The sequence below is a fragment of the Actinacidiphila bryophytorum genome (genome assembly GCF_016916835.1).
Lineage (GTDB): Bacteria > Actinomycetota > Actinomycetes > Streptomycetales > Streptomycetaceae > Actinacidiphila > Actinacidiphila bryophytorum.
In genome coordinates this window covers 1-54758 of the sequence record NZ_JAFFIX010000018.1, presented here as the reverse complement: position 1 = coordinate 54758, position 54758 = coordinate 1, and the positions used below count along the sequence as shown (strand labels likewise).

Below are 54758 nucleotides of genomic sequence, written 5' to 3'. Positions count from 1 at the left end.
CGAAGTTCTGGCTGCGGGTCTCGGCGTCGTAGATGGACACCGGGAAGACGATCTTCTCGATGTCGGCGGGCAGCCCTGCCAGGTTGACGTTGATCGCCTCGTCGTCGCCCTCGCCCTCGCCGGTGCGGTTGTCGCCGGTGTGCACGATGGTCTGGTCGGGCGTCTGCTTGTTGTTGAAGAAGACGAAGTGTCCGTCCGAGTAGACCTTGCCGCCCGCGTTGACCGCGATGGCGCTCGCGTCGAGGTCGAAGTCCGTGCCGGTGGTGGTACGGACGTCCCAGCCGAGGCCGACCGTCACTGCCGTCAGTCCGGGCGCCTCTTTGGTCAGCGAGACGTTGCCGCCCTTGGACAGGCTTACCGCCATGGGAAGTCCCCTTATGTCTTGGTCGTAGGTGTTGCCGTCGAAACTACCCTCATCGGACTGAACGCGGACGGGGGATGTGCTGGTTCCGCTGCGCAGGTAAATCCCGTGACGCCGGAGCGTCGGCGGGGGACCATGGAGGCATGTCCGGGCCACTTGTCATCCGCGGTTCCGTCTCCGTGCCGGAGGCGGAGCTCCAGTGGCGTTTCTCGCGCTCCTCGGGGCCCGGCGGCCAGCACGTCAACACCACCGACAGCCAGGTCGAGCTGCGGTTCGACCTCGCCGCGACCGAGGCGCTGCCCGAGGTGTGGAAGCGCAGGGCGCTGGAGCGCCTTGCGGGCCGGCTGACCGGCGGGGTGATCGCGGTGCGCGCCTCCGAGCACCGCTCGCAGTGGCGCAACCGGGAGACCGCCTCCGCGCGGCTCGCGGCGCTGCTGGCCGAGGCGACGGCGCCGCCGCCGAAGGCGCGGCGGGCGACGAAGATCCCGCGCGGCATCAACGAGCGGCGGCTGCGGGTGAAGAAGCAGCGCAGCCAGACCAAGCGCGGGCGCAGCGGCGGCGGCTGGGAGTGACCGGCGGCCGGCCGTGCCGGGGTCCTGCGGTGACGCGGGGTCCGGCGGTGGCCCGGGGCGTCCGGCTACCGCAGGAAGCGGTAGCGGCCGCGGAAGTACGTCAGCGGCCCGCCGTCGGCGCTCGGGGTGCGGGCGGCAAGCACGCGGGCGACGACGAGCGTGTGGTCGCCCGCCGGTACGCGCTGGGTCGTCTCGCACTCCAGTATGGACAGCGCGCCGCCCAGGATCGGGGCGCCGGAGTGCTCACCGCGGTAGTAGGCGATGTCCTCGAAGAGCAGCCGGTCGCTGATCCGCCCGCGCAGCGCGAAGCGCCCGGCGATGTGCCGCTGGCTCTCGCTGAGCACGGAGGCGGCCCAGCGTGGCTGCCGTTCGAGCAGCTCGTCCATCCGGGACCCGACCCGGACGCTCACCAGCACCATCGGGGGTTCGAGGGAGACGGACATGAAGGCGGTCGCGGTCATGCCGACGTCCTCGCCGCGCGGCCCGTCGTCCGGGTCGTGCGCGGTGATGAGGACGACGCCCGCCGTGAGGCGGGTCATCGCGGCGCGGAAGTCATCGGTGTCGACGGTCTGGGCCATGGTGGTCCCAGGATGCCGGTCTGGTGAAGTGTGAAGCACGTTCCTCACGTTACGGGTCGGTACGAGAATGCGGATCGGGCTGTGGTCGCAGTCATACCGCGGCCGGGTCCTAGGACCTCTCCTGCACCCTCCGTATCCGTACGCTCACCCGATGATGTGACTTGAGTCACAAGAAGCAGTAATTGTTGACCCTGTGTACCGACCGCACAGCTCGCTGTGATTCAGTGGCCGGTGTAAACCGGTGCCATCGGTGTCGTCGGATGTATCGCAGAGATCACGGGAGTTGTTGTCGAGGGCGCGGAGAGGGGCATGGATACCGAGTCGGAGCCGTATGTCCGCCTCGCGACCTTGCGTCAACTGCACCAGGTCGTGGCGGACCTCAACACGGCACGCAGTCTTGCCGACACCCTGCAGGCCGTGGCCGACGGGGTGGTCAAAGGGCTGGGCTACGACCTGGCCGCCGTCAACCTGGTACGCCCCGACGGCGACCTCGTCGTCGCGGCCTTCGCCGGCAGCACCGCGGGCGAGGCCCTGCTGTCCGGCAAGGTCGGCCCGCGCGCGTCCTGGGAGCGGCGGCTCAGCATGGGCCAGCGCTGGGGCTCGCTGCGCTTCATCCCGCACACCGAGGGCTGGGTCCTCACCGACGACGACGTGCCCCAGTGGCACACCGAAGGCCCGCTGCCCCGCTTCGCCGACGAATGGCACCCCGGCGACCGCCTCTACGCCCCCATGCACTCCTCGCAGAACGGCGCGGGCGAGCTGATCGGCGTCCTGTCCGTGGACCGCCCCTCCACCGGCCGCCACCCCGGCCCCTGGGGCTGCGAAGCCCTCCAGATGTACGCCTTCCAGGCCGGCATCGCGATCAGCAACGCCCGTATGCGCGCCAACATGCAGCGCGCCCTGGTCCGGCTCGAACGCGACCAGCAGGCGCTGCGCGCCAGCGAGGAGGGCTTCCGGCAGGCCTTCGAGTACGCCCCCAGCGGCATGGCCATCGCCGAGATGGGCGGCGACCAGCACGGCAAGCTGCTGCGCGCCAACGACGCGCTGTGCCGGCTGCTCGGCCGCAGCAGCTCCGTCATGCGCCGCTACTCCTTCTCCGACCTCGTCCACCCCGAGGACGTCGGCCTGCTGCTGCGCACCTCGGCGGAAGGCGGCCGGGCAGAACTGCGGCTCGCCCGCCGCGACGGCAGCTACGTGTGGGTCTCGCTGCGCAACTCCGTCGTCGCCGACACCGCCGACGGGCCGCGCTTCCTGCTCACCCACGTCGAGGACATCGAGGAGCGCAAGGGCCGCGAACTGCAGCTCGCCCACCGGGCCAGCCACGACTCGCTCACCGGCCTGCCCAACAGCGCGGAACTGCGCGCCCGGCTCTCCGCCCGGCTCTGCTCCCGCCCGCAGGACAAGGACGCCGCGGCCCTCGCCGCGGAGGCGGAAGGCCCCGACGAGTTCGCCTTCAGCTACGGCTACGGACCCGACGAACTGGCCGCGCCGCTCGGCGCCATCGGCTACGACTCGCACGTCCACACCGTCGCGCCCGACGAGAACGACCCGGCTCCCGCCAAGGGGCTCGCCGTCCTGTTCTGCGACCTCGACGGCTTCAAGTCCATCAACGACCGCTTCGGCCACCACACCGGTGACGCCGTCCTCATCGAGGTCGCCCGCCGGCTCACCGGCGCGGTACGCGACGGTGACACCGTCGCACGGCTCGGCGGTGACGAGTTCGTCGTCCTCGCCGACGGGCTCGCCCCGGCCGACGCGGCGGACCTCGCGGTGCGGCTGCGCAACGCGATCATCCCGCCCATCAGGGTCGACGGGCGCGCCGTCCGCGTCGGCGCCAGCTTCGGCATCGGCTGGGCCGGCTGCGGCATGACCGCGGAAGAGGTGCTCCACTCGGCGGACCAGCGCATGTACGTCGAGAAGCGCTCCCGCTCTTCTTCCGGCGCCCGCCCCAACCACCGCCGCGCCGGCTGAACCTGGCCTCACCCGGCCCTGGTCGCCTGGTGTGCCCCTTGCGGTGGGCGGTCGGCTTTCCCCCGGCGGGGGCGCCTCGGGGGTTGCCACTTGCGGTGGCGACGCGTCTTCCCACCGGTCCGGGCTGGTGGCGCAGTTCCCCGCGCCCCTGAAAAACGCTCACCCTCTTCCGCAGAGGGCGCCGCCTGAAAAACGCTCACCCTGCGGGAAGGGGGCAAGCAAAAGGGGCGCGGGGAACTGCGCGACAAGCCACGACGGCGGGAAAGACGATCGCTCGCCGCAAGGGGCAGGACCTCAGGGGCGCGGGGAACCGCGCGACAAGCCAGTGCGGCGGGGGAGACGCAACGCCACAGGAAGTGGCAACCCCCTAGATGCGGAGCAGGAGTTTGCCGGTCGTCGAGCGGGACTCGACCAGGCTGTGGGCGGCGCCCGCGTCCGCGAGGGCGAACTCGGCGGTGACGGGAAGCTCCACGCCACCGTCCGTCACCGCACGGAAAGCCGCGTCGGCCAGCTCCCGCAGGCGGGAGGGGTCCGCGGCGGCCAGGCCCATGAGGGAGAAGCCGGAGACGGTGAGCGCGGCCGGGTAGATGTCGGCGGCGCCGACAGTCCAGGGTTCCGCGGAGCCGGAGTTGCCGAAGGAGACGAGCCGCCCGAAGCGCGCGGTCACGGCGAGGGTGCGGCGGAAGGTGTCGCCGCCGATCGGGTCGAGGGCGATGTCGACGCCCCGCCCTCCCGTCGCGGCCAGCACGTCCGTGTCGAAGTCCGGCGTCAGGAACACCTGGTCGTAACCGGACTTGAGTGCGTGCGGCGCCTTGTCGAAGCTGGAGACGACGCCGTAGACCGCACTGGCCCCGCCCAGCCGGGCGAGCTGTCCCGCGACGGTGCCGACACCGCCCGCGGCACTGTGTACGAGGACCGTGTCGCCTTCGCGCAGCCGCGCGATGTCGTGCAGCAGGGCGTACGCCGTGGGCAGCACGCTGGGCAGTGACGCGGCGGCGCGCAGGTCGAGCCCGTGCGGTACGGGGAAGGTGGTGGCGGCGGGTGCGACGGCGATCTCGGAGTAACCGCCGCCGCGCATGAAGGAGGTGACCTCCTGTCCGGGGGTGAAGGCGGTGACGCCTTCGCCGACCGCGCGCACCCGTCCGGCGACTTCGAGGCCCGGGCGGAAGGGGAGGGCGTCGACGCGGTAGCCCTCGGATCTGGCGAGGACGTCGGCGAAGTTGATGCCCGCGTAGGCGACGTCGACGGTGATCTCGCCCGGTCCCGGCGTCGGTTCCGGCAGGTCCACCTGGTGCAGCACCTCAGGTCCGCCGAACTCCTCGAAGATCATGGCGCGCATGGCGCTTCCCCCTTGCTGTTCAATGAAAAGCGAACACCGTTGAGTGTATGATTCTGGTCGAACACTCGGCAACTCGGTCTGATTCCACCTCCGGGAGGACGCCATGACCGCACCGCGGGCACACCGGGCCGCCCCGGATCACACCCACCCCGACCACGTACCCCTCCTGACGGCACTTAGTGCTCTCGCCGACCCCGTACGTCTGCGGCTGGTCCGCGAACTGGACGGCTGCGCCGACTGGGAGCGCACCTGCGGCTCCTTCGACGTACCCGTCGGCAAGGCCGCGCTCAGCCACCACTTCGCCACGCTGCGGGCCGCGGGCCTGGTCGAACAGCGCGACGCCGGGCCGAAACGGCTCAACCGGCTGCGCAGGGCCGAGTTCGACGCCCGCTTCCCCGGACTGCTCGACCTCGCCCTGCGCCCCGACCCGCAGCAGCCGGCGTAGCGGCGTACGTCACAGGGCGCCGCCGCCCGCCCTGACCAGCCCCGACTCGTAGGCCAGCACCACCGCCTGCACCCGGTCGCGCAGATCCAGCTTCGTCAGGATGCGGCCCACATGCGTCTTCACCGTCGCCTCCGACAGCACCAGCTTGCGGGCGATCTCACCGTTGGACAGGCCCTGCGCCACCAGCAGCAGCACCTCGCGCTCCCGGTCGGTGAGCTTGTCCAGCTCCTGGTGCCGCGGCTCGGAGCCCGCCGTCGGCAGCATCGGCGTGAAGCGGTCCAGCAGCCGCCGGGTCGTACTCGGCGCCACCACCGCGTCACCGCTGTGCACCGCGCGGATCGCCGCCAGCAGCTCGTCCGGCGGCACGTCCTTGAGCATGAAGCCCGCAGCCCCCGCCTTGAGCGCGGCGAACGCGTACTCGTCCAGGTCGAAGGTCGTCAGGATCAGCACCCGCGGCCCGTCGCCGCCCCGCTGCCGCTCGCCCCCGCAGATCCGCCGCGTCGCCTCCACACCGTCCATCCGCGGCATCCGCACGTCCATCAGCACCACGTCGACCGCCGTCGCCCGCAGCACGTCCAGCGCCTCGGCACCGTCGCCCGCCTCGGCCACGACCTCCATGTCCGGCTGCGCGGCCAGCACCATACGGAAGCCCGTACGCAGCAGCACCTGGTCGTCCACCAGCATGACGCGGATCGCCATCAGATCCCTCTCCTCGCTCACTTGCCCGCCGCGGTCAGCGGCAGCACCGCGCTGATGCGGAAACCGCCCTCGGGACGCGGCCCGGCGTCGAGCGTGCCGCCGACCATGCCGATCCGCTCCCGCATGCCGATCAGGCCCTGCCCGAGCCCGTCCCTGCCGCCCTGCTCGTACAGGCCGTCCCTGCCCCCGCGCCCGTCGTCCTCGATCAGCAGGTCGAGCGCCGCGTCCCCGAACCCCAGCAGCACACTCGCGCTCGCCCCGTCCCCGCCGTGCTTGCGGACGTTGGTCAGCGCCTCCTGCACGATCCGGTAGGCCGTCAGCTCCACCCCGCTCGACAGCGGCCTGGCCTGCCCCGCCACCTCGAACCGCACCGGCAGCCCCGCCCCGCGCACCTGGTCGATGAGATCCGCCAGCTGGTCCACCCCGGGCTGCGGCACGTACTCCCCGCCCGCGTCGTCCCCCGCCCGCAGCAGCCCCAGCAGCCTGCGCATCTCCGCCAGCGCCTGGCGGCCCGTGCTGGAGATCGTGCTCAGCGCCTGCTTGGCCTGGTCCGGCGCCACGTCCAGCACATAGGCCGCGCCGTCCGCCTGCACCACCATCACCGACACGTTGTGCGCCACCACATCGTGCAGTTCCCGGGCGATCCGCGCCCGCTCGGCGGCCACCGCCGCCTTCGACTGCGCCTCCCGCTCCCGGTGCAGCCGCTCGGCCCGCTCCTCCAACTGCGCGTAATACGCCCGCCGGGTCCGCAGCCGGTCGCCGATCACCCACGACAGCGCGAAGATCACCGTCAGGAAGAACGTCTGGATCAGCGTCGTCCAGATCGTCGAGTACTCGTCGTGCGGCGGCCAGCGCACCATCGACAACGGCGTCGCCAGCAGGCCCGCGGTCAGCGCCAGCCGCGACGACCAGCGCGCGCCGTTCGACGCGCACGTGTAGATGACCACCAGCATCGCCGCGTCGCCCGGGTTCGGCGCCTGCACGTCCAGCACCAGCTGTGCCACGCCCGTGCCGATCGCGAGCAGCAGCATCTTCTCCGGCGACCGGCGCCGCAGCGCCACGACCACGGCCAGGGCCAGCGACAACGGCACGGCGGCGGCTCGCGCCGCCGGGGAAGGCGTGCGGTCCGCGGCGATCCACACCGCGCACGCCGCGAGCAGGACGACAGCCCAGAAGCTGTCGACCCACGTCGGGTGTTTGCGGAGGAATTCGTAGACGCGCTGCACATAAGCCAGCGTAGGTAACGCTTCTTCTTCCGGGGTCAGCCCCGGGAGCGATCTCCCCCTAATCCCCAAGGTGGACAACCCCCTGCGGGGCTGCTCCCGACGGTGCCACTTGCTGTGGCGTTGGTTACTTTCCCCCGCCGGCGGCGGCCTGGGCGACTGCCCCTTGCGGTGCGTTGCGGTGCGTTGCCTGCTTGCGGCTACGTCGTGGCTTGTCGCGCAGTTCCCCGCGCCCCTGGTGGGCGCCCTCTCCCCGCAGGGTGAGCGTCTTTCAGGGGCGCGGGGAACTGCGCACCCAGCCCGGGGAGCGGGAATGAAAGCAACGCCACAGCAAGTGGCACCTGCCTGGAGGGCGACCCTGCCGAGGGGGTTAACGTAGGATTGACGAGAAGCCCGCAGCGGGAGGCGAAATGGTGGAGGAACGGCCCGGCCGTCTGACCGTGGGCGTCGTGGGGGCCGGGCGGGTGGGACCCGCACTGGCCGCGGCCCTGGGGTTGGCGGGGCACCGCCCCGTCGCGGCCTCGGGCGTGTCCGAGGCGTCGCGGCGCAGGGCCGAGGCCCTGCTGCCGGGCGTGCCGATGGTCGAGCCCGGCCAGGTGATGGCCGCGGCCGACCTCGTGCTGCTGACCGTCCCTGACGACGCGCTCCCCGACCTCGTCAGAGGCCTGGCGGAGACCGGCGCGGTCCGCCCGGGCCAGTTGCTGGTCCACACCTCGGGCCGGTACGGCACGGCCGTGCTGGACCCGGCATTGCGCGCGGGCGCGCTCCCGCTGGCGCTGCACCCGGCGATGACCTTCACGGGCACCCCGGTGGACGTGCAGCGGCTGGCCGGGTGCTCGTTCGGGGTGACCGCACCGGGCGAACTGCGGCTGGCCGCCGAGGCCCTGGTCATCGAGATGGGCGGCGAACCGGAGTGGGTCGAGGAGTCGGCCCGCCCGCTCTACCACGCGGCCCTGGCGATCGGCGCGAACCACCTGGTGACGCTGGTGGCCCAGGCCAGGGACCTGCTGGGCCTCGCGGGCGTGACGGAGCCGGGCCGGATGCTCGGCCCGCTGCTGGGCGCGGCCCTGGACAACGCCCTGCGGTCGGGCGACGGCGCCCTCACGGGACCCGTCGCCCGGGGCGACGCCGGCACCGTCGCGGCCCACCTGCGCGAACTGCGCGAGCACGCCCCCGACACGGTGCCCTCCTACGTGGCCATGGCCCGCGCGACCGCGGACCGCGCCCTGGCCAACGGCATGCTCAAGGCCGAGTTCGCCGAGGCGCTGCTCGGCGCCCTGTCCGACGAACCCAGCCCGAGAGACGGGGGCATCGCATGACCGAGCTTGTCCACCACGCCGGGGACCTGGCGCCCTGCGGTGCGGTGGTGATGACGATGGGCGCGCTCCACGAGGGCCACGCCTCGCTGATCCGCGAGGCCCGCAGGCTCGCGGGCACGGGCACCGTCACGGTGACCGTCTTCGTCAACCCGCTGCAGTTCGGGGCGAACGAGGACCTGGACCGCTACCCGCGCACCCTCGAAGCGGACGTCGAGATCGCCGCCCGCGAGGGCGCCGACGTGGTCTTCGCCCCCGACGTGGACGAGGTCTACCCCGGCGGGCAGCCGCAGGTCCGTGTCAGCGCGGGCCCGATGGGCGAGCGCTTCGAGGGCGCCGCCCGCCCGGGCCACTTCGACGGCATGCTCACCGTCGTCGCCAAACTGCTCCATCTGACCCGGCCGGAGGCGGCCGTCTTCGGCCAGAAGGACGCCCAGCAGCTCGCGCTGATCCGCCGTATGGCCACGGATCTCAACTTCCCCGTGCGCATCGCCGCGGCCCCGACCGTGCGCGAGCCTGACGGCCTGGCGCTGTCCAGCCGTAACCGCTTCCTGACCGCGCAGGACCGCGTGCAGGCGCTGGCCCTGTCCCGGGCTCTCTTCGCCGGCCGCGACAAGGCGGCGGACGGGCCGCAGGCCGTACGGGCGGCAGCCCTTGCGGAGGCCGCCGCGACGGGGCTGAGCCCCGACTACCTGGCCCTCGTCGACCCCGCCGACTTCACGGAGGCCGCCCCCGACCACACAGGCCCCGCCGTCCTGGCGGTGGCCGCGAAGGTCGGCGCCACCCGGCTGATCGACAACATCCCGCTGGAATTCGGAGCCGCGCAATGAACGCATCTGGAGCCGGCAGCAGCGCCGGCAGCAGTACCGGCATACGCCTGTACGCCCCCGCGCCCGGGTGGGCGATCAGCGCCGACGTGGTCGTGGTGGGGTCCGGGGTCGCCGGGCTCACCGTGGCGCTGCGGTGTGCCGCCGCGGGGGCGAAGGTCACCGTGGTGACCAAGGCGCACCTGGACGACGGGTCGACGCGCTGGGCGCAGGGCGGTATCGCCGCGGCCCTGGGGGAGGGCGACACCCCCGAGCAGCACCTGGACGACACCCTGGTCGCGGGTGCGGGGCTGTGCGACGAGCCGGCGGTCCGCACCCTGGTGAGCGAGGGTCCCGGCGCGGTGCGGCGGCTCATCGAGACCGGCGCCCGGTTCGACACCGACCCGGTCAGCGGGGAGATCCTGCTGACCCGGGAGGGCGGCCACCACCGGCGGCGTATCGCGCACGCGGGCGGCGACGCGACGGGTGCGGAGGTCTCCCGCGCGCTGATCGGCGCGGTAAGGGCCGCGGGAATCGCCCGGGCAGGAGGCCCACGTCTGGAGCTGATCGAGAACGCGCTGGTCCTCGACCTGCTCAACGACGCCGCCGGCCGTACCGCGGGCGTCACCCTGCACGTGATGGGGCAGGGCCGCCGCGACGGGGTGGGCGCCGTTCACGCCCGGGCCGTGGTGCTGGCCACCGGCGGTATGGGGCAGGTGTTCTCGGCGACCACCAACCCGGCGGTGTCGACCGGCGACGGCGTGGCCCTGGCGCTGCGTGCGGGCGCCGAGGTCAGCGACATCGAGTTCGTGCAGTTCCACCCGACCCCGCTGTTCCTCGGCCCGGACGCCGAGGGCCAGCAGCCGCTGGTGTCGGAGGCGGTGCGCGGCGAGGGCGCCTACCTGGTCGACGCGGACGGCACGCGCTTCATGGTCGGGCAGCACGAGCTGGCCGAGCTGGCGCCGCGGGACATCGTCGCCAAGGGCATCACGCGGCGGATGCAGGAGACCGGCACCGACCACATGTTCCTCGACGGCCGGCACTTCGGCGCGGCCATGTGGGCCGAGCGCTTCCCGACGATCCTGGCCGCCTGCCGCTCGCACGGCATCGACCCGGTGACCGAGCTGATCCCGGTGGCCCCTGCCGCGCACTACGCCTCGGGCGGTGTGCGCACCGACCTGTACGGGCGGACGACGGTGCCGGGCCTGTACGCGTGCGGCGAGGTCGCCTGCACCGGTGTGCACGGCGCGAACCGGCTGGCGTCGAACTCGCTGCTTGAGGGCCTGGTCTTCGCCGAGCGGATCGCCGCCGACATCCTCGCCGACTCCTCGGCGCCGCCCGCGGAGCCGGTGGTCCCGGCGCCCGGCGGCGCCCCGCTGCTGGCCTCCGAGGCCCGCTTCGAGGTGCAGCGCATCATGACCGCGGGCGCGGGCGTGCTGCGCAGCGCGGAGTCCCTGACGGTGGCGGCGGGCGCCCTGGAGCGGCTGCACACCGCGGCCGTGGAGGCGTACGACAGGGAAGGCAAGACCGCGGAGCCTTGCGTGGAGACGTGGGAGTCCACCAACCTGAGTCTGGTCGCCCGGGTCCTGGTCGCCGCCGCCCGGCGCCGCGAGGAGACCCGCGGCTGCCACTGGCGCGAGGACCGGCCGGAGCGGGACGACCGCGACTGGCGGCGCCACCTCGTCGTACGCCTCACCCCGCACCGCACGCTCGACGTCCGTACGACGCAGGGGCCGGACTTCCCGCCGGTCCGTGCCGCGCGGGCGGCGGGCGTCGTCGGGGATGATGGGGCCGGGGGCACCCGCCCGTAGCCCCCTCCCGCCGCCGGCCCGCGGCACACTCCCCCCGTAGCCCTGCCGCCAGGCACCACCTCACCAAGGAGCACCAGTGACCAGCCCCGACCGCCCGCAGCCCGTCGCCCTCCCGCTGCCGAAGATCGGCCCGCCGGACGAGATGAGCGGCGGCGGTGGCTGCGGTGACGGCTGCGGCTGCGGGGCGGAGGGCGAGGAGTACGGCCTCGACCCGCTGGAGTGCGGCCTCGACCCCGACCTGGCCGAGCTGATCGCCGAGGCGGGCCTCGACCCGGTCCAGGTCGAGGACATCGCGCACATGGCGATCGAGGAGGACCTCGACCAGGGCGTGGACATCACCACGGTGGCGACCGTCCCCGAGGAGTCCCGGGCGGTCGGCGACTTCACCGCCCGCGAGGCCGGTACGGTCGCGGGCCTGCGGGTCGCGGAGGCGGTGCTGTCGGTGGTGTGCACCGACGAGTTCGAGGTCGAGCGGCATGTGGAGGACGGTGACCGGGTCGCCGCGGGCCAGAAGCTGCTGACCGTGCGCACCAGGACCCGCGACCTGCTCACGGCCGAGCGCAGCGCGCTCAACCTGCTGTGCCGGCTGTCCGGCATCGCGACCGCGACCCGCGCCTGGGCGGACCTGCTGGAGGGCACCAGGGCGCAGGTGCGCGACACCCGCAAGACCACGCCGGGCCTGCGGGCGCTGGAGAAGTACGCGGTCCGCTGCGGCGGCGGCACCAACCACCGCATGTCGCTGTCGGACGCGGCTCTGGTCAAGGACAACCACGTGGTGGCCGCCGGCGGGGTCGCGCAGGCCTTCAAGCTGGTGCGCGAGGAGTTCCCCGACGTGGCGATCGAGGTCGAGGTCGACACCCTGCACCAGGTGCGCGAGGTGCTGGACGCCGGCGCCGACCTGATCCTGCTGGACAACTTCACCCCGGCCGAGACCGCGGAGGCCGTCGCGATCGTCGGCGGCCGGGCCTTCCTGGAGTCCTCGGGCCGGCTCACCCTGGAGACGGCCCGCGCCTACGCCGAGACCGGCGTGAACTTCCTGTCGGTGGGCGGACTGACCCACTCCTCCCCGATCCTGGACATCGGCCTCGACCTGCGAGCGGAAGCGTAGAGGCGGATGCTGCTCACCATCGACGTCGGCAACACCCACACCGTCCTCGGGCTCTTCGACGGCGAGGAGATCGTCGAGCACTGGCGGATCTCCACGGACTCGCGCCGCACCGCGGACGAGCTGGCGGTGCTGCTCCAGGGCCTGATGGGCATGCACCCGCTGCTGGGCGACCTCGGCGACGGCATCGACGGCATCGCGATCTGCTCGACGGTGCCCTCGGTGCTGCACGAGCTGCGCGAGGTGACCCGGCGCTACTACGGCGACGTGCCGGCGGTGCTGGTCGAGCCGGGCGTCAAGACCGGGGTGCCGATCCTGGTCGACCACCCCAAGGAGGTGGGCTCCGACCGGATCATCAACTCGCTGGCCGCGGTCCACCTCTACGGCGGCCCGTGCATCGTGGTGGACTTCGGCACCGCCACCACCTTCGACGCGGTCTCGGCGCGCGGGGAGTACATCGGCGGCGCCATCGCGCCGGGCATCGAGATCTCGGTGGACGCGCTCGGGGTGCGCGGCGCCCAGCTGCGCAAGATCGAGCTGGCCAGGCCGCGCAGCGTGATCGGCAAGAACACGATCGAGGCGATGCAGTCCGGCATCCTCTACGGTTTCGCCGGCCAGGCCGACGGCATCGCCGAGCGGATGGCGCGCGAGCTGGCCGACGACCCTGACGACGTCACGGTGATCGCCACCGGCGGCCTGGCGCCGCTGGTGCTGAACGAGGCGTCGATCATCGACACGCACGAGCCGTGGCTGACCCTGATCGGCCTGCGCCTGGTCTACGAGCGGAACGTGTCCACCACGTGACCACCGCGTCACCCCCGGGGGGAAACACACCCGGGGGTGACCAATTGCGGCGTAATTGTCGGATTGCCACTTAAGGTCCAGGGCATCGACGTCGACTGCGTCTGGAGGCCCCTGTGACCGCGTCCCGCCGCCTGCTCGCCCTCCCGCCCGCCCTGCCTCCCGCCGGCCCCTCGGCCGGCGAAGGACCCGACGCCGAGCCCGCCCCGAAGCCCAGGCCCAGGCCGGCCCCCGCTGCCCCGCCCGCGCCCGGCGCCCCCGAGCCCGCGGCGCCCGAGCCGGGCCGCCGTACGCCCACCCCGGCCGAGATCTGGCCGCCCGGGCGCCGCCCCGCGCCCCGCCCCGAGGGCGACGACGCCTCGGCGGCCGCCGCGGTGGCCGCAGCCGTGGCCGCTGTGCTGACCCCTGCGGCCTGACGCCGGGAAGGCGTCGTTACGCTGGCGGCATGGACTACGTTTCCGCGATCGTGCCGCCGCTGGTGATGGCGATCTTCTTCACCTGTGTGATCGTCACGATGATCAAGCACCAGGGCGGCGCCAACAAGGCCCGGGAGGACGCGGCGGTGGACGCCGCGTTCGCCCAGGCCGAGGCCGCGCGCCAGACCGCAGCGAAGGACAGCTGAGCCCCCGAATCCCCGACGGGTTCGCATTCCGGGCATTTAGCCTTACCAGCGCTTAGTATTCCGAGTGTGCCCCGGCCATTGGGAGACCTCGAAGACGCTGTCATGACCCGGGTGTGGGAGTGGAACCGGCCGGTCACCGTTCGTGAGGTTCTCGAGGACCTGGCGCGGGAGCGGACGATCGCCTACACCACCGTGATGACCGTAATGGACAACCTGCGCCAGAAGGGGTGGCTGCGCAGGGAGGCCGATGGCCGTGCTTATCGCTATGAGGCGGTTTCGACGAGAGCCGCATACTCGGCCGCACTGATGAACGAAGCCTGGGCCGCGAGCGACAACCCCGCCGCGGCCCTCGTGCACTTCTTCGGCATGATGTCGCCGGAACAGCGTGAAGCGGTCCGTGACGCAATGCGCATCATCCAGTCCGTGGACCCCTCGGGTCCGACGGAAGCCGAAGGACGATAGCGTCCGTGCATGCCCCTCGTGTCGAATGACGTCACCATCCGCAGGGCCCGCACCGCTGATGTCCCGGCGGTGAGGCGGTTGCTGGACTCGTATGTGCGCGACCGCATCCTGCTCGACAAGCCGACGGTGACGCTTTATGAGGACATCCAGGAGTTCTGGGTCGCCGAACGGGACGAGGACGCCGCCGTGGTCGCCTGCGGGGCGCTGCACGTGATGTGGGAGGACCTGGCCGAGGTCAGGACGCTGGCTGTGGACCCGCTGCTGCGCGGCGCCGGAGTCGGACACCAGTTGCTGGCGAAGTTGCTGCAGACCGCCCGCTGGCTGGGAGTGCGCCGCATTTTCTGCCTCACGTTCGAAGTGGACTTCTTCGCGAAGCACGGCTTCCGCGAGACCGGGGACACACCCGTGGACCGCGATGTGTTCGGCGAGCTGCTCCGTTCCAATGACGAGGGAGTCGCCGAGTTCCTGGACCTGGAGCGAGTGAAACCGAACACCTTGGGCAACAGCCGCATGCTGCTGCAACTGTGACGTTCCGGTTTGTCCGGATCGCACTGTCTCGGGCGGACCGCTTCGTGCAAGGGGTTTGTGTTTTCCCCGCAAAGGCGCTTTGCTTTTACTGTTAATCCGTTTTCGATGAAAGGGAAGCCGGTGGCACAGAAGGTTCAGGTCCTTCTCGTTGACGACCTCGACGGCGGTGAGGCGGACGAGACCGTGACGTTCGCACTCGACGGTGTGACGTACGAGATCGACCTCACCACGGCGAATGCCGACAAGCTGCGCGGGCTGCTCAACCCGTACACGGACAGTGGTCGCAGGACGGGCGGCCGGGTCGGCCGCGGGCGGACGAAGGCCGTACGCGGCGGCGCCGCGTCGGGTCCCGACACCGCCAAGATCCGCGCCTGGGCCAAGGAGAAGGGCTACGAGGTCAACGACCGCGGCCGCGTGCCGGCCACGATCCGCGAGGCGTACGAGAAGGCCCACGGCTGATCCTGGGTGTGCGCCCGCAGCGCGATCCGGTGGCAGGCCGTCGCCAGCGCGGCGACGAGCGTCGGAAGGCCGATGGGGACCCCCGATCCATCGGCTCCTCCGGTGACCCGCAGCGCAGGCAGCGTGGTCTCCACCTCGACACCCGGCCGGGGAGGCCGCAGCCACACCGGTGCCGACCGGTCGTATGCGGCCTCCCGGCGGCCCCACTCGGGGTGCGCCGGCGCCCGCATCTGCTGCCCGGCCCCCAGGGCGGCCACGTCCAGCGCGATGCCGCCCCACTCCAGCCATTCCAGCAGTCCCGGCAGCTCCTCCGCGGCCCCGGCCGCCACCAGCAGCCGCACCCGGTGGCCGTCCAGCGCCACGGGGCCCAGCTCCCCCGGCCGCGGGAAGCGGGCCAGCAGCGCGTACCCGGCCGCGGCCGGCACGTCGAGTGCGTCGAAGCGCACCCCGGTGACCAGCCCCGGCGGCAGCGCCCCGGACAGCGGCCACCCCAGCTCGTGCTCGTACCAGCCCATGCCAGTGCAACTGCCGGGTCGCATCCTGGTTACGTATCGTGCGCGACGGAACACGTACGGTGTGCGGAATGTACGATTCCGGGGGAGCGGCGCCCGGCTTGAACTGTTCGCCCCGGCGCAAGGTTGTTCGCCCGTAGCGCACACCTGTCGGACATCCGGTGTGGAGTGTCGGTCGCTGAGGGTAAGAAGTACCTAGTGGGAAGGGCTGGTGTGACGGCAGGCACGGCAGGCGTTCGCCATGGGCGTAGTTGATAAAGACGTATTCGCCTGGCCTGCGGGAACATCGTCTCGCACCATCGAGGTTGTGGGAGTGACGTCAGCCGGTAGCGCAGCTTTCCCCGCGGCAGCGGGGGTGGATACGTGAGCGGCGCCGCTGTGCGGGACTAGCATGCGGAAGGACAGGGAGGGGACCGACCCCTCACTGCCCGACCGCTCTGAGGAGCGATTAACGATGTTCGAGAGGTTCACCGACCGCGCGCGGCGGGTTGTCGTCCTGGCTCAGGAAGAAGCCCGGATGCTCAACCACAACTACATCGGCACCGAGCACATCCTCCTGGGCCTGATCCACGAGGGTGAGGGTGTCGCCGCTAAGGCCCTGGAGAGCCTCGGGATTTCTCTTGAGGCGGTCCGCCAGCAGGTGGAGGAGATCATCGGCCAGGGGCAGCAGGCCCCGTCCGGCCACATCCCCTTCACCCCCCGGGCCAAGAAGGTCCTGGAGCTGTCGCTCCGCGAGGCTCTTCAGCTGGGTCACAACTACATCGGCACCGAGCACATCCTGCTCGGCCTGATCCGCGAGGGCGAGGGCGTCGCCGCCCAGGTCCTGGTGAAGCTGGGCGCCGATCTGAACCGGGTCAGGCAGCAGGTCATCCAGCTGCTGTCCGGTTACTCCGGTGGCAAGGAGTCGGCGACGGCCGGCGGGCCGGCCGAGGGCACCCCCTCGACCTCGCTCGTCCTGGACCAGTTCGGCCGCAACCTGACCCAGGCCGCAAGAGAGACCAAGCTCGACCCGGTCATCGGGCGCGAGAAGGAGATCGAGCGGGTCATGCAGGTGCTGTCCCGCCGCACCAAGAACAACCCGGTCCTCATCGGCGAGCCCGGCGTCGGCAAGACCGCCGTCGTCGAGGGCCTGGCCCAGGCGATCGTCAAGGGCGAGGTGCCCGAGACGCTCAAGGACAAGCAGCTCTACACCCTGGACCTGGGCGCCCTGGTGGCCGGCTCCCGCTACCGCGGTGACTTCGAGGAGCGCCTGAAGAAGGTGCTCAAGGAGATCCGCACCCGCGGCGACATCATCCTGTTCATCGACGAGCTGCACACCCTGGTCGGCGCCGGCGCCGCCGAGGGCGCGATCGACGCGGCCTCGATCCTCAAGCCGATGCTGGCCCGCGGCGAGCTGCAGACCATCGGTGCCACCACGCTCGACGAGTACCGCAAGTACCTGGAGAAGGACGCGGCCCTGGAGCGCCGCTTCCAGCCCATCCAGGTCGCCGAGCCGTCGCTGCCGCACACCATCGAGATCCTCAAGGGTCTGCGCGACCGGTACGAGGCCCACCACCGGGTGTCCATCACCGACGAGGCCCTGGTGCAGGCCGCCACGCTGGCCGACCGCTACATCTCGGACCGCTTCCTGCCGGACAAGGCGATCGACCTGATCGACGAGGCCGGCTCCCGGATGCGGATCCGCCGGATGACGGCGCCGCCGGACCTGCGCGAGTTCGACGAGAAGATCGCCGAGGTGCGCCGGGAGAAGGAGTCCGCGATCGACTCGCAGGACTTCGAGAAGGCCGCGTCCCTGCGGGACAACGAGAAGCAGCTGCTCGCCGCGAAGGCCAAGCGGGAGAAGGAGTGGAAGGCCGGCGACATGGACGTCGTCGCCGAGGTCGACGGCGACCTGATCGCCGAGGTCCTCGCCACCGCCACCGGCATCCCGGTCTTCAAGCTGACCGAGGAGGAGTCCTCCCGGCTGCTGCACATGGAAGACGAGCTGCACAAGCGCATCATCGGGCAGAAGGACGCCGTCAAGGCGCTGTCCAAGGCGATCCGCCGCACCCGTGCGGGTCTGAAGGACCCCAAGCGCCCCGGTGGCTCGTTCATCTTCGCCGGCCCGTCCGGTGTCGGTAAGACCGAGCTGTCCAAGGCGCTCGCCGAGTTCCTCTTCGGCGACGAGGACGCGCTGATCTCGCTCGACATGTCGGAGTTCAGCGAGAAGCACACCGTCTCGCGGCTCTTCGGCTCCCCGCCCGGCTACGTCGGGTACGAGGAGGGCGGCCAGCTCACCGAGAAGGTGCGGCGCAAGCCGTTCTCGGTCGTGCTCTTCGACGAGGTCGAGAAGGCGCACCCGGACATCTTCAACAGCCTGCTGCAGATCCTGGAGGACGGCCGCCTGACCGACTCCCAGGGCCGGGTCGTCGACTTCAAGAACACGGTGATCATCATGACCACCAACCTCGGCACCCGCGACATCTCCAAGGGCTTCAACCTGGGCTTCGCCGCCCAGGGCGACACGAAGTCCGGCTACGAGCGGATGAAGAACAAGGTCAGCGACGAGCTCAAGCAGCACTTCCGCCCCGAGTTCCTCAACCGTGTGGACGACGTCATCGTCTTCCCGCAGCTCAGCCAGCAGGACATCCTGCAGATCGTCGACCTGATGATCAGCGCGGTGGACGAGCGGCTGCGCGACCGCGACATGGGCATCGAGCTGAGCCTGGAGGCCAAGGAACTGCTCTCCAAGCGCGGCTACGACCCGGTGATGGGCGCGAGGCCGCTGCGCAGGACGATCCAGCGCGAGATCGAGGACTCGCTCTCCGAGAAGATCCTTTTCGGCGAGCTGCGTCCCGGCCACATCGTGGTCGTGGAGGTCGAGGGCGAGGGTGAGACGGCGACGTTCACCTTCCGCGGCGAGGAGAAGGTCACGGTGGCGGACGCCCCGCCGGTCGAGACCCCGAACCTGTCCAAGGAGAGCTGACCCCTCCGGCGGCACCCAGGCGACACGGCCCCGGCCCCGGACCTCATCTGAGGTCCGGGGCCGGGGCTTTTCGCTGCCTGCCGCCGGGACTTGGCGCGGCCCGCCGCAGGGTCTCTCCGGGGGCTCCCGAGTGAGGCGCCGCACGTGACCCGCGCCACTTACTACCGGGATTAGTGGCCCCATGCACCACTGTCAGGCGATAGGGGCGTTTTGTCCCGTTTCCTACGACCTCGGGTAGGAGAGGGGGTGTTTGCCGGGCCGGTCGGGGCCGGGTTACCAAGGTGGAGCGACGGGCCGCACCGGCCCGATACCCCCACCCAGTGAGGTTATTTTCTGCATGCGTAAGAACTCGACGATGAAGAACCGCGCCCTTAAGTCCATGAGCCGTGGCCGGGTCGCCGTGGTGACCGGAGGTATGGTCGCGGCGCTCGCGCTGGGCTCGACCGCAGCGTTCGCCGCGAGCGGCGCGCACGAGGCGGCTCCCGCCTCCGCCGCCACCGCGAGCGCGAGCAGCGTCTCCGACGTCCTCGCCAAGCAGGCGGCCGCGCAGAAGGACGCCGCCGCCCAGGCCAAGGCCAAGGCGAAGGCCGCAGCGGACGCGAAGAAGCGGGCGGCCGCCAAGGCCGCCGCCGACCGCAAGGCGCGGATCGCCGGCTGGATGACCCCGGCCGCCCACTACGTGCTCGGCGCCGGCTACCACCAGGTCGGCTCGCACTGGATCCACACCCACTCCGGCCAGGACTTCGTCGTGCCGTCCGGCACCTCGGTGCGGGCCGCGCACACCGGCACCGTCGTGACGGCGGGCTGGGGCGGCGCGTACGGCAACAACATCGTGATCAAGCACGGGTCGCACCTCTACACGCAGTACGGCCACCTGTCGAAGATCGGCGTGCACGTCGGCCAGCACGTGATCACCGGCCAGGAGATCGGCAAGTCCGGCTCCACCGGCAACTCGACCGGCCCGCACCTGCACTTCGAGGTCCGCACCACCCCGGTCTACGGCTCCTCCGTCGAGCCGCTGCACTTCCTGCGCGCCCACGGCGTGAACCCGTAAGCAGCGCTCAGCAGCAGCCCCCGGCGCCAGCAGCAGCCCCCGGCGCCAGCAGCAGCCCCCGGCGCGCCCAGCGGCGTCGGTAGAACAGCACAGAGCGTCAACCTGCCGCCGGCGAGTCAACCCGTAAGGACACTCGTCTCGGCCTGGGCGACGAGATCGAGGGCGACCTCGAGGATGGCCGCGCGCTTCTCCTCGGGGTCGCCCTCGACGTTCTGCGTCACGAACATGCCGGCGTGCATCGAGAAGAGCGCGGTGACGCTGCGTACCTGGGCGGCGATCGGTGCGCTCGGGTCCTTGATCAGCTCGCCGAGCGCCTTCATGCTGCTGCGGAAGTTCTCGCCGACGGTCAGCTCGCGCACCGTCGCCTGGTTCTCCTGGATGAAGCGGAAGAGGTCGACCGAGCCCCACAGGATGTCGCTGTAGCGGCGCAGGATCTCCTGCTTGGTGGCCAGCGAGTGCGGCTGGCCCTCGGCCCAGGCGATCAGCTCCCGCATCGGCCTGGCCAGGTCCTCGGCGATGCTGCTGAGGATGTCTTCCTTGGTCTTGAAGTGGTAGTACAGCGCGGCCTTCGTGACGTCGAGCCGTTCTGCGATCTCCCGCAGCGAGGTCTTCTCGTATCCCTGCTCGGCGAACAGCTCAAGGGCGACCTGCTGGATGCGCCGACGCGTGTCGCTCCTGCGCGGCTGCGCCTGCGACTGCGGTTCCTGCTGCGGTGTGCCCATTGCCTTGTCGCTCTCCTGGCTGCACTACGTCACGTCCCACTTCAGGGAGTGTGACCGGCTATAAGCCCACACGGTAGGCCCTGCTTCCGAGGCTACGCACTTACTTGACGCCCGGCTAGTAAACAACGTACCTTGCTGATGCACGAATCTGCTAGCCGGGCGGCAAGTAAGTACCCCTGAAACCACCGCCCTCACGACGGGGGAGGAACCGGTCATGTCCCAGACCGAAGCAGTAGAGCCGGTGTCACCGGGCGCACCGGGTGCGAGCACCGACGGCGGGCCGCGACAACGCAGCGTGCGCGTCGTCATGGTCGGCCTGCTGATCGCCATGCTCCTCGCGATGCTCGACAACATGATCGTCGGCACCGCCATGCCCACCATCGTCGGCGAGCTCGGCGGACTCGACCACCTCTCGTGGGTCGTCACCGCCTACACGCTGGCCACCGCCGCCTCCACCCCGATCTGGGGCAAGCTCGGCGACATGTACGGCCGCAAGGGCATCTTCCTCACCTCGATCGTGATGTTCCTGATCGGGTCCGCGGCCTCCGGCATGGCGCAGAGCATGGACCAGCTGATCGCCTTCCGGGCCTTCCAGGGCCTGGGCGCCGGCGGTCTGATGGTCGGCGTGATGGCGATCATCGGCGAGATGATCCCGCCCCGCGAGCGCGGCAAGTACCAGGGCCTGATCGCCGGCGTCATGGCCATCGCCATGATCGGCGGCCCGCTCGTCGGCGGCTCCATCACCGACAACTGGGGATGGCGCTGGAGCTTCTACATCAACCTGCCGATCGGCGTCGTCGCCCTCGCGATGGTCACCATCGTGCTGCACCTGCCCAAGAAGCGCAGCCAGGGCCGTATCGACTACTGGGGCGCCTCGCTGCTGACCGTCGCGATCACCTCGCTGGTGCTGCTCACCACCTGGGGCGGTACGCAGTACGCCTGGGGCTCCGTGCAGATCATCGGCCTGCTGGTGCTGGGCCTGGTCACGCTGGCCGCGTTCATCTACGCCGAGACCCGCGCGCCCGAGCCGATCATGCCGCTGCGGATCTTCCGCAACGCGAACTTCTCGCTGATCTCGGCCATCGGCTTCCTGGTCGGCTTCACGATGTTCGGCGCGATGACCTTCCTGCCGCTCTACCAGCAGACCGTCCAGGGCGCCTCGGCGACCAACTCCGGCCTGCTGCTGCTGCCGATGCTGCTCGCGATGATGGCCGTCTCGATGGTCGCGGGCCGGGTGACAACCTCTACCGGGCGTTACAAGATCTTCCCGATCGTCGGCGGCGCGCTCATCACCGTCGGCCTGGTCCTGCTGTCGATGATGGACGTCCACACCACCCGCCTCACCTCCGGCATCTACATGGCCGTCCTGGGCGCGGGCATGGGCTTCATCATGCAGATCACCATGCTCATCGCGCAGAACAGCGTCGAGATGCGGGACATCGGCGTCGGCTCGTCGTCCGCGACGCTCTTCCGCACCATCGGCGGCTCTTTCGGCGTCTCCCTCTTCGGTGCGCTGTTCTCGCACAAGGTCCAGCACGGCATGGAGTCCTCCGCGGCCGGTGCCGCCGCCACGAAGGGCGGCGCCCAGCTCGACCCGGCGACCATCGCGAAGTTCCCGCCGGACGTGAAGAACGCGTACTTCCACGCAGTCGCCTCCGGCACGCACACGGTCTTCCTGTGGGGCGCCGTGATCTCGGTGCTCGGCTTCCTGGCCGCCTGGTTCATCGTCGAGACCCCGCTGCGCGGCGGCCCGGCGTCCAAGCAGGAGGCTCCCGTCGAGGAAGAGCCGCTGCTCGCCGACGCCATCTGACCTCCGGTCGGGCAGCCGCGTACGTACCGCAGCCCCTCGCGTCCTTCGCCGGACGCGAGGGGCTGCGCCTGTCGCTGCCGGGTCAGTCCCAGCCGCGCTGGGTCAGGCGGGGCGGTCCGCCGTCCAGGTAGGCCCGCAGGGCGATGCCGATCGACGGGACGAAGCCGTCCGGCAGGTCGTCCGTCCGTGCCCAGCGCACCTGGTCGTGCTTGCCCGGCTCCCGGTTCTCCGGCTCGCCCTGCCACGCGTGCGTCACGAACACGACGGTCAGGAACCCGTTGGGTGACTCCACGCCCCAGGACCCGTGCACGACATGCGCCAGCGCCAGGTCCTCGCCCCTGACGACGAGCCCCGTCTCCTCCCGCAGCTCCCGCACGGCCGCCGCGGTCACCGCCTCCCCGGGATCCGCCTTCCCGACCGGCAGATCCCACATCCCCTCCCCGTACTTCGCCCCCGCCCCCCGCTGCAGCACGACGACCCGATCCTGGTCGAGGTCATGCACGATGACGGCGGCGGCCAGCAGGGTCATGGCCCCCACAGCAGGCGCCAGCGCCCGCTCCTGCCTGCCGGTCCCCGGCTGTTCCATGGTGATCCCTCCCTCGCCGAAGCCTAGGGTCTGCGCATGAGCGAGGGACGCCGCCCGGCAACAGCCGGACGGTGTCCCCGCCATGGATCCGTCGAGAGTGCGGCCCGGCTACCTGGCCCGGGCCGAGCCCGGGGCGCGGCCGGACCGGTACGGGGCCGTCAGCACTGGTGCGTGGCGCCGTGGTTGCTGAGGTAGACGTCGCTGAACCAGCCCTCCTGGCTCGTACCGGAGATCCGGCCGTAGGTCCAGGTGTCCATCGTGATGCCGTTGCCGGTGACCGAGCTGCCGTAGTCGTAGCACCAGTAGTAGATCTTCGCGCCGCCGGCGGCGTAGCCGTACGCGTCGCAGTACGTGTACGGGCCCTCGCGGCGGGCCAGGCTGCTGGCCGTGACCGTGCCGCTGCCCGCGTCGGCGTTGTGGTGGTAGAAGCTGCAGGCGACGTCTGGCGAGACGTCGGCCGACGCCGACGGTGCGAGCACCAGGCCGCCGCCGAGCAGGGCGGCTCCCGCCATGAGTCCGATGTGCATCCTTTTCAGCACGTGGGTTCCCTCCCTTTGTTCGGGTGTGATGTCCGGTTCACGCCTGCCGCCCCCGTCGCACGGGGGCAGAGACTTGATTGGGACGCGTGACAGCGTGCGCGTCGGCCGCCGCTCGCCGCGATGTATTCAGCTGCTGCTGAACTGTCGGGCGGCGCAGCCGCAGGGACGGGCTCCGGGGGGACCATGTGCTGAGGGTGCATTTCACGGCGGAGGACCTGTTACGGGTCCGGATGGCCGACGAGCCGGCGCCCCTGATGGAACTGGGTCTCGCCCTCATGACGCTCAAGCGCCGGTCGGACCCGGTGTTCGGCCAGTGGCGCCACCGCGCCCAGCGGGTCCTCCCGCCTCAGGCCCGTCCCGTGCTCGACCTGCTGTCGACGACCGGCACGGGCCCGCTGTTCCTCGACCCGCCCACGGCGGGCTTCGCCGAGGGCATGGACACCGTGCGCTCGACGCCGCGCGCGTCGGTCCGCTCCGAACTCCTCAGAGTGCGCGCCCTGGAGCGGCCGCGCGCGAGCTGGGTCCGCGGGCTCGCCGACGACGACCGCGAGTCCTGGCAGCTCCTGGAGCGGTCGATGACGGCCGCGTACACGAGCCTCCTCGCCGACGCCTGGCCGCGCGTCCGGGCCGGGTTCCAGGCCGAAGTGGCGTGGCGTGCGCGGCACCTGGCCCGGCACGGGCTGCTCGCCACGCTGACCGGGCTGTCCTCCTCGGCCCGGTGGAACGGCATGACCCTCGAGTACCCGCCCGCGTACGACCGCGAGATCCGGCTCACAGGACAGGGCGTGGTGCTGCTCCCCTCGCTGCTCTGGACCGCCTACCCGCTGCTCGCCCCGCAGCCCGGCGGCCCCGCGCTGCTGATCTACCCGGCCGTCACCCCGCTGCCCCTCCAGGACGCCCCCGCCACCCCCGACCCCCTCAACGCCCTGCTCGGCACCACCCGCGCGGCAATGCTGCGGCTCCTCACGACGCAGCACACCACCTCGGGTCTGGCCAGGGCGCTCGACATCAGCCCCCCTGCGGCGTCCATGCAGGCCAGAACACTGCGTGACGCCCGGCTGATCACCACGCAACGCGAGGGCAAGAGCGTCTCGCACTACTGCACCGCACTGGGCCTCGACATGATCACGGCATCAACGCCCCCGCTGGGGGACCCGTCGCCGGCGCCGTACGGTACGCGCCCGGCGCGGTCACCGGCCTGACCACCCCGGTGGCCACTGCCACGGCCTCACCGACCCCTGGCAGCCGTGACCGGCGGGCAGCCGACAGCAGGCATTCGACCGCATTCGCCCGCTTCCTCCGCCCCCGTTACACAACCGATGGGTCGCTGTGCGCCCGCTGTGCGTCCGTGGTCGCGGAAGCCTGACATCCGGTCCGTAGCTTCGGCGCAGCCAGGGGAAAGGCCCGGGTGCGACCACGGCGGACTGACCTGCCGCCGGGGGCCGGTGGGCGGAGGGACGGGGTGGAGGACATGGTGGCGGCGAGCGGCGCGGTGCTGGAGTTCGAGGAGTACGTCAGGACCCGGCAGGAGGCCCTGCTGCGCAGCGCGCGCCGACTCGTCCCCGATCCGATCGACGCGCAGGACCTCGTGCAGACGGCGCTGGTGCGGACGTACCCGCGGTGGGAGGACATCACCGACAAGACGCTCGCGGACGCGTACATGCGCCGGGTGATGATCAACACCAGGACCGAGTGGTGGCGGAACCGGAAGCTGGAGGAGGTGCCGACCGGGGACCTGCCGGAGCCGAGTGTGGACGACGGGGCCGAGCAGCGGGCGGACCGGGAGATGCTGCGGGACGTGCTGGCGGTGCTGGCGCCAAAGCAGCGGCAGGTGGTGGTGCTGCGGCACTACGGGCAGCTCACGACGGAGGAGACCGCGCGTGTGCTGGGGATGTCCACGGGTACGGTGAAGAGCACACTGCACCGGGCGCTCGCCCGGCTGCGGTACGAGCTGGAGCACGGCAGCTACGGCTACACGCGGCCGGAGGCGGACGAGGCGAGGGAGCCGGAGGAGGCGATGTGCGCCGCATAAGACCCGGTAGTGCCGCGATGGGCGCGCTGACCTGCGCGTGCGTCGTGGCTACGGGCTGCGGTGCGACGGAGACGGGTGCCCGTAAGGAGGGTCCGGCGCCGAGTGCCAGCGTCCGGCGGTCGTCCACGGCGGCGGCCCCGGCGATCGCCCGCGACCCGCGGGCGCTGGCCACGATGGTGCGCCGGGACAGCAGCGTCAGCCAGGGCGTGCGCGAGGACCTGACGCCGTGCGCGGGCGACGACTACCCGATGGCCACCGACACCGGCGACCTGACCGAGGGCGACGGCCCCGACCTGGTGGTGAACGTCACGACCTGCGGAGACGGCCTGGGGGTCGCCGCGTACGTCTACCGTATGGTGAACGGGAAATACCAGAACGTCTTCGCCGACGAGCGCCCCCCGGTGTACGGCAGCGTCGAGGACGGGCAGCTGCAGATCATCCACGAGGTGTACAAGGTGGACGACCCGGTGTCGTACCCGACCGGCCAGGAGTCGGTGCTGTACGCGTGGCGGGACGGCCGCTTCGTGCAGGTCTCCCGCAGCTACGCCGACTTCGGCGCGAGCACCCCGACCGTACGCCCCGAGCCGACGTCGACCGATCCGGCGCCGCGCCCCGACTCCGACCCGCTCGACCCGGACCTGCCGACGCCGAAGCCGACGCCGACCGCGTCGGCGGCCCCGGCGCGCTAGCGGCATGGCCGGCACCCACGTCCTGTTCGTCGAGGACGACGACGTCATCCGCGAGGCCACCACGCTCGCCCTGGAGCGCGACGGCTTCCAGGTCACCGCGGCGCCCGACGGCCTGACGGGCCTGGACGCCTTCCGCGCCCGGCAGCCCGACCTGGCGCTGCTCGACGTGATGGTGCCGGGCCTGGACGGGGTGAGCCTGTGCCGGCGGATCAGGGACGAGTCGACCGTGCCGGTCATCATGGTCTCGGCCCGCGCCGACGCCATCGACGTCGTGCTGGGCCTGGAGGCCGGCGCCGACGACTACGTCACCAAGCCCTTCGACGGCGCGGTGCTGGTCGCCCGCATCCGGGCGGTGCTGCGCCGGTTCCGTGCCAGCGCCGCCGACGGCCCGCAGGACGAGGGCGGTGCGCTGCTGTCCTTCGGCGACATCGCGATCGACCCCGAGGGCCTGGAGGTCACCCGCGGCGGTGAGCGCCTCGCCCTGACCCCGACCGAGCTGCGGCTGCTGCTGGAGTTCGCCGCGGCGCCCGGCACGGTGCTGTCCAGGGACCGGCTGCTGACCCGGGTGTGGGACTACGAGTGGGGCGGCGACACCCGGGTCGTGGACGTGCACGTCCAGCGGCTGCGGGCCAAGGTCGGCCAGGACCGTATCGAGACCGTACGCGGCTTCGGCTACAAGCTGCGGGCCTGACAGCCCATGGCTTTCCGCCCCACCCTCACCCTGCGCTGGAAGCTGAGCGCCGCCATCGCCGTGGTGTCGGCGCTGGTCGTGGTCGCGCTCAGCCTGGTCGTGCACAACGCCGCCAGGGTCAGCATGATCAACAGCGCCAGGGACGTCCAGGACGAACGCGTCCAGTCCGCGCTGCGGATCTACGAGACCAACGGCCGCCTCGTCTTCTACGCCACCCTCAACGACCCGGCGCTGCCGCCCGAGTTGAAGGACTACGCCGCCAAGGGCCAGCGCGCCACGTTCGTCCAGCAGACCCGCTCCGGCCTGGTCGTGTGGGCCGAGACCCCGGCGGGCAACGGCAAGGTGCTGTCGCTCAAGACCGGTTTCACCGACCGCTACTCGGTGCTGGTCGACCTCGACCAGACCCTGGTGCTCGGCTCGGTCACCGTCGTCCTCGGCGGCACCGCCGTCGGTGTGCTCGTCGGCGGGCGCATGTCGCGGCGGCTGCGCAAGGCGGCGACGGCCGCCCGCAAGGTCGCCGACGGCGACACGCAGGTCCGGGTGCGCGAGGCCATCGGCGGGCGGGGCCGCGACGAGACCGACGAGCTGGCCAGGGCCGTGGACGCGATGGCCGACGCCCTGCAATTGCGCCTGGAGGCCGAGCGGCGGGTCACCGCCGACATCGCGCACGAGCTGCGCACCCCGGTGACGGGCCTGGTCACCGCGGCGGAACTGCTGCCGCCCGGGCGGCCCTCGGAGCTGGTACGGGACCGGGTCCACGCGCTGCGCACCCTGGTCGAGGACGTCCTGGAGGTCGCCCGCCTCGACGGAGCCGCCGAGCAGGCCGACCTGCAGGAGGTCGCGCTCGCGGAGTTCGTCGGCCGCCGGGTGCCGGTGCTGGCGCCCGAGGCCACCGTCACGGTCGCCGAGGACGCCGTCGTCCAGACCGACCCGCGCCGCCTGGAACGCATCCTCGGCAATCTGCTGGCCAACGCGGCACGGCACGGCGGCGCCCCCATCGACGTCCTGGTCGACGGCCCCTACCTGCGGGTCCGCGACCACGGCCCGGGCTTCCCCGCCGACCTGCTGCGCGAAGGCCCCAGCCGCTTCCGCACCGGCTCCACCGACCGCGCGGGCGCGGGGCACGGCCTCGGCCTGACCATAGCCACCGGGCAGGCCCGCGTCCTCGGCGCCAGCCTCACCTTCCGCAACGCCCCGCCCTCCGACGGCGGCGGTGCCGTCGCGCAACTGCTCCTGCCGCGCCAATGACGCCGGCGCCCGCACCGGCCTGCCTAGAGTGGGCCGATGCGTGAGACGCCAGAAGAAACGCGCGAGCTGCAGGACCTGCTCGACGCCTCCCTTTCCCGCTCCACCAGCCACCTGCGTTCCATCGTCAGCCCCGAGCGCACCCTGACCGCGGCGCAGCTCACCGCGACCCTCACCGGGATGTGCACGCTCGCCCTGTCCACGGTGACCGCCTCCGGCGAGCCCCGGATCAGCGGCGCCGACGGCCACTTCCTGCACGGCAGGTGGCATTTCGGCACCGCCCGCACCGCGGCCAAGGCCCGCCACCTCGCCGCCCGCCCCGCGGCCAGCGCGGCCCACATGCGCGGCGAGTCCCTGGGCGTCTTCACCCACGGCACGGCGGTGGCCCTCAACCCGCTCGACGCCCCCGCCTCCCCCGACTGGCCACCGCTGCTGGCGTACCTGAAGGACTTCTACGGCGCCGACGCCTTCGACTGGTCGGCCGAGGTCGTCTACTACCGCCTCGACCCGCACTGGATGACGGTCTTCGCGGCGGAACCGGCGGCCTGGCCGCCCGTCCCCGCCACGTGAGCTGCGGGCAGCCCGCTCACACCGGCAGGCGGTAGACGCCGTCGGCCAGGGGTTCCACCAGGCCGTCTTCGACCAGGGTGTCGAGGGCGCGGGCGCGCTGGACGGGGTCGTGCCAGACGGAGTCGAGGGCGGACTGGGAGACGGGGGTGGGGGAGGCGCGCAGGACGGCGAGGAGGCGGCCGCGGACCTGGCGGTCGGTGCCGGCGTAGGACTGGCCGCGGCGCGGGGGTCCCTCGTGCGCGGGTGAGCCGGCCAGCCGCCAGGCGCACAGCGCGGCGACCGGGCACTGGCCGCACTGCGGGGAGCGGGCCGTGCAGACCAGGGCGCCCAGCTCCATGGTCGCCGCCGCCCAGCGCGCGGCCGTGGCCTCGTCGGCGGGCAGCAGCCCTGCCGCGGTGCGCCGCTCGGCGGCGGTCGTGGCGTTCGGGGGGTGGGCGACACCGGTCACGACGCGGGCGAAGACCCGGCGCACGTTGGTGTCGAGCACGATGTGCCGCCGCCCGTAGGCGAAGGAGGCGACGGCCGCGGCCGTGTACTCGCCGACCCCGGGGAGCGCCAGCAGTTCGGCGTGGTCGTGCGGCACCTCGCCGCCGTGCCGCTGCGCTATCGCGCCGGCCGCCGCGTGCAGCCGCAGCGCCCGCCGCGGGTAGCCGAGCCGGCCCCAGGCCCTGACGGCCTCGCCGGGCGACTCGGCGGCCAGGTCGGCGGGGCGGGGCCAGCGGGCCAGCCACTGCTCGTGGACCGGCAGCACCCGGACCACGGGGGTCTGCTGCAGCATGAACTCGCTGATCATCACCGACCAGGCGCCCGCGTCGGGGCGGCGCCAGGGCAGGTCGCGGGCGTGGGCGTCGAACCAGCCGATGACCGGTTCGTGCAGCGCCGCCGCGCGGGGCGGGGTGGTGGCGGGGGCGGACTCGGGAGTGTGGTGGAGGTCTGTGCTCATCGCCTCGCGATCCTCGCACACGCCACAGACAGCGATCGTCCGCCGACGTAAACGTGATCATCGGCAAAGACCGGGCACCGAGCGGCGGGTGTTGCGACGGCACACGGGTGATCTCCCCTAGAGTTCGGGTGTGGGCTCGTTGCGCAATCCCGTCGGACCTCTTCCGTCGACCATCTACTGGCGGCGGCGAGTCGTGGTGTTCGCACTCGTCGCGCTGATCGCCGCACTGGTGATCTGGGCGGTGACGTCGGGCGGCGGCGGAAGCGGCAACAGCTCGTCCGCGCCCACCGGTTCGCACACCCCGGCGGCGAGCATCACACCGGGTCCGGTGCCCAGCGGCACCCACATCAGCGGACGCCCCGGCGGCCGTGAGACCGCCCCCTCCGACGGCGGGACAGGCGCCGACGGCGGTACGGGCGACGGGACTTCGGCGGGCGCCACGGCCGGCGACTCCGGCGGCGGGACCACCGGCGCCACCTCGGGTACGACAGCCGGTACGTCCGCGGGTGCCGACGGCGGCACGGGCACGCCGGGCGGCGGCACCGGCGGTGCGAGCGCGGGCACCGGCGCGAGCGGCGACCAGGTACCGGCCGGCTCGACGCTGCCGGACTGCTCGCCGGGTACGGTCACGCTGTCGCTGACCAGCGCGCAGAACACGTACGCACCCGGCGAGGACCCGGTGTTCCAGCTGCACGCCACCAACTCCGGCACTGTCACCTGCAAGGTGGACTTCGGTCCGCGCAACGCGGTGTTCACCGTCACCAAGACGCCCGACGACAGCCATGTGTGGGCCTCCGACGACTGCCCGGCGTCCACCGCGTCCTACCTGCTCCAGGTGCCCGCGCACGGCAGCACGACGTACACGCTGCACTGGAACGGCAGGACCAGCTCCCCGCACTGCGCCACCCCCAAGGGCGGACAGGCCGCGCCGGGCAACTACCTTGCGCAGGCGCAACTGCCGGGGTACGGCACCAAGAGCGTGCCGTTCGTCCTGTCGCAGGACTGAGGTTCTCCCGCCGGGCTCCCGCCGGGCTCCCGCCGGGTTGAACAGCGGGCGCTACACGTAGCGTTCGAGGATCGAGGACTCCGCCAGGCGGGACAGGCCCTCGCGGACCGACCGGGCGCGGGCCTCGCCGACACCGTCGACGGCCTGCAGGTCGTCCACGCTGGCGGCCAGCAGCTTCTGCAGGCCGCCGAAGTGCTCGACCAGCCGCTCGATGACGGTGTTCGGCAGCCGCGGCACCTTGGCCAGCAGCCGGTAACCCCGCGGCGACACCGCGGAGTCCAGCGACTCGGGCGAGCCGGTGTAGCCCAGAGCCCTTGCCACCGTGGTCAGTTCGATCAGCTCGCTCTGCGGCAGCGCGTCCAGCTCCGACATCGCCTCGGCGACGGTGCGGCTGCGCTTGGCGGTCGGCTCGGGCACGTAGTCGCGGGCCACCAGCTCGCGTTCCGGCTCCACGCCCGCGATCAACTCGTCGAGCTGCAGCGACAGCAGCCGGCCGTCGGTGCCCAACTCCACGACATACTCGGCGATCTCGGTGGCGATCCGGCGCACCATCTCCAGCCGCTGCGCCACCGCCGTGACGTCGCGGACCGTGACCAGGTCCTCGATCTCCAGCGCCGACAACGTGCCCGCGACCTCGTCCAGCCGCAGCTTGTAGCGCTCCAGGGTCGCCAGCGCCTGGTTGGCCCGGGACAGGATCGCCGCCGAGTCCTCCAGCACCCGGCGCTGCCCGTCCACGTACAGCGCGATCAGCCGCATCGACTGACTCACCGACACCACGGGGAAGTTGACCTGCTTGCTCACCCGGTCCGCGGTGCGGTGCCGGGTGCCGGTCTCCTCGGTCGGGATCGTCGGGTCGGGCACCAACTGCACGCCCGCCCGCAGGATCTTGGTGATGTCCTTGTCCAGGATCAGCGCGCCGTCCAGCTTGCACAGCTCGCGCAGCCGGGTCGCGGTGAACTCCACGTCCAGGACGAAGCCGCCGGTGCACAGCGACTCGACGGTCTTGTCCATGCCCAGCACGATCAGGCCACCGGTGTTGCCGCGCAGGATGCGCTCAAGGCCGTCGCGCAGGGCCGTGCCGGGCGCGACGGCGCTCAGCGAGGCGCGCATCAGCCCGCCGTCCTGGCCGGTGCCGGACCTGCTGGCGGAGTCCGCCGCTGCCTTGCGGGCCGGGGCGGCGCCTGCCCGGTCGTTGGCTGCCACTGCGTTCCTCCGGTCGGTGCGGTTTGGACAGAGTTTACGTCGTCCGCGCCGCGGGCCGCCGATCGCCGGCATGTGCCCCCCTCCACCGGGCGCCCGCACGCCCCCGGAACACCGGCCTCCGCCCGCTACCCCCGGGAGGGCCGTGCGGGCAGCGCACGCAGGGCGTCACCGATGTCGGACACCTCGATCACCCGCATCCCGGCCGGCACCTTGCCCGGGTCGGTCGGCACCAGCGCGTGCGTGAAGCCCAGCCTGGCCGCCTCCGACAGCCGGCGCTGCACCCCGGTCACCCGGCGCACCTCACCGGCCAGGCCCACCTCGCCGATCGCCACCAGGTTCTTCGGCAGCGGGGTGTCGATCGCCGCGCTGGCCAGCGCCAGCGCGACCGCCAGGTCGGCGGCCGGCTCGGTGAGCTTCACCCCGCCGACGGTGGCGGTGTAGATGTCCTGCTTGCCGATCGCCTTGATCCGGCCGCGCTGTTCGAGCACTGCGAGCATCATCGACACCCGCGAGTTCTCCAGGCCTGACGTCGTACGCCTCGGCGAGGGGATCTGGGTGTCCACGGTCAGCGCCTGCACCTCCGCGACCAGCGGCCGCTTGCCCTCCAGCGTCACCGTCAGGCACGTGCCGGGCACCGGTTCGTCGCGCCGGGTCAGGAACAGCCCCGACGGGTCGGCCAGGCCCGTGATGCCCTCGTCGTGCAGCTCGAAGCAGCCGACCTCGTCGGTGGCGCCGTACCGGTTCTTCACCCCGCGGATCAGCCGCAGCCGCGCGTGCCGGTCGCCCTCGAAGCTCAGCACCACGTCGACCAGGTGCTCCAGCAGCCGCGGACCGGCGATGGCGCCGTCCTTGGTCACATGGCCGACCAGCAGCGTGGCCATACCGCGCTCCTTGGACGCCCTGATCAGGGCGCCCGCGACCTCCCTGATCTGCGCCATGCCGCCCGGGGCGCCGTCGATCTCCGGCGAGGCAACCGTCTGCACCGAGTCCAGCACCAGCAGCGACGGCTTGACGTCGTCCAGGTGCCCGAGCACCGCCGACAGGTCGGTCTCCGCCGCCAGGTACAGGTGGTCGGCGAGCGCGCCGATACGGTCGGCGCGCAGCCGCACCTGCGACGCCGACTCCTCGCCCGTCACATAGAGCACCGGGCTCCGCGCGCTCGACGCCTTCGCCGCCACGTCCAGCAGCAGCGTGGACTTGCCCACGCCCGGCTCGCCCGCCAGCAGCGCGACCGCGCCGGGCACCAGCCCGCCGCCGAGCACCCGGTCCAGCTCCGGCACGCCCGTCGAGCGCGCCGCCGCCTGCCGGCCGTCCACCTGGCCGATGGGCCGCGCCGGCGCACTCACCCTGCCGGGCGCGGTGGTGCGCACCGCCGGCACCCCGCCGTACTCCTCGACCGTCCCCCACGCCTGGCACTCGCCGCACCGGCCGAGCCACTTCACGGTGGTCCAGCCGCACTCGGTGCAGCGGTAGGAGGGGCGGTCCTTCTGGGCGGGCTTGCGGGTGGCCATGGCGCCACCGTAGCGGGCGGGTACGACAACCCGGCCGGGACGGGGAAGGTGCCCTTCCCCGTCCCGGTTGCCCCGGGGGGCGCACCCGGGGGGCGTGCGGTGCGGACTTCGAGCGTGCGCGCGCACATTCACCCGTACGAAGTGCGGAACCGTCCCCTTTCGGGGCGCATCGCCACCCATAAGGGTTAATGGCCGCGAGGACGGCTGAGCCGGAGGCGGTAACGGGCCTACCGTCACCCGGTGATGAGCAGGCAGGAGACCACCCCCACCTCGCAGCCGACCGGTGCGCACCGCAGGCCCAGGACGGCGACGCCAGGGCGCTCCGCGGCGCGGGCCGCCGCGCGCTCGGCCGGGCGCACCACCGGTGACGGCCGGGACGGCGCCCCCGCGCGCCGCCGCCCCCAGGGCACCCTGCCGATGGTGCCGCCCGCGCACTACGAGCCGTACCTCGACGGCCTGTTCACGTACTGCCTGTCCATCCTGTGCGAGCACGACGCCGCCTCCGGCGCCCTCGGCGAGGTCCTCGCGCTCGCCGAACGCCAGCGCTCCCGGCTGCGCGACCCCGCCCTGCGCCGCCCCTGGCTCTACGCCCTCGCCCGCTGGTCCTGCCTGCGCCGGCTCGCCGCCGGCACCCCGCTGGCGCCCGTCCGCGCCGCCGCCTCCGTCGCCGACCAGCGCGCCGCCCAACTCGCCGCCCTCGCCTGGCCCGAGGCCGCCGGCACCACCCCCGAGCAGCGCGAGGCCCTGGAGCTGGCCGTACGCCACCAGCTCCCGCCGCACGAGGTCGCCGCCGTGCTCGGGCTGGAGACGGACGCCGCCCGCGGGCTGCTGGCCCGCGCCGCCTGCGAGGTCGAGCGGACCAGGGCCGCGCTGGCCGTCGTCGACACCGGGCGCTGCGCCGCGCTCGCCCAACTCGCCGGCGACACCCGGGTCCTGCTCGGACCCGCGCTGCGCGACGAACTCGTGCGGCACGTCGACGAGTGCACCCTGTGCCGGCGGGACGCCGAGCGCGCCGTCGCCGCCGGGCCGTGGCCCGGCGCCGCCGCGGACGCCACCGCCGTGCTCGCCCTCATCGAGGCGCCGCGCGCCGCCGCCTGCGCCGCGCTGCTGCACGCCATGGAGACCGGGGCGGGCCGCAGCCGCGAATGCACGCCGCGCTTCGACCGGCGCGGCTTCCCGCTCGACCTCAAGGACCGGGCGGCGCGGCGGGCGCAGCTGCGGCACCGTGCCGTGACGACCACGGTCGTCGCGGCCGTCGTCGCCGCGCCCGTGCTGGCGATCTGGGCCGCGTACCGGGCGACGCCGCTCGGCGGGGACGACGCGCACGGCGGCGGGCGGGCTGCCGCCGGGGCGCCGGACGGGGTGGGGCTCCCGTACGAGAAGGCCGGGGCCTCGCGCCCCCGGCCTTCCGCTTCCTTCCCCCCGGCCGCGCCCTCCGCCGGGCCGGCGGGCACCGACGCCGACGTCACGGCGGTGACGGTCACGCCCTCCGGGTCCCCGGTCGCGCCCGGGGCGGGCTACCTGCGGGTCGCCGCGGTGCCTGCCGCGGGGCGCACGCTCGTCACGCTCACGGCGAGCGGTTCCGCCGACGTGCGGTGGTCGGCGTCGACGCAGGCGGGGTGGCTGCGGCTGTCGGCGACGTCGGGGGTGCTGCACCCGGGGGAGTCGGTCACGCTGACGATCACGGTGGTGCGGGCGCTGGCGCCGGGTGGGTCGTGGACGGCGGCCGTGGCGTTCGCGCCGGCGAACGCCACGGTGATTCTGCGCGGTTCGTCGCGCCGGTCCTTCCCGCCCCCGGGGTCCTCGTCGCCCCCGGCGTCCTCCCCGCCGTCGTCTGCTCCTCCGACGTCCGCGCCGCCGACATCGGAGCCGCCGACGTCCGCTCCCCCCACGTCCGAGCCCCCGACATCCCCGCCCGCGTCCACGACGGGTGCGCCCACCCCCTGACCGTGCCTCCGGCGCCGCTTCGGGGGTATCTCCTCGGCCTGCGCGCCTCGGCCCTTCCCGAACGAGGCGGCGGCAGTAGCGCGCATGCCTGCGGGGACACCCCCGAACCGTCCCCTTGCGTTCGTTGGCGGCTTGCGGTGAGTCGTCCCTGCCGGTTGCTCCTACTACTGGGGTTCGCCGGTGTGCACGGACGTGCGGTCGCCGATGGTGGGGCCGGGGTACGGGGAGGCCCGCAGACGAAGTCAAAGTTGCACGGGTCTGGGGGCACCCCCACGCGGAGCTGTGGGGGAGGGTGGGAAAACCAACCCGCGCCGTCAGGCGCGGGAAGGGCGACTCACGGCAGGGTGAGGATGCGCGGGCCGTCCGCGGTGACGGCGACGGTGTGCTCGATGTGGGCAGCCCTGCTGCCGTCGACCGTACGCAGCGTCCACCCGTCGGCCGCGGTGACGTACTCGTCCCGCCCGCCGGCCATGAGCATCGGCTCGATCGCGAGGGCCAGCCCCGGCCTGAGGGGGAAGCCCCTCCCCGGCCGCCCCCGGTTCGGCACGTGCGGGTCCTCGTGCATGCGCCGCCCGATCCCGTGCCCGCCGAAGTCCGCGGGCATGCCGCAGCGCGCGGCACGCGCGACCTGCCCGATGGCGTGCGAGATGTCCCCGATGCGGTTTCCGGCGACGGCGGCGGCGATGCCGGCGTCGAGTGCTTTGCGGGTGGCCGCGATGAGGGCGAGGTCGGCGGCCCGCGGGGTGCCGACGGTGAAGCTGGTGGCGGCGTCCCCGGTCCAGCCGTCGAGTTCGGCGCCGCAGTCGACGCTGACGAGGTCGCCGTCGCGCAGCCGGTAGTCGGTGGGGATGCCGTGGACGATGGCGTCGTTGACGGATGTGCAGAGCACCGCGGGGAAGGGCGTGGGGGCGAAGGGCGGGCGGTAGCCGAGGAAGGGCGAGCCGGCGCCGGCTTCGTCGAGGACGGCGCGGGCGGCTTCGTCGAGTTCGCGCAGCGAGACCCCGACGGCTGCGGCTTCCTGGACGGCGGCCAGTGCCTGGCCGACGACCCGGCCGGCCGCGCGCATCGCGTCGAGTGCCGTGTCGTTCTTGATCTCCACCATGGTGGTCCTCCTCCAATTCTTATACCGGTATTAGTATCACAGGCATGGTGAGGACTCCTTTGACCCCGTGGGAGCGCAGGCGCGGTGAGCGCTTCGGCGCGCTGCTGCGGGAGGCGCGCGGTGAGCGCAGCATGGTGGAGGTCGCGGCGGCGGCGGGTGTGTCCGCCGAGACGCTGCGCAAGATCGAGACGGGCCGCGCCCCGACGCCGGCCTTCTTCACGGTGGCGGCGCTGGCCGGGGCGCTCGGGCTGTCGCTTGACGTGCTGGTCGCCGCGTGCGCGCAGGACGCGGAGGAGCGGGACGCGCTGTCGGCGTGAGCGGGCCTTACATCGGGGCGGCGGGGTGCACGGCCAGGAAGTCCTCGCCGCCGTAGAGGGACTCGTAGCGGATCTCGAAGGCCAGCCGGTGCTGGAGCATCTCCCAGAGGTCGCCGTGGCGTGCGGGGTCGTAGTCGTCGACGTAGAGCAGCGAGCGTTCGATGCCGGGCGGCAGCATCGAGTCGGGCCGCACGGTGGTCGCGTGCGGCCACTCGGCCAGCTGGGCGCGCAGCGAGGTGGCGACGGGCCGGGTCCACTGGCCGAGGTGGACGCCGTCGAGCGCGACGGAGGTGCTGGTGACGACGGCGGGGCCGAGGCCGAAGTTGCACACCCGCAGGCCCGCGTCGCCGCCGTTGTGGCGGCGGATCCACAGTTCGAGTGCAGGTTTGACGGAGTGGCGGTTGTGCCGCCGGGTGGCGCGGGCCTCGCTGATGGACACGGCGAAGGATGCGCTGGCTATCGCGGTGGCGGCGACTGCGGTGACGGTGCTGGCGTCCATGGCGGTACTCCCTCCCGTACGGAAGGGAGTACCGCGGGGGTGCGGGCGGTTCCGCCGTCAGGCCGGGTCGGCCGGGTGCGGGGCCAGCAGGGGCAGGGCGGTGGACAGCCGGGCCTCGCAGGCCGCGGCCAGCTCCGCGTAGCCGGCCTCGCCCATCAGCTCGGTCAGCTCGGCGCGGTAGGAGACGTACACGGGCTCGCCGCCGCCGTGTGCGGAGGTCGCGGAGGTGCACCACCAGTGCAGGTCGTGGCCGCCGGGTCCCCAGCCGCGCCGGTCGTACTCGCCGATCGAGACGACCAGGACCCGGGTGTCGTCGGGCCGGTCGACCCATTCGAAGGTGCGGCGGATCGGCAGCTGCCAGCACACGTCGGGCTTGGTCTCCAGCGGTTCGCGGTTCTCCCGCAGGGCGAGGGCGTGCAGGGCGCAGCCCTGGCCGCTGGCGAAGCCGGCCCGGTTGGAGAAGATGCAGGCGCCGTCCACGACGCGGGTCTGCCGTTCGCCGTCCTCGTTCTCCTCGGCCCAGAAGCCGCCGGTGCCGGTGCCCAGGCCGTGGAACTGCCAGGTGTCCGGTGTGAGGCGGGCGACATGGCCCGCCACCCGCTTCTCGTCGTCGTCGTCGGAGAAGTGCGCGCCCAGCGAGCAGCAGCCGTCGTCGGCCCGCCCGGCCACGATCCCCTGGCACCCGCTGCCGAACACGCACGTCCAGCGCGAGGTCAGCCACGTGAGGTCGCAGCGGAAGACCTGCTCCTCGTCCGCGGGGTCGACGAACTCCACCCAGGCACGGGCGAAGTCGAGACCGGCCTCGTCGTCCGCCGCAACCTGCTGTACGCCCTTGCGGGCCTTCACCTTTGCCACGCGGCCAAGCGTAAGACCGTAATGCACCGAATGCGTCCACCGGCCCGCACAAGGACCTGCCGGCGGCCGCGGGCGGTGGGAGGACGGCGGTCTGTGACGCTGGCCTAAAGTGCTGCCCATGCGACTGGGAGTGCTCGACGTGGGGTCCAACACCGTTCACCTGTTGGTGGTGGACGCGCACCCTGGCGCGCGGCCGCTGCCGGCGTATTCGCACAAGGCGGACCTGCGGCTCGCGGAGCTGCTCGACGAGGGCGGGGCGATCAGCGCGGACGGCGTCGACCGGCTGGTCGCGACGATCGCGGAGGCGCTGCGGGTCGCGGAGGACAAGGGCGCGGAGGACGTGCTGCCGTTCGCGACGTCCGCGGTGCGGGAGGCCGCGAACGGCGAGGCGGTGCTGGCGCGGGTCGAGCAGGAGACCGGGGTGCGGCTGACCGTGCTGTCGGGGGAGGACGAGTCGCGGCTGACGTTCCTGGCGGTACGGCGCTGGTTCGGCTGGTCGGCGGGCAAGCTGCTGGTGCTGGACATCGGCGGCGGGTCGCTGGAGGTCGGCTACGGGATGGACGAGTACCCGGACGCTGCGGTGTCGCTGCCGCTGGGCGCGGGCCGGCTGACCGGCGGGTGGCTGCCGGGGGACCCGCCGTCGGCGCAGGACGTGCGCAGCCTGCGCCGCCATGTGCGGGCGGAGATCGCGAAGACGGTGGCGGAGTTCGCCCGGCTGGGTCCTGCCGACCATGTGGTGGGGACGTCGAAGACCTTCCGGCAGCTGGCCAGGATCGCCGGGGCGGCCCGCAGCGCCGACGGGCTGTACGTGCAGCGGGTGCTGCGGCGCAGCGCCCTGGAGGAGTGGGTGCCGCGGCTGGCGGGGATGACCGCGCAGCGGCGGGCCGGGCTGCCAGGGGTCTCGGAGGGGAGGGCCGGGCAGCTGCTGGCGGGCGCGCTGGTGGCCGAGGGCGCGATGGACCTGTACGGGGTGAGCGAGCTGGAGATCTGCCCGTGGGCGCTGCGCGAGGGTGTGATCCTTCGCAAGCTCGACGTGATGGCCGCGGACACCGCGGGGGCCGCGTCGGCCGGTGGTCTCGCGGGTGACACGCACGGCAGTGTGGCCAAGCCCACAGGCGGCGGGGCCTCGACGGTGGCCCGCCGCGAGGGGTGAGTCGGCCGTCCCGGCGGGACCCGGTCGTACGCTGGCTCCCGTGGCTGAACCAGTGGACCCCAGGAAGCGGACCGGCGGCGTGTCCGGCGTGAAGGTCGCGCTGTCCACGGCGTCGGTGTATCCGGAGTCCACGGCAACCGCGTTCGAGATCGCCGCCCGGCTGGGGTACGACGGGGTCGAGGTCATGGTGTGGACCGACCCGGTGAGCCAGGACGTGGACGCGCTGCGGCGGCTGTCGGACTACCACCGGATGCCGGTGCTCGCGGTGCACGCCCCCTGCCTGCTGATCACCCAGCGGGTGTGGTCGACGGACCCGTGGGTGAAGCTGCAGCGGGCCAGGACGGCCGCGCAGCGGCTGGGCGCGTCCACGGTCGTGGTGCACCCGCCCTTCCGGTGGCAGCGCAACTACGCCAGGGACTTCGTACGCGGCATCTGGCGCATGGCCGACGAGACGGACGTGCGCTTCGCGGTCGAGAACATGTACCCGTGGCGCTACCGGGACCGGGAGATGCTGGCGTACGCGCCGGACTGGGACGTGACGCGGGAGGACTACCGGCACTTCACGGTGGACCTGTCGCACGCGGCGACGTCGCGCACCGAGGCCCTGGAGATGGTGGCGCGGATGGGCGACCGGCTCGCACACGTGCACCTCGCGGACGGCAGCGGCTCGGCGAAGGACGAGCACCTGGTGCCGGGGCGGGGGAGCCAGCCCTGCGGGGCGCTGCTGGAGTCGCTGGCGGCGGGCGGCTACGGCGGGCATGTGGTGATCGAGGTCAACACGCGGCGGGCCATGTCGTCGGCCGAGCGCGAGGGCGACCTGGCGGAGGCGCTGTCCTTCACCCGCCGCCACCTGGCGCTGCCCTCGCCCTCCCGCCCGTCGGTGCGCGCATGAGCGGTACGCCGTCCGGTACGCGCAAGGGCGCGGGTGCGTCCTCCGGTACGCCCTCGGACCCGCCCCGCCGCCGCGGCAGGCCCGCGGGGAAGCGGGCGGGAGCCGCCGCCGGGACCCGGGAACGTATCCTCGCCGCCGCCCGCGAGGAGTTCTCCGCGCACGGCTACGACAAGACCTCGGTCCGCTCCATCGGCAAGGCCGCCGACGTGGACGCGGCACTGGTCCACCACTACTTCGGCACCAAGGACCAGGTCTTCGCCGCGGCCATCGAGCTGTCCTTCGGGCCTGCGCTGGAACTGCCCGGGGCCATGGCGGCCGGCGGCCCCGACGGCATGGGGGAGCGGGTGGCCCGCTTCATGCTGGGCGTGTGGGAGAACGGGGCGACCCGCGGGCCGCTGCTGGCGATCGTGCGCTCCGCGGTGACCAACGAGCGGGCCGCCGCCGTCTTCCGCGGCCTGGTGGGCCGCCGGGTGCTGGCGCGGGTGGCGGGGGAGCTGCGGGTGCCGGACCCGGAGTTCCGGGTGCAGCTCGCGGCGGCGCAGCTGGTCGGGATCATCATGCTGCGGTACGTGGTGAAGGTGGAGCCGATCGCGTCGGCGTCGCCGGAGGACCTGGTCGCGGTGGTCGCGCCCACCTTGCAGCGCTACCTGACCGACCCGGACGTACGCCCGGGGGCCGCGCAGCAGCAGCGGGACTAGCGCAAGGGTTCCGTCATCCGGACGAGGTGTCCGGATCCTGGGCGACGGGCGTACCCTCGACGGCACGGTCGCGCGCCGCGGCCGTCGTACGAGCTGAGTGAAACCAAGGGAGTGGACACCGTGCCCGAGCTGAGGTCACGTACGGTCACCCACGGCCGCAACATGGCAGGCGCGCGTGCGCTGATGCGCGCGTCCGGCGTGGACAACGCCGACATCGGCAAGCCGATCGTCGCGGTCGCCAACAGCTTCACCGAGTTCGTACCCGGCCACACCCACCTCCAGCCGGTCGGCAGGATCGTCTCCGAGGCGATCAAGGCGGCCGGCGCGGTGCCGCGCGAGTTCAACACCATCGCGGTCGACGACGGCATCGCCATGGGCCACGGCGGCATGCTGTACTCGCTGCCGTCCCGCGACCTGATCGCCGACTCCGTCGAGTACATGGTCGAGGCGCACTGCGCCGACGCGCTGATCTGCATCTCCAACTGCGACAAGATCACCCCGGGCATGCTGATGGCCGCGCTGCGGCTGAACATCCCCACGGTCTTCGTCTCCGGCGGCCCCATGGAGGCCGGCCGCGCGACCCTGGTCGACGGCACGGTCCGCAAGCTCGACCTGATCAACGCGATCGCCGACGCCGTCGACGAGAACGTCTCGGACGCCGACATCCTGCGCATCGAGGAGAACGCCTGCCCGACCTGCGGGTCGTGTTCCGGGATGTTCACCGCCAACTCGATGAACTGCCTGACCGAGGCGATGGGCCTGGCCCTGCCCGGCAACGGCTCGGTGCTGGCCACCCACACCGCACGCAAGGCCCTCTACGAGGACGCGGGCCGCACCGTCGTGGAGCTGACCCGCCGCTACTACGAGCAGGACGACGCGTCCGTGCTGCCGCGGGCCATCGCCACCCGGGCCGCGTTCGAGAACGCCATGGCCCTGGACATCGCCATGGGCGGCTCCACCAACACCATCCTGCACCTGCTGGCCGCCGCCCAGGAGGCCGAGCTGGACTACGGCCTGACCGACATCGACGCGGTCTCGCGCCGGGTGCCGTGCCTGGCCAAGGTCGCCCCGAACGTGGCGCCCGGCGGCACGTACTACATGGAGGACGTGCACCGGGCCGGCGGCATCCCGGCGATCCTCGGCGAGCTGTACCGCGGCGGGCTGCTGAACGAGGACGTGCACACCGTCCACTCGCGCTCGGTCAAGGAGTGGCTGGACACCTGGGACGTCCGCGGCGGCTCCCCGTCGGAGCAGGCCGTCGAGCTGTGGCACGCGGCCCCCGGCTGCGTGCGCTCCGCCCAGGCCTTCTCCCAGTCCGAGCGGTGGGAGACGCTGGACACCGACGCGGCCGGCGGCTGCATCCGCGACGTCGAGCACGCCTACTCCAAGGACGGCGGCCTCGCGGTGCTGCGCGGCAACCTCGCCGTGGACGGCGCCGTGGTGAAGACCGCGGGCGTCGACGAGTCGATCTGGACCTTCGAGGGACCCGCGGTGGTGTGCGAGTCGCAGGAGGAGGCCGTCGAGAAGATCCTCCGCAAGGAGATCACCCCCGGCGACGTCATCGTGATCCGCTACGAGGGCCCGCGCGGCGGCCCCGGCATGCAGGAGATGCTCTACCCGACCTCGTACCTCAAGGGCCGGGGCCTGGGGAAGTCCTGCGCGCTGATCACCGACGGCCGCTTCTCCGGCGGCACTTCGGGCCTGTCCATCGGCCACGCCTCGCCCGAGGCGGCCTCCGGCGGCACCATCGCGCTGGTCGAGGACGGCGACCGCATCCGGATCGACATCCCGGCGCGGTCCATGGAACTGCTGGTCTCCGACGAGGAGTTGGCGGCCCGCCGGGAGGCGCTCGGCGGTGTGTACGCCCCGCGCGACCGCGAGCGCAAGGTCTCCGCGTCGCTGCGGGCGTACGCGGCCATGGCGACCAGCGCGGACCGCGGTGCGGTGCGGGACATCTCCAAGCTCGAAGGCTGACCGGCCACTTCGCTCGGCTGACGGGAGCCGCCCCGGGGTCGTGACCCCGGGGCGGCTCCTTTTCCTGTGGGGGGCTCTCGGGTGTGCCCCGGCTCAGCCGAGGCCGAGGACGGCGGCGGTGCGGTCGGCGAGCCGGGACTCGCCCAGCGCGTTGGGGTGCACGGGCACGAAGTTGGTGCCGAACAGGATCGGCTCGATCCACCGGGTGCCGGCCGGCTGGCAGGCGTCGTGCCCGTCGGACACCCCGGAGACGTCCACGTAGGTCGCGCCGGTCTCGGCGGCCGCGCGCTTGACCGCCGCGTTCAGGTGGGTCTGCAGGTCGCGCAGGTACGGCACGTCGCCCGAGGCGATCGGCAGCCTGGCGAAGCAGCCGGGCACGGCCGCGGCCGGCACGATCCACGGGTAGCCCAGGATCGCCACCCGGGCGTTCGGCGCCTTGGCGCGTACGGCCGCGAGCGCCGACTTCACCGCCTGGTAGGTGCCGGTGTCCACCTGGTCGGTGAACGTGCTGCCGTACAGGCTCTGGCAGGGGTGCCCGAAGCCGAGGGTCGCCACTCCCGCGGAGCCGCACGCGAGGATCGCGTCGATGAAGGTGCTGTTGTCGTTGCCGCCGATGGTCATCGTGACCAGGCCGGTGTTCGCGCCCAGCGCGTCCGACTGCGGTGCCACGCCCGGGTACTGGGACCCGGCGTAGTCCTTGGTCTGGGCGCCGCCGCAGGTGACGTCGGTCAGCGCCATGCCCGTGCGGGCGGCCAGCACGTGCGGGTAGTTCGCGGTGGACCGCACGCACAGCAGCGAGGCCGCCGGGTCGAGCGGCAGGATGCCGGAGCCCGCGCTGTAGCTGTCGCCCATCGCCACGTACGTCTGCGACGTGCCTGTGGTCTGGGGTGCGGCCTGGGCGGTGGGGGCGCTCAGGCCGAGTACGGCCAGTGTGCCGGCGGCCAGGGCGGCCGCCGCTACCCGGGCGAGGATGCGCATCGACATGCTGTCTCCTTCGACACTGCCAAACACGTGGGGGATTGGTGCGGGTATCAGCCGAGATCGGATGAAGTCGGTGCTGCTCCGCAGAAGTTACTGACTGGTCAGTCGGTGGTCAATGCTCCGCGCACGAGCCGGACGCCCGCCGTTCACTTCTTCACCGATTCGCCCCACACCGGTCCCGCCGTCGCACCGGACCGCGCACGGCACCCACCGCGGCGGGCAGCCGCGCCGCATCCTGGAACCCGGGCGTCAACAAGGGGGTGGGGCAGTGGAGTTCACCATCAGCGGGCGGCTGCGCCGGCGCGGTGCCGGAATGCTCTGCGCATCCGGCGCGATCGTCGCGGGGCTCGTGGCATGGCTGGCCGTGCACGGGATGCCGGGCAGCCCCGCAGGGCTGCTCGCCGCCGCCGCGTTCGCCTTGCTCGCCGCCCTGCGCGGCACCGCCGACCTGCGGCGGGCCCGCAAACCCTTCCGGCTGCGCATCGACGCCTTCGGGCTGACCCTGCACGACGCAGAAGTGAGCTGGGAACAGGTCGACGCCGTCGCCCTCGAATACCGCGACACCGGCGAGGACTCCGAACCCTCCAAACCGCGGCTCGTGCTGTGGACCGCGGCAGGGGTGCGGCTGCCGCGTCCCGCCGACCGGCGCTACGACGCATGGTTCGCCGAAGCGCTCGGCGTCCTCGCGGACCACCGGGTCCGCTACACCCTGCTCGACACGGGCGACCTCGACCAGCCGCTCGGCGCGCTCAGCGCCGCCCTCGCCGAGTACGGCGGCGCCCACTTCGAGACGGCGCCGCGGTCCGTGCGCGAGCCCGTGCCCGTCACCGTCTCAGGGCCGGAAGGCGGGCACCGGCCCGGGCAGGTCTTCACCGTGCCCGGGCGCGCCCTGCCCTGGGTCCTCTGCCTCGTCCTCGCACTCGCCTGCACCGAGCCCGTCGCCGGCGCATTCCTCGGGCAGCGCGCACCCGTGCCGCTGGGGCTTCTCGGGCCGGACTTCGCGGTCGCCGCGGGTGCGTGGTTCTGCACGGTGCGGCTCTACGCCAGGTGGCGCAGGCCGCGACGGCTCGCCGTCGGACCCGAAGGGCTCTCCGCCCGGGCACGCCCGGGCGGCCCCGAAGTCCGCTTCAGCTGGCCGGAAGTCGCCGCGCTCACCGTCGGACCGCACCCCGGGGCGCCCGACGCCCACACCTGGCTCACCGTCTGGCCCCTCCCGGGCACGGACCTCCCCCCGTCCACCCCCCGCCACCTCGTCGCAGGCCACCTCGCCTGCCCCCTCACCCCTTTGACCCCCTTCCCCGCCACCCTCATCCCGGCCCTCCACCTCTTCGCCGGCGAACGCCTAGCCCCTCCGACCTGAGCCCGTAGCGGCCCCGACCCCGGAAGTCCCGCCCCTTGCGCGGGACAGTCCGCTTTCCCCCGCCGGGGGTGCCTAGGTGATTGCCACCTGCTGTGGCGTCGCTTTCTTCCCGCCCGTTCGTGCTGGCCGCGCAGTTCCCCGCGCCCCTGATGGTTGCCCTCTCCCGCAGAGGCGACGCTTTCATGCGGCGCCCTCTGCGCAAGAGGGTGAGCGTTTTTTGGGGGCGCGGGGAACTGCGCGCCCAGCCCGAGGAGCATGGAAGAAAGCAACGCCACAGCAAGTGGCACCCACCCAGGGGCGCGGGGAACTGCGCGCCCGATCAACCACGCACCGAAAGGTGCGAGCCCCACAGCAAGTGGAAATCACCTGCCCCCCCGCCGGGGGAAAGGCGGAAGCTCACCGCAAGGGGCGGGCAGCGGGGGCGTACCCCCTTCGGGGGTATGGGGGGCGTGGCGTACCCCCGGAGTGGCCTGGACAGGCGTGGAGTGGGCGCTGTGAGAGACATGGTGCTGGCCGCCGCAACCGCGGCCCTGCTCGCAGCAGTGAGCCTGGCGGCGGCGCCACCGAGCCCAGGCCAGGGCCAGGCCCAAGGCCTTGCCCTGACGGCAGGCACACGCAGCGCGACCCTGTCCTGCGACGGGATCGCGCACGGTACGCACCCCCTCCCTCTCCCGGCGTGCACCGCACTGTCCGCCGCCGACGGCGACTTCGACGCCCTCCTGGGGCAACCGGCCGTCTGCCGGGAGCCGTACGCTCCGATCACCGCCGGCCGTCTGCCGGGAGCCGTACGCTCCGATCACCGTCACCGCCCGGGGTGAATTCCGCGGTCGTCCCGTCGACTGGCGGAAGAAGTTCGCCAACCCCTGCGTCCTGCGCGCCGCCACCGGCCCGGTGTTCGCCTTCGCCTAGCGAACGGGCACGTAGAGTGCGGCTCATGCACAGGCACATACCTTTTGCTCGGCTGCACAATTTCCGGGACCTCGGCGGGTATCCCGCGGCCGACGGCCAGGTCGTCCGCTGGGGGCGGCTGTACCGCTCGGACTCCCTGGGGAAGCTCGCCGGGTCCGACTGGGACCGCTTCCTCGCGCTGGGGGTGGGTACGGTCATCGACCTGCGCTACCCGTGGGAGATCGACGCCAAGGGAAGGGTGCCCGAGCACCCGACCCTCACGTATCACAACCTCAGCATCGAGCACCGTCCGTACGACCAGCCGTCGTTGGACCCGGCCGTGGAGACGGGGCCTTTCCTGGCCGAGCGGTTCATGGAGGTCGCGCAGGACGGCGTGAAGGAGTTGCGCCAGGCGCTGGACGTCATCGCGGCCCCTGACGCCGGCCCGGTCGTCTTCCACTGCGCTTCGGGCAAGGACCGTACGGGCCAACTCGCGGCCCTGGTCCTGGCGTTGCTGGGCGTGCCGGAGGAGGTCATCGTCGAGGACTTCACCCTCACGGAGCTGGCCACCGAGCGGCTGCTCGCGGACTGGCGTGCCGAGCACGGCGGTGCGTCGCCGCGCTGGCCGGGGTACGGCCGCGCGCCCGCCGACGTGATGCGGCTCTTCCTGGGCGCGATGGCCCGCACGTACGGCTCGGTGCAGGCGTATGCCGCCGACCAGCTGGGCGTGGACGCCGATCAGGTCGCCGCCCTGCGCCGGGCGCTGCTCGAACCGGCGCTGACCTTCCGCCGGGCCGCAGAGGCAGACGTCCCGGCGCTGGTCGGGCTGCGGGACGCGGCGGCCCGCTGGCAGATCGCCCGCGGCATCGACCAGTGGCAGCCGGGCGAGCTGGGCGAGGACCACTTCCGCGCCCGGCTCGCGGACGGGGAGGTCTGGATCGCGACGCTCGGCCCCGACGGCCCGGTGGCGGGCGCGTGGGAGCTGTGGTGGCAGGACCCGGCGGCGTGGGGCGACGCCCCGGGTGCCGCCGGCTATGTGCACCGCCTGATGACCGACCGTGCGACGGCCCCGCCCGGCACCGGCCTGCGCATGCTCGCCGCGGCGGAACGCCGTGTCGCCGAGTCGGGCCGCGACCTGTGCCGCCTGGACTGTCTCGCCACCAACCCGGTGCTGCGCGCCTACTACCAGGCCGCGGGCTACGAGGTCGTCGGCGAGCAGCCCGCGAAGTCCGGCGCCCGGAAGGCCGTCTACGCCGTCACGCTGCTGGAGAAGCGCCTCACGGCGTGAGTGGGGTGACCGCGGTCACGGGGGGTGCGCCCGCATTTCCGGCCATACTGGACCGGTGAGCGAGCTGACGAAGGCCCGGACGGAGGCCGGCCCCGCGCCGGAGGCGATCCGGTGGTTCGGGACCACGTGGGTGGAGCACGACCGGGGCTACGGGTGGCGCAGGGCCGCCGCGGCGGCCGGGTCGCTGGCGGCGGCCGCGGCCGGCGCGTTCGTGCTGCGGCTCGGCTTCCAGGGGCTCTCCGACGCCGAGATCGGCGGCTTTGTCACCGCCATCGCCTTCGTCGGCTTCGCCGTGTGCAGCGTGCTGGCCTTCCAGCGCACCTGGAAGGGCTTCTCCGCCCGCCCGGCTGCGGCGGCCGAGAACCAGGGCCTGTACGCGATCGGCTTCATCGGCGCACTGCTCGCGTACTTCGTGCGCTCCCTGTCCGAGGCCCCCGGCGAGGCACTGCGCCGCCGCGAGTACGAGGCGGCTCTCGCCCGCCAGGCCTCGGCCCGCCCGAAGTCCGCGAAGTCCGCGAAGCCCGCGAAAGCCAAGAAGCGCAGGCGCTGAAACCGCAGCGCCGACACCTCAGAAGGTGACGGCCACCGCCACCTGCCCCGGCCGCGCGCTCCTGCCGGCCAGCTTCCGTGCCACGTCGGTGAGCCGCACCATCAGGTACTTGCGGGCCAGTAGCCGCCGGGTGGCGGCCTTGCCCGCGTCGTCCAGCACGCGTGCGGTGCCGTCGTACGCGGCGGCGCCGGGGGCGATCCGGCCGCGGACGTCGCAGACCGCGACCTGGACGCGGGCGTCGTTGCCGATCCGTTTGACCTTTCCGGTGCCCGCCCCGGTCCAGAAGACCAGCTCGCGGTCGGAGACGGCGTACCAGACGGGGGTCGGCACACCTTCGCCGCTGCGCCGGTAGGTGGTGACGCTCACGTACTTGCCGCGCCGCAGTGCGTCCAGTGCGTTCGAGGTGTCCGGTGCGTCCGAGCCGGGGGTCGAGGTCACCCGCCCGATGCTAGAGCAGCGCAAGTGCGGTGTCCCACAAGCGCTCGGCATTGCCCGGGTCGAGGGCGAAGGGCGCGACCCCGCCCCCGTAGAGCGGCGGCGCCGCGTCGAGCACCGCCGCCTCCTCGCCGTGTTCGAAGTAGCGTCCGCCGATGCCGTCGAGCAGCGGGGACGCGGCCAGCAGCACGGGTGTCGCGGCGCCCTGGGCGACGGTCTTGCGGCGCTCGGGCGGGGTGCGCAGGCCGCCGGTGTGCTGCTGGAGGTTGGTGGCGACGGCGCCGGGGTTGACCGCGTTGGCCAGGATGCCGTCGCCGGCCCAGCGCCGGGTCGCCTCGACGGCGAGCAGCACGTCGGCGGTCTTGGACTCCCCGTAGGCGCCGAGCGGCTGGTAGGGCCGGAAGCGGTGGTCGAGGTCGTCCAGGACGACGGGTGCGTACAGGTGCGCGTTGGAGCTGAGCGAGACCACGCGGGCGCCGCCGGCGCGGGCGAGCGCCGGGTGCAGCGCGGTGGTGAGGGCGAAGTGGCCGAGGAAGTTGACCGCGAACTGCAGTTCACGGCCCTGCGGGGTACGGGTCAGCTGCGGCGTCGCCATGATTCCCGCGTTGTTGACGAGCATGTGCAGCGGGCCTTCCCAGCCGGCTGCGAAGTCCCGTACCGAGCCGAGGTCGGCGAGGTCGAGCCGCCCTGCGGTGACCCGCGCATTGCCGGTGGACTCGCGGATCGCGGCGGCGGTGCGGCGGCCGGCGCCGGTGTCCCGCACGCCCAGGACGACCTCGGCGCCGGCCGCGGCCAGCGCCCTGGCGGTCTCGGTGCCGAGCCCGGACGTGGCACCGGTGACCAGGGCGCGGCGGCCGCCGAGGTCGAGCCCGGCCAGCACCTGGTCTGTGGTGGCGGCGAAACCGAACGGGGTCGTCAGCCGCGTCTTCGAAGGGGTGAGTGCGTTCATACGGCCGAGCATGCGCGCGCCGGTCACAGCGGGTAAGACCCTGCTGACACCGGTACCCGCAGGGACAGGCTGCGCGCGGGACGCGGCCGTACGCCGGGCTTACGGTGGAACGGTGGCCACCGCAAGCCGACTGGGCGACTACCTGCGCGCCCGCCGCGAACGCATCCGGCCCGCCGACGTCGGACTCCCCGAGGGCGGCAGGCGCCGGGTCCCGGGGCTGCGCCGGGAGGAGGTCGCCCTGCTCGCGGGCATCAGCGTCGAGTACTACCTGCGGCTCGAACAGGGCCGCGACCAGCACCCCTCGCACCAGGTGCTGTCCAGCATCGCCCGCGCCCTGCAGCTCGACACCGACGCCGAGCGCTACCTGACGCAGCTGGCCGCGGCCCCCGCGCCGGGCGCCGCCCGCCGCGGCCCGACCGGTCCCGAGCGCGTCAGCCACGACGTGCAGACGCTCATCGACAACTGGACCACCACCCCCGCCCTGGTGCACGGCCGCTACATGACCACGCTGGCCGCCAACGCCATGGCCGTCGCCCTGAACCCCTTCTTCGCACCCGGCGTCAACACGCTGCGTGCGGCCTTCCTCGAACCGTCCATGCGCGACTTCTACCGCGACTGGGACGCCATGACCGCCAAGTCCGTCGCCTACCTGCGCTCGCTCGTCGGCGCCGCGGAAGACCCCCGCCTCGCCGAGCTGATCGGCGAGCTGAGCCTGCGCAGCGAGCGCTTCCGCACGCTGTGGGGCCGCCAGGACGTGCGGCAGAAGACCAGCGGCCGCACGCTGCTGCGGCACCCGCAGGTCGGCCCGCTCGACCTGCACTACGAGAAGCTGGCCCTGCCCTCGGCTCCCGGGCAGATGCTCGTCACCTACCACGCCGAGCCGGGCTCGCCCTCGTACGGACGCCTCCAGCTGCTCGCCCGCCCGGCCCCGGACCCCGAGCCCGCCGCGGCACCGCCGCGGCGGTAGCGGCTACTGCCGGCGCGCGGCCCCGAACACCCCGACCCCGCCCACCACGGCGGCGACCACGGCACCGTGCCACAGCCCGGTCCATATCGTGCTGAAGAAGCCCTGGCTGGTCAGCACCTGCCGGATGATCATGTCGCTGAGGAACATCAGCCCGGCAGGAACCGCCGCCACCTGCCACGGGTGGGAACGCGCCCAGCGCCGCAGGCGCCGGTCGCGGCCGGTGCCGCGCGAGGAGTAGCCCAGGACGGCGCCGGCGCCGCCGACGCAGAAGAAGAGCAGGGCCGCGATGGAGATCGCGCCCGACAGGATGCCGAGCCCGAAGTGGCCCTGTACGAGGTGCAGCGCCAATGACACGCCCCCGCCGAGCGCGCCGACGACGGCCGCGGGGCGCCACGGGCCGAGGGTGGCGGAGGCCACGGCCAGTTGCCGCTTCTCCGCGCTGGACACAGCGATGTTGCGGGATGAACGACTCATACCGCAACGGTCCCCCCACTCCGCCCTCCAGGGCCATAGGGGATGACCCTGACCCACCCCCCATCCCGGGGCCGCGCCCCCTGCGCGGGCGATGCGCTTCCGCCGGCCGCGGTGGCTTGGACGGTTCCCCGTGGCTTGGGCGGTGCCCCTTCCGCAAGGGGACAACCCCCTGGGGCGCGGGGAACTGCGCGACCAGCCCCCGCCGGGGCGCGGGTCGTCACCGACCGAAAGGGGCTGTTCCTGTCGGAGACGGACCACCGGCGGGTGGTGGGCTGGTCGCGCAGTTCCCCGCGCCCCTGCAAAACGCTCGCCGCCCTGCGCAAGGGCACCCCCGGGGGTTGACGGCGGCAGCCGCCGGGTGTTTATTCATCGTATGATGAATAAACACCCGGCGGCCGTCGAGGCGGAGGGGCTCAAGGTCACCCGGGGTGGCCGCACCGTACTGGACGGCCTGGGATTCACGATCCCGCACGGCAAGATCACCGGTCTGCTCGGCCCGAGCGGCTGCGGAAAGTCCACCCTGATGCGGGCCCTGGTGGGCTCGCAGGCCCACGTTACGGGCACCCTGACGGTCCTGGGCAGGCCCGCGGGCCACCGCGACCTGCGGCCGAGGGTCGGCTACGTGACGCAGGCCCCGTCCGTGTACACGGACCTGACCGCGCGGCAGAACCTCGACTACTACGCCGCCGTCCTCGGCATCCACCGCCGCGACCGCGCGGCCCAGGTGGAGCGCGCACTGCACGACGTCGACCTCACCTCGCACGCGGACGCCCTGGCCGGGGCGATGTCAGGCGGCCAGCGCGGCCGGGTCTCGCTGGCCGTCGCCCTGCTGGGCGAGCCGGAGCTGCTGGTCCTTGACGAGCCCACGGTCGGGCTCGACCCGGTCCTGCGCCGGGACCTGTGGAAGCTCTTCCACCGCCTCGCCGACGAGCGCGGCGCGACCGTCCTGGTCTCCTCGCACGTCATGGACGAAGCCGAGCGCTGCCACCGCCTGCTGCTCCTGCGCGACGGCCGGCTGCTGGCCGACGACACCCCCGAGGCGCTGCGCAGCAGCACCGGCGCCGACACCGTGGAGGAGGCCTTCCTGCACCTGGTCGACCAGGCGAAGGCCGACGAGTCCCGTACCGAAGCCTCAACGGCAGCCCCCACGGAGGCGACCCCGCGATGAATCCGTCCCGCACCCTCGCCACCGCCCGCCGGGTCCTGCGCCAGCTCAGCCACGACCCGCGCACCATCGCGCTGATGCTGGTGGTGCCGTGCGTCCTGCTGACGCTGCTCAAGTACGTCTTCGACGCCAACCCGCGCACCTTCGACTCGGCGGGCGCCTCACTGCTGGGCATCTTCCCGCTGGTCACAATGTTCCTGGTGACGTCGATCGCCACGCTGCGGGAACGCACCTCGGGCACCCTGGAGCGCCTGCTGACGATGCCGCTGGGCAAGGCCGACCTGCTCGTGGGGTACGCCCTCGCCTTCGGTGCCGTCGCGGTCGTCCAGGCCGCGCTGGCCACGGGCCTGACCTTCCTGGCGCTCGGCCTCGACGTGACGGGGTCGGCCTGGCTGCTGCTGGTCGTCGCGCTCGCCGACGCCTTCCTCGGCACCGCGCTGGGCCTGTTCGTGAGCGCCTTCGCGGCGAGCGAGTTCCAGGCGGTGCAGTTCCTGCCGGCCGTCCTGCTCCCGCAGCTGCTGCTGTGCGGCCTGTTCGTGCCGCGCGGCGACATGCAGCCGGTGCTGTCCGGGATCTCCGACGTGCTGCCGATGTCGTACGCCGTGGACGGCATGAGCCAGGTCGTCCACCACACGGGCGTCACCGGCGACTTCGTCCGCGACCTCGCCGTGGTCGCCGGGTGCGCCGTCCTCGCCCTGGCCCTGGGCGCCGCGACCCTGCGCCGCCGTACCACCTGAGCCGGGAGGCCGCGTGACCGCGACGTGGACGGCGCCGCGGCCCGCGGCCCGGCCGCGGCATCATGGCCCCATGACCCAGCAGACAGTCGCCGTCCTCGGCACAGGAAAGATCGGCGAGGCCCTGCTCTCCGGCATGATCAGGGCCGGATGGGCACCCGCCGACCTGCTCGTCACCGCCCGCCGCAAGGACCGGGCCGACGAGCTGCGCACCCGCTACGGCATCGAGCCCGTCGACAACGCCGAGGCGGCCGAGTCCGCCGACACCCTCATCCTCGCCGTCAAACCGCAGGACATGTCGGCCCTGCTGGACGAGCTGGCCCCGCACGTACCGGCCGACCGCCTGGTCATCAGCGCCGCCGCCGGCATCCCCACCGCCTTCTTCGAGGACCGCCTGGCCGAGGGCACCCCCGTCGTGCGGGTCATGCCCAACACCCCGGTCCTCGTCGACGAGGGCATGTCGGTGATCTCGGCGGGCCGGCACGCCGACGAGACCCACCTCGCCCGCACCGAAGCCATCTTCCAGCCGGTCGGCAAGACCCTGCGCGTCCCCGAGAAGCAGCAGGACGCGGCCACCGCCCTGTCCGGCTCGGGCCCCGCCTACTTCTACTACCTGGTCGAGGCCATGACCGACGCGGGCATCCTGCTCGGCCTGCCCCGCGCCCAGGCTCACGACCTCATCGTGCAGTCCGCGATCGGGGCCGCCGTGATGCTCCGCGACAGCGGCGAGCACCCGGTCAAGCTCCGCGAGGCCGTGACCTCCCCTGCCGGTACGACCATCAGTGCCATCCGCGAGCTGGAGAACCACGGCGTACGCGCAGCCCTCCTGGCGGCGCTGGAGGCCGCCCGCGACCGCAGCCGCGAGCTGGCCTCCGGCGCCTGAACCGGCACCCCCAGGTCACGGGCGGCTGCCCGCCCGGGGTTCAGGCGGGCGGCAGCAGCCCCATCGCCCGGTAGGCCGCGTCCACGGTCGGCCGGGCGATCGCCCGCGCCCGCGCCGCCCCCTCCCGCAGCACCCCGTCCATGTACCCGGGGTCCGCACTCAGCTCGGCGTGCCGCGCCTGCAACGGCCGCAGCAGCTCCACCACCGCGTCCGCGGTCTCCCGCTTCAGCGCACCGAAGCCGAGCCCGCCCGCGTCGTACGCCGCCGCCAGCGCAGCCGGCTCCTTGCCCGTGCAGGACGCCAGGATCTCCAGCAGGTTCGCGAGGCCGGGCCTGGCCTCCCGGTCGTAGCTGACCCCGGGCTCGCTGTCGGTCACCGCCCGCATGACCTTCTTCGCCACCACGTCCGGCTCGTCCAGCAGGTAGACGATCCCCGCGGTCGCCTCGTGCGACTTGCCCATCTTCGACGCCGGGTCCTGCAGGTCCATCACCCGCGCCGCCACCGCGGGCTGCGTCGCCCGCGGGATCACGAACGTCCCGCCGTACCGCTGGTTGAACCGCTCGGCCAGGTCCCGGGTCAGCTCCACGTGCTGCGTCTGGTCCTCACCGACCGGCACCTCGTCGGCCCCGTACGCGAGGATGTCCGCCGCCATCAGCACGGGGTACGTCAGCAGCGACAGCCGTACGCCCTGCCCCGCTGCCTGGGCGCGCGCCGACTTCTCCTTGTACTGGATCATCCGCCGCATCTCGCCGTCCGTGGCGACGCACTCCAGCAGGTACGACAGCCGTGCGTGCTCGTCCACGTGGCTCTGCACGAAGACCGTGCACACGGCGGGGTCGAGCCCCGCCGCGAGCAGCAGGCTCGCCGCCTGCCGGCTCAGCCGCCGCACCCGCGCCGGATCGTGCTCGACGGTCAGGGCGTGCAGGTCCACCACGCAGAACAGGGACTCCGCCCGGTGCTGGTCCTCCTCGGCCCACCGCCGCAGAGCACCCAGGTAGTTGCCGAGTGTCAGGTGCCCTGTGGGCTTGACCCCGCTGAAAATACGAGTCATCGCTGCCGTCTCCTCCGTCCCCGGGACCGGGGGCTTCGTCGGGAGACCACCGCTCACCACGGCCGTCGACAACGCAGAACGACCGCCTGAGCGGCGGCCGTGGGGTGCATACGTGAGTCCGGGCCGCCTCTAGGCGGCCCACCACTGGGTGCTGTGGCACGTATACGTCGTCATGCAGGCAAGACTAACGGGTGACCCGCGGTTGTGAAGGTCCCGGCACGAAGTTGACACACATCGGCCAGGTGCGTAACGTACTGCGAGCTGTCCGACGTGAGCACCGATCTTGGTCGGTTCCCGGACGGCCATCCCGCAACGAACTGACGAACGACAACGGCCTCGCCGTGTGCCGTCCGCCTGTGCGTTTTCGGAATGCGGGGAGCGCAGAAGCCAAACCGGCCGATTTGAAACGGCCGACGAACT

General features: G+C 72.8%; 58 protein-coding genes (1 of these 58 running past the window's edge). 38 read left to right on the top strand and 20 right to left on the bottom strand.

The annotated features are described in order from the left end of the window. Positions 1-364 carry the 5' portion of a TerD family protein gene (locus tag JT723_RS23755; RefSeq protein ID WP_205046804.1) on the bottom strand. It extends 212 nt beyond the left edge of the window, so only the first 364 of its 576 coding nucleotides appear in the window; it begins with the start codon at positions 362-364; the stop codon falls past the left edge of the window. A gap of 140 nt (positions 365-504) precedes the next feature. Here JT723_RS23755 and arfB point away from each other — a divergent pair, with 140 nt between their 5' ends. Continuing rightward, a complete protein-coding gene (gene arfB, locus JT723_RS23750; RefSeq protein ID WP_205046803.1) occupies positions 505-933 on the top strand; it encodes an alternative ribosome rescue aminoacyl-tRNA hydrolase ArfB in 429 nt (142 codons plus the stop codon). A gap of 65 nt (positions 934-998) precedes the next feature. Here the strand turns inward: arfB and JT723_RS23745 are convergent, their stop codons facing one another. Next, a complete protein-coding gene (locus tag JT723_RS23745; protein ID WP_205046802.1) occupies positions 999-1511 on the bottom strand; it encodes a flavin reductase family protein in 513 nt (170 codons plus the stop codon). 309 nt (positions 1512-1820) lie between these two features. Between JT723_RS23745 and cdgB the strand changes: the two genes are divergently transcribed. Continuing rightward, complete coding sequence (gene cdgB, locus JT723_RS23740) at positions 1821-3482, top strand: diguanylate cyclase CdgB (protein ID WP_205046801.1); 1662 nt, start codon at positions 1821-1823, stop codon at positions 3480-3482. 367 nt (positions 3483-3849) lie between these two features. Here the strand turns inward: cdgB and JT723_RS23735 are convergent, their stop codons facing one another. Continuing rightward, a complete protein-coding gene (locus JT723_RS23735; protein WP_205046800.1) occupies positions 3850-4821 on the bottom strand; it encodes a quinone oxidoreductase family protein in 972 nt (323 codons plus the stop codon). 103 nt (positions 4822-4924) lie between these two features. Between JT723_RS23735 and JT723_RS23730 the strand changes: the two genes are divergently transcribed. Beyond that, positions 4925-5266: an ArsR/SmtB family transcription factor gene (locus JT723_RS23730; protein WP_205046799.1), complete on the top strand. Its 342-nt coding sequence runs from the start codon at positions 4925-4927 to the stop codon at positions 5264-5266. 9 nt (positions 5267-5275) lie between these two features. On the opposite strand, the gene JT723_RS23725 is transcribed toward JT723_RS23730, so the two are convergent. Together JT723_RS23725 and JT723_RS23720 are read right to left on the bottom strand one after the other, a co-directional pair. After that, positions 5276-5965, bottom strand: a complete 690-nt coding sequence (locus JT723_RS23725) for a response regulator transcription factor (RefSeq protein ID WP_205046798.1) — start codon at positions 5963-5965, stop codon at positions 5276-5278. 17 nt (positions 5966-5982) lie between these two features. Beyond that, a complete protein-coding gene (locus JT723_RS23720) occupies positions 5983-7191 on the bottom strand; it encodes a sensor histidine kinase (RefSeq protein WP_205046797.1) in 1209 nt (402 codons plus the stop codon). Positions 7192-7598: 407 nt separating this feature from the next. On the opposite strand from JT723_RS23720, the gene JT723_RS23715 reads away from it, so the two are divergent. The 10 genes from JT723_RS23715 to JT723_RS23670 all read left to right on the top strand — a co-directional run bounded on the left by JT723_RS23715 (position 7599) and on the right by JT723_RS23670 (position 15098). Continuing rightward, on the top strand, positions 7599-8507 hold the full coding sequence (locus JT723_RS23715) for a Rossmann-like and DUF2520 domain-containing protein (RefSeq protein ID WP_205046796.1): 909 nt from the start codon (positions 7599-7601) through the stop codon (positions 8505-8507). After that, the gene (gene panC / locus JT723_RS23710; RefSeq protein ID WP_205046795.1) at positions 8504-9334 is read left to right on the top strand and encodes a pantoate--beta-alanine ligase; all 831 of its coding nucleotides are present in this window, start codon (positions 8504-8506) and stop codon (positions 9332-9334) included. Before JT723_RS23715 ends, panC begins: the two co-directional genes overlap by 4 nt. Beyond that, positions 9331-11121: an L-aspartate oxidase gene (locus JT723_RS23705; RefSeq protein WP_205046794.1), complete on the top strand. Its 1791-nt coding sequence runs from the start codon at positions 9331-9333 to the stop codon at positions 11119-11121. The genes panC and JT723_RS23705 overlap by 4 nt, the downstream gene beginning before the upstream one ends. 142 nt (positions 11122-11263) lie before the next feature. Next, positions 11264-12229 (top strand): carboxylating nicotinate-nucleotide diphosphorylase, encoded by a 966-nt coding sequence (nadC, locus tag JT723_RS23700; RefSeq protein ID WP_205046896.1) that lies wholly within the window; start codon positions 11264-11266, stop codon positions 12227-12229. Positions 12230-12235: 6 nt separating this feature from the next. Continuing rightward, positions 12236-13030 carry a type III pantothenate kinase gene (locus tag JT723_RS23695; protein WP_205046793.1) on the top strand — a complete coding sequence of 265 codons (795 nt, stop codon included), beginning with the start codon at positions 12236-12238 and terminating at the stop codon, positions 13028-13030. Between the two features lie 113 nt (positions 13031-13143). Continuing rightward, entirely contained in the window at positions 13144-13443 is a 300-nt protein-coding gene (locus JT723_RS23690; RefSeq protein ID WP_205046792.1) for a hypothetical protein, read from the top strand. A gap of 29 nt (positions 13444-13472) precedes the next feature. Then, complete coding sequence (locus JT723_RS23685) at positions 13473-13649, top strand: hypothetical protein (protein ID WP_205046791.1); 177 nt, start codon at positions 13473-13475, stop codon at positions 13647-13649. A 66-nt stretch (positions 13650-13715) separates the two neighbouring features. Beyond that, complete coding sequence (locus tag JT723_RS23680) at positions 13716-14111, top strand: BlaI/MecI/CopY family transcriptional regulator (protein WP_033174115.1); 396 nt, start codon at positions 13716-13718, stop codon at positions 14109-14111. 9 nt (positions 14112-14120) lie between these two features. Further along, on the top strand, positions 14121-14639 hold the full coding sequence (locus JT723_RS23675) for an amino-acid N-acetyltransferase (RefSeq protein WP_205046790.1): 519 nt from the start codon (positions 14121-14123) through the stop codon (positions 14637-14639). Between the two features lie 120 nt (positions 14640-14759). Next, positions 14760-15098, top strand: coding sequence for a histone-like nucleoid-structuring protein Lsr2 (locus JT723_RS23670; RefSeq protein WP_205046789.1), 339 nt, complete (start codon positions 14760-14762; stop codon positions 15096-15098). Here JT723_RS23670 and JT723_RS23665 read toward each other — a convergent pair. Beyond that, positions 15029-15637: an SCO3374 family protein gene (locus JT723_RS23665; protein ID WP_205046788.1), complete on the bottom strand. Its 609-nt coding sequence runs from the start codon at positions 15635-15637 to the stop codon at positions 15029-15031. The two genes, JT723_RS23670 and JT723_RS23665, sit on opposite strands and share 70 nt — an antisense overlap. 427 nt (positions 15638-16064) lie before the next feature. On the opposite strand from JT723_RS23665, the gene JT723_RS23660 reads away from it, so the two are divergent. Both JT723_RS23660 and JT723_RS23655 read left to right on the top strand, forming a co-directional pair. Then, entirely contained in the window at positions 16065-18575 is a 2511-nt protein-coding gene (locus tag JT723_RS23660) for an ATP-dependent Clp protease ATP-binding subunit (RefSeq protein ID WP_205046787.1), read from the top strand. A 337-nt stretch (positions 18576-18912) separates the two neighbouring features. Next, on the top strand, positions 18913-19629 hold the full coding sequence (locus JT723_RS23655) for a M23 family metallopeptidase (RefSeq protein WP_205046786.1): 717 nt from the start codon (positions 18913-18915) through the stop codon (positions 19627-19629). A gap of 116 nt (positions 19630-19745) precedes the next feature. On the opposite strand, the gene JT723_RS23650 is transcribed toward JT723_RS23655, so the two are convergent. Next, entirely contained in the window at positions 19746-20351 is a 606-nt protein-coding gene (locus JT723_RS23650) for a TetR/AcrR family transcriptional regulator (RefSeq protein ID WP_205046785.1), read from the bottom strand. 214 nt (positions 20352-20565) lie between these two features. Here JT723_RS23650 and JT723_RS23645 point away from each other — a divergent pair, with 214 nt between their 5' ends. Continuing rightward, positions 20566-22161 carry an MDR family MFS transporter gene (locus JT723_RS23645; RefSeq protein WP_205046784.1) on the top strand — a complete coding sequence of 532 codons (1596 nt, stop codon included), beginning with the start codon at positions 20566-20568 and terminating at the stop codon, positions 22159-22161. 82 nt (positions 22162-22243) lie between these two features. Here the strand turns inward: JT723_RS23645 and JT723_RS23640 are convergent, their stop codons facing one another. Both JT723_RS23640 and JT723_RS23635 read right to left on the bottom strand, forming a co-directional pair. Then, positions 22244-22747, bottom strand: a complete 504-nt coding sequence (locus JT723_RS23640; protein ID WP_205046783.1) for an NUDIX domain-containing protein — start codon at positions 22745-22747, stop codon at positions 22244-22246. Positions 22748-22905: 158 nt separating this feature from the next. Then, the gene (locus tag JT723_RS23635) at positions 22906-23274 is read right to left on the bottom strand and encodes an SH3 domain-containing protein (protein WP_205046782.1); all 369 of its coding nucleotides are present in this window, start codon (positions 23272-23274) and stop codon (positions 22906-22908) included. Between the two features lie 206 nt (positions 23275-23480). Here JT723_RS23635 and JT723_RS36240 point away from each other — a divergent pair, with 206 nt between their 5' ends. The 6 genes from JT723_RS36240 (at position 23481) to JT723_RS23605 (ending at position 28513) form a co-directional block, all read left to right on the top strand. After that, positions 23481-24488: an ArsR/SmtB family transcription factor gene (locus tag JT723_RS36240; protein WP_205046781.1), complete on the top strand. Its 1008-nt coding sequence runs from the start codon at positions 23481-23483 to the stop codon at positions 24486-24488. Positions 24489-24757: 269 nt separating this feature from the next. After that, the gene (locus JT723_RS23625; protein ID WP_205046895.1) at positions 24758-25318 is read left to right on the top strand and encodes a SigE family RNA polymerase sigma factor; all 561 of its coding nucleotides are present in this window, start codon (positions 24758-24760) and stop codon (positions 25316-25318) included. Positions 25319-25335: 17 nt separating this feature from the next. Further along, on the top strand, positions 25336-26007 hold the full coding sequence (locus tag JT723_RS23620) for a hypothetical protein (RefSeq protein WP_205046780.1): 672 nt from the start codon (positions 25336-25338) through the stop codon (positions 26005-26007). 4 nt (positions 26008-26011) lie between these two features. Then, positions 26012-26698 carry a two-component system response regulator CseB gene (gene cseB, locus JT723_RS23615; RefSeq protein WP_205046779.1) on the top strand — a complete coding sequence of 229 codons (687 nt, stop codon included), beginning with the start codon at positions 26012-26014 and terminating at the stop codon, positions 26696-26698. 6 nt (positions 26699-26704) lie between these two features. Next, positions 26705-27946 (top strand): ATP-binding protein, encoded by a 1242-nt coding sequence (locus tag JT723_RS23610; protein WP_205046778.1) that lies wholly within the window; start codon positions 26705-26707, stop codon positions 27944-27946. Positions 27947-27982: 36 nt separating this feature from the next. After that, positions 27983-28513, top strand: coding sequence for a pyridoxamine 5'-phosphate oxidase family protein (locus JT723_RS23605; protein WP_205046777.1), 531 nt, complete (start codon positions 27983-27985; stop codon positions 28511-28513). A gap of 16 nt (positions 28514-28529) precedes the next feature. Here the strand turns inward: JT723_RS23605 and JT723_RS23600 are convergent, their stop codons facing one another. Continuing rightward, positions 28530-29456, bottom strand: a complete 927-nt coding sequence (locus JT723_RS23600) for an iron-sulfur binding domain-containing protein (protein ID WP_205046776.1) — start codon at positions 29454-29456, stop codon at positions 28530-28532. A gap of 130 nt (positions 29457-29586) precedes the next feature. On the opposite strand from JT723_RS23600, the gene JT723_RS23595 reads away from it, so the two are divergent. Next, the gene (locus JT723_RS23595) at positions 29587-30462 is read left to right on the top strand and encodes a hypothetical protein (protein ID WP_205046775.1); all 876 of its coding nucleotides are present in this window, start codon (positions 29587-29589) and stop codon (positions 30460-30462) included. Between the two features lie 51 nt (positions 30463-30513). Here JT723_RS23595 and disA read toward each other — a convergent pair whose 3' ends face one another. Next, positions 30514-31665, bottom strand: a complete 1152-nt coding sequence (disA, locus tag JT723_RS23590; RefSeq protein ID WP_372441370.1) for a DNA integrity scanning diadenylate cyclase DisA — start codon at positions 31663-31665, stop codon at positions 30514-30516. 125 nt (positions 31666-31790) lie between these two features. Next, positions 31791-33176, bottom strand: coding sequence for a DNA repair protein RadA (radA, locus tag JT723_RS23585; RefSeq protein WP_205046774.1), 1386 nt, complete (start codon positions 33174-33176; stop codon positions 31791-31793). Between the two features lie 243 nt (positions 33177-33419). Between radA and JT723_RS23580 the strand changes: the two genes are divergently transcribed. Beyond that, on the top strand, positions 33420-35123 hold the full coding sequence (locus JT723_RS23580; protein WP_205046773.1) for a BACON domain-containing protein: 1704 nt from the start codon (positions 33420-33422) through the stop codon (positions 35121-35123). Between the two features lie 334 nt (positions 35124-35457). Here JT723_RS23580 and map read toward each other — a convergent pair whose 3' ends face one another. Then, the gene (gene map / locus JT723_RS23575; protein ID WP_205046772.1) at positions 35458-36225 is read right to left on the bottom strand and encodes a type I methionyl aminopeptidase; all 768 of its coding nucleotides are present in this window, start codon (positions 36223-36225) and stop codon (positions 35458-35460) included. Positions 36226-36269: 44 nt separating this feature from the next. On the opposite strand from map, the gene JT723_RS23570 reads away from it, so the two are divergent. After that, on the top strand, positions 36270-36542 hold the full coding sequence (locus JT723_RS23570) for a helix-turn-helix domain-containing protein (RefSeq protein WP_205046771.1): 273 nt from the start codon (positions 36270-36272) through the stop codon (positions 36540-36542). A 7-nt stretch (positions 36543-36549) separates the two neighbouring features. Here the strand turns inward: JT723_RS23570 and JT723_RS23565 are convergent, their stop codons facing one another. Together JT723_RS23565 and JT723_RS23560 are read right to left on the bottom strand one after the other, a co-directional pair. Continuing rightward, the gene (locus tag JT723_RS23565) at positions 36550-37041 is read right to left on the bottom strand and encodes a DUF8453 domain-containing protein (protein ID WP_205046770.1); all 492 of its coding nucleotides are present in this window, start codon (positions 37039-37041) and stop codon (positions 36550-36552) included. Between the two features lie 57 nt (positions 37042-37098). Continuing rightward, complete coding sequence (locus tag JT723_RS23560) at positions 37099-37896, bottom strand: DUF3109 family protein (protein WP_251512592.1); 798 nt, start codon at positions 37894-37896, stop codon at positions 37099-37101. A gap of 118 nt (positions 37897-38014) precedes the next feature. Here JT723_RS23560 and JT723_RS23555 point away from each other — a divergent pair, with 118 nt between their 5' ends. The 4 genes from JT723_RS23555 (at position 38015) to ilvD (ending at position 42613) form a co-directional block, all read left to right on the top strand. After that, the gene (locus tag JT723_RS23555; protein WP_205046769.1) at positions 38015-39049 is read left to right on the top strand and encodes a Ppx/GppA family phosphatase; all 1035 of its coding nucleotides are present in this window, start codon (positions 38015-38017) and stop codon (positions 39047-39049) included. A 31-nt stretch (positions 39050-39080) separates the two neighbouring features. Next, positions 39081-39941: a sugar phosphate isomerase/epimerase family protein gene (locus JT723_RS23550; protein ID WP_372441374.1), complete on the top strand. Its 861-nt coding sequence runs from the start codon at positions 39081-39083 to the stop codon at positions 39939-39941. Continuing rightward, entirely contained in the window at positions 39938-40639 is a 702-nt protein-coding gene (locus JT723_RS23545) for a TetR/AcrR family transcriptional regulator (protein WP_205046768.1), read from the top strand. The genes JT723_RS23550 and JT723_RS23545 overlap by 4 nt, the downstream gene beginning before the upstream one ends. A gap of 120 nt (positions 40640-40759) precedes the next feature. Continuing rightward, positions 40760-42613, top strand: coding sequence for a dihydroxy-acid dehydratase (gene ilvD, locus JT723_RS23540; RefSeq protein ID WP_205046767.1), 1854 nt, complete (start codon positions 40760-40762; stop codon positions 42611-42613). A gap of 93 nt (positions 42614-42706) precedes the next feature. Here ilvD and JT723_RS23535 read toward each other — a convergent pair whose 3' ends face one another. After that, positions 42707-43597, bottom strand: coding sequence for an SGNH/GDSL hydrolase family protein (locus JT723_RS23535; RefSeq protein WP_205046766.1), 891 nt, complete (start codon positions 43595-43597; stop codon positions 42707-42709). A gap of 265 nt (positions 43598-43862) precedes the next feature. Between JT723_RS23535 and JT723_RS23530 the strand changes: the two genes are divergently transcribed. From JT723_RS23530 to JT723_RS23510, 5 genes are all read left to right on the top strand, one after another. Further along, positions 43863-44954 (top strand): hypothetical protein, encoded by a 1092-nt coding sequence (locus JT723_RS23530; RefSeq protein WP_205046765.1) that lies wholly within the window; start codon positions 43863-43865, stop codon positions 44952-44954. A 149-nt stretch (positions 44955-45103) separates the two neighbouring features. Continuing rightward, complete coding sequence (locus JT723_RS36235; RefSeq protein WP_307864019.1) at positions 45104-45772, top strand: SSI family serine proteinase inhibitor; 669 nt, start codon at positions 45104-45106, stop codon at positions 45770-45772. Then, a complete protein-coding gene (locus JT723_RS23520) occupies positions 45750-45863 on the top strand; it encodes a subtilase-type protease inhibitor (RefSeq protein ID WP_205046891.1) in 114 nt (37 codons plus the stop codon). The genes JT723_RS36235 and JT723_RS23520 overlap by 23 nt, the downstream gene beginning before the upstream one ends. Positions 45864-45888: 25 nt before the next feature. Beyond that, the gene (locus tag JT723_RS23515; protein WP_205046763.1) at positions 45889-47130 is read left to right on the top strand and encodes a tyrosine-protein phosphatase; all 1242 of its coding nucleotides are present in this window, start codon (positions 45889-45891) and stop codon (positions 47128-47130) included. A gap of 55 nt (positions 47131-47185) precedes the next feature. Beyond that, on the top strand, positions 47186-47680 hold the full coding sequence (locus tag JT723_RS23510) for a hypothetical protein (protein ID WP_205046762.1): 495 nt from the start codon (positions 47186-47188) through the stop codon (positions 47678-47680). An 18-nt stretch (positions 47681-47698) separates the two neighbouring features. Here the strand turns inward: JT723_RS23510 and JT723_RS23505 are convergent, their stop codons facing one another. Both JT723_RS23505 and JT723_RS23500 read right to left on the bottom strand, forming a co-directional pair. Next, positions 47699-48118: a PPOX class F420-dependent oxidoreductase gene (locus tag JT723_RS23505; RefSeq protein ID WP_251512589.1), complete on the bottom strand. Its 420-nt coding sequence runs from the start codon at positions 48116-48118 to the stop codon at positions 47699-47701. Between the two features lie 10 nt (positions 48119-48128). After that, positions 48129-49064, bottom strand: coding sequence for an SDR family NAD(P)-dependent oxidoreductase (locus JT723_RS23500; RefSeq protein ID WP_205046760.1), 936 nt, complete (start codon positions 49062-49064; stop codon positions 48129-48131). Between the two features lie 112 nt (positions 49065-49176). Here JT723_RS23500 and JT723_RS23495 point away from each other — a divergent pair, with 112 nt between their 5' ends. Beyond that, positions 49177-50031 (top strand): helix-turn-helix domain-containing protein, encoded by an 855-nt coding sequence (locus JT723_RS23495; RefSeq protein WP_251512587.1) that lies wholly within the window; start codon positions 49177-49179, stop codon positions 50029-50031. Between the two features lie 3 nt (positions 50032-50034). Here the strand turns inward: JT723_RS23495 and JT723_RS23490 are convergent, their stop codons facing one another. Then, the gene (locus JT723_RS23490; RefSeq protein WP_205046758.1) at positions 50035-50505 is read right to left on the bottom strand and encodes a hypothetical protein; all 471 of its coding nucleotides are present in this window, start codon (positions 50503-50505) and stop codon (positions 50035-50037) included. A 373-nt stretch (positions 50506-50878) separates the two neighbouring features. Between JT723_RS23490 and JT723_RS23485 the strand changes: the two genes are divergently transcribed. The 3 genes from JT723_RS23485 (at position 50879) to proC (ending at position 53287) form a co-directional block, all read left to right on the top strand. Further along, positions 50879-51673, top strand: a complete 795-nt coding sequence (locus tag JT723_RS23485; protein WP_205046757.1) for an ABC transporter ATP-binding protein — start codon at positions 50879-50881, stop codon at positions 51671-51673. Next, complete coding sequence (locus JT723_RS23480; RefSeq protein ID WP_205046756.1) at positions 51670-52407, top strand: ABC transporter permease; 738 nt, start codon at positions 51670-51672, stop codon at positions 52405-52407. Before JT723_RS23485 ends, JT723_RS23480 begins: the two co-directional genes overlap by 4 nt. 70 nt (positions 52408-52477) lie before the next feature. After that, positions 52478-53287, top strand: a complete 810-nt coding sequence (gene proC, locus JT723_RS23475; protein ID WP_205046755.1) for a pyrroline-5-carboxylate reductase — start codon at positions 52478-52480, stop codon at positions 53285-53287. A 40-nt stretch (positions 53288-53327) separates the two neighbouring features. Here the strand turns inward: proC and trpS are convergent, their stop codons facing one another. Continuing rightward, a complete protein-coding gene (trpS, locus tag JT723_RS23470) occupies positions 53328-54338 on the bottom strand; it encodes a tryptophan--tRNA ligase (protein WP_205046754.1) in 1011 nt (336 codons plus the stop codon). Positions 54339-54758: the final 420 nt, after the last annotated feature.

What these genes read in the sequence shown, in the direction of transcription:
- panC (WP_205046795.1), top strand. Translation starts at nt 8,504, where the DNA reads ATGACCGAGCTTGTCCACCACGCCGGGGACCTGGCGCCCTGCGGTGCG.
- JT723_RS23555 (WP_205046769.1), top strand. Translation starts at nt 38,015, where the DNA reads ATGCGACTGGGAGTGCTCGACGTGGGGTCCAACACCGTTCACCTGTTG.
- JT723_RS23715 (WP_205046796.1), top strand. Translation starts at nt 7,599, where the DNA reads ATGGTGGAGGAACGGCCCGGCCGTCTGACCGTGGGCGTCGTGGGGGCC.
- JT723_RS23515 (WP_205046763.1), top strand. Translation starts at nt 45,889, where the DNA reads ATGCACAGGCACATACCTTTTGCTCGGCTGCACAATTTCCGGGACCTC.
- JT723_RS23665 (WP_205046788.1), bottom strand. Translation starts at nt 15,637, where the DNA reads ATGCGACCCGGCAGTTGCACTGGCATGGGCTGGTACGAGCACGAGCTG.
- JT723_RS23685 (WP_205046791.1), top strand. Translation starts at nt 13,473, where the DNA reads ATGGACTACGTTTCCGCGATCGTGCCGCCGCTGGTGATGGCGATCTTC.
- JT723_RS23480 (WP_205046756.1), top strand. Translation starts at nt 51,670, where the DNA reads ATGAATCCGTCCCGCACCCTCGCCACCGCCCGCCGGGTCCTGCGCCAG.
- radA (WP_205046774.1), bottom strand. Translation starts at nt 33,176, where the DNA reads ATGGCCACCCGCAAGCCCGCCCAGAAGGACCGCCCCTCCTACCGCTGC.
- cdgB (WP_205046801.1), top strand. Translation starts at nt 1,821, where the DNA reads ATGGATACCGAGTCGGAGCCGTATGTCCGCCTCGCGACCTTGCGTCAA.
- JT723_RS23490 (WP_205046758.1), bottom strand. Translation starts at nt 50,505, where the DNA reads ATGAGTCGTTCATCCCGCAACATCGCTGTGTCCAGCGCGGAGAAGCGG.
- JT723_RS23730 (WP_205046799.1), top strand. Translation starts at nt 4,925, where the DNA reads ATGACCGCACCGCGGGCACACCGGGCCGCCCCGGATCACACCCACCCC.
- JT723_RS23705 (WP_205046794.1), top strand. Translation starts at nt 9,331, where the DNA reads ATGAACGCATCTGGAGCCGGCAGCAGCGCCGGCAGCAGTACCGGCATA.
- JT723_RS23625 (WP_205046895.1), top strand. Translation starts at nt 24,758, where the DNA reads ATGGTGGCGGCGAGCGGCGCGGTGCTGGAGTTCGAGGAGTACGTCAGG.
- JT723_RS23675 (WP_205046790.1), top strand. Translation starts at nt 14,121, where the DNA reads ATGCCCCTCGTGTCGAATGACGTCACCATCCGCAGGGCCCGCACCGCT.
- JT723_RS23745 (WP_205046802.1), bottom strand. Translation starts at nt 1,511, where the DNA reads ATGGCCCAGACCGTCGACACCGATGACTTCCGCGCCGCGATGACCCGC.
- JT723_RS23620 (WP_205046780.1), top strand. Translation starts at nt 25,336, where the DNA reads ATGGGCGCGCTGACCTGCGCGTGCGTCGTGGCTACGGGCTGCGGTGCG.
- JT723_RS36235 (WP_307864019.1), top strand. Translation starts at nt 45,104, where the DNA reads ATGGTTGCCCTCTCCCGCAGAGGCGACGCTTTCATGCGGCGCCCTCTG.
- JT723_RS23570 (WP_205046771.1), top strand. Translation starts at nt 36,270, where the DNA reads ATGGTGAGGACTCCTTTGACCCCGTGGGAGCGCAGGCGCGGTGAGCGC.
- JT723_RS23535 (WP_205046766.1), bottom strand. Translation starts at nt 43,597, where the DNA reads ATGTCGATGCGCATCCTCGCCCGGGTAGCGGCGGCCGCCCTGGCCGCC.
- JT723_RS23645 (WP_205046784.1), top strand. Translation starts at nt 20,566, where the DNA reads ATGTCCCAGACCGAAGCAGTAGAGCCGGTGTCACCGGGCGCACCGGGT.
- arfB (WP_205046803.1), top strand. Translation starts at nt 505, where the DNA reads ATGTCCGGGCCACTTGTCATCCGCGGTTCCGTCTCCGTGCCGGAGGCG.
- proC (WP_205046755.1), top strand. Translation starts at nt 52,478, where the DNA reads ATGACCCAGCAGACAGTCGCCGTCCTCGGCACAGGAAAGATCGGCGAG.
- cseB (WP_205046779.1), top strand. Translation starts at nt 26,012, where the DNA reads ATGGCCGGCACCCACGTCCTGTTCGTCGAGGACGACGACGTCATCCGC.
- JT723_RS23580 (WP_205046773.1), top strand. Translation starts at nt 33,420, where the DNA reads ATGAGCAGGCAGGAGACCACCCCCACCTCGCAGCCGACCGGTGCGCAC.
- map (WP_205046772.1), bottom strand. Translation starts at nt 36,225, where the DNA reads ATGGTGGAGATCAAGAACGACACGGCACTCGACGCGATGCGCGCGGCC.
- JT723_RS23485 (WP_205046757.1), top strand. Translation starts at nt 50,879, where the DNA reads ATGATGAATAAACACCCGGCGGCCGTCGAGGCGGAGGGGCTCAAGGTC.
- JT723_RS23565 (WP_205046770.1), bottom strand. Translation starts at nt 37,041, where the DNA reads ATGGACGCCAGCACCGTCACCGCAGTCGCCGCCACCGCGATAGCCAGC.
- JT723_RS23545 (WP_205046768.1), top strand. Translation starts at nt 39,938, where the DNA reads ATGAGCGGTACGCCGTCCGGTACGCGCAAGGGCGCGGGTGCGTCCTCC.
- JT723_RS23640 (WP_205046783.1), bottom strand. Translation starts at nt 22,747, where the DNA reads ATGGAACAGCCGGGGACCGGCAGGCAGGAGCGGGCGCTGGCGCCTGCT.
- trpS (WP_205046754.1), bottom strand. Translation starts at nt 54,338, where the DNA reads ATGACTCGTATTTTCAGCGGGGTCAAGCCCACAGGGCACCTGACACTC.
- JT723_RS23650 (WP_205046785.1), bottom strand. Translation starts at nt 20,351, where the DNA reads ATGGGCACACCGCAGCAGGAACCGCAGTCGCAGGCGCAGCCGCGCAGG.
- JT723_RS23725 (WP_205046798.1), bottom strand. Translation starts at nt 5,965, where the DNA reads ATGGCGATCCGCGTCATGCTGGTGGACGACCAGGTGCTGCTGCGTACG.
- JT723_RS23610 (WP_205046778.1), top strand. Translation starts at nt 26,705, where the DNA reads ATGGCTTTCCGCCCCACCCTCACCCTGCGCTGGAAGCTGAGCGCCGCC.
- JT723_RS23660 (WP_205046787.1), top strand. Translation starts at nt 16,065, where the DNA reads ATGTTCGAGAGGTTCACCGACCGCGCGCGGCGGGTTGTCGTCCTGGCT.
- JT723_RS23605 (WP_205046777.1), top strand. Translation starts at nt 27,983, where the DNA reads ATGCGTGAGACGCCAGAAGAAACGCGCGAGCTGCAGGACCTGCTCGAC.
- JT723_RS23500 (WP_205046760.1), bottom strand. Translation starts at nt 49,064, where the DNA reads ATGAACGCACTCACCCCTTCGAAGACGCGGCTGACGACCCCGTTCGGT.
- JT723_RS23695 (WP_205046793.1), top strand. Translation starts at nt 12,236, where the DNA reads ATGCTGCTCACCATCGACGTCGGCAACACCCACACCGTCCTCGGGCTC.
- JT723_RS23635 (WP_205046782.1), bottom strand. Translation starts at nt 23,274, where the DNA reads ATGCACATCGGACTCATGGCGGGAGCCGCCCTGCTCGGCGGCGGCCTG.
- nadC (WP_205046896.1), top strand. Translation starts at nt 11,264, where the DNA reads ATGAGCGGCGGCGGTGGCTGCGGTGACGGCTGCGGCTGCGGGGCGGAG.
- JT723_RS23735 (WP_205046800.1), bottom strand. Translation starts at nt 4,821, where the DNA reads ATGCGCGCCATGATCTTCGAGGAGTTCGGCGGACCTGAGGTGCTGCAC.
- JT723_RS23600 (WP_205046776.1), bottom strand. Translation starts at nt 29,456, where the DNA reads ATGAGCACAGACCTCCACCACACTCCCGAGTCCGCCCCCGCCACCACC.
- JT723_RS23655 (WP_205046786.1), top strand. Translation starts at nt 18,913, where the DNA reads ATGCGTAAGAACTCGACGATGAAGAACCGCGCCCTTAAGTCCATGAGC.